General features: G+C 43.6%; 44 protein-coding genes. 2 read left to right on the top strand and 42 right to left on the bottom strand.

All coding sequences use genetic code 11. The features are described 5' to 3' along the window. Positions 1–219 precede the first annotated feature (219 nt). The 20 genes from NC796_RS22255 to NC796_RS22160 form a co-directional block, all read right to left on the bottom strand. The gene (locus tag NC796_RS22255; RefSeq protein WP_310687895.1) at positions 220–1,416 is read right to left on the bottom strand and encodes a 6-bladed beta-propeller; all 1,197 of its coding nucleotides are present in this window, start codon (positions 1,414–1,416) and stop codon (positions 220–222) included. Positions 1,417–1,766: 350 nt separating this feature from the next. Beyond that, positions 1,767–2,042 (bottom strand): hypothetical protein, encoded by a 276-nt coding sequence (locus tag NC796_RS22250; RefSeq protein ID WP_310687893.1) that lies wholly within the window; start codon positions 2,040–2,042, stop codon positions 1,767–1,769. A 48-nt stretch (positions 2,043–2,090) separates the two neighbouring features. Next, positions 2,091–2,288 (bottom strand): hypothetical protein, encoded by a 198-nt coding sequence (locus NC796_RS22245; RefSeq protein ID WP_310687891.1) that lies wholly within the window; start codon positions 2,286–2,288, stop codon positions 2,091–2,093. A 6-nt stretch (positions 2,289–2,294) separates the two neighbouring features. Then, positions 2,295–2,426: a hypothetical protein gene (locus NC796_RS22240; protein WP_310687889.1), complete on the bottom strand. Its 132-nt coding sequence runs from the start codon at positions 2,424–2,426 to the stop codon at positions 2,295–2,297. An 81-nt stretch (positions 2,427–2,507) separates the two neighbouring features. Next, positions 2,508–3,113, bottom strand: a complete 606-nt coding sequence (locus NC796_RS22235) for a 6-bladed beta-propeller (protein WP_310687888.1) — start codon at positions 3,111–3,113, stop codon at positions 2,508–2,510. Between the two features lie 1,077 nt (positions 3,114–4,190). After that, positions 4,191–5,387, bottom strand: coding sequence for a 6-bladed beta-propeller (locus NC796_RS22230; RefSeq protein WP_310687886.1), 1,197 nt, complete (start codon positions 5,385–5,387; stop codon positions 4,191–4,193). A 99-nt stretch (positions 5,388–5,486) separates the two neighbouring features. Further along, positions 5,487–6,332: a hypothetical protein gene (locus NC796_RS22225; protein ID WP_310687884.1), complete on the bottom strand. Its 846-nt coding sequence runs from the start codon at positions 6,330–6,332 to the stop codon at positions 5,487–5,489. Beyond that, entirely contained in the window at positions 6,322–6,624 is a 303-nt protein-coding gene (locus NC796_RS22220) for a hypothetical protein (RefSeq protein ID WP_310687882.1), read from the bottom strand. Before NC796_RS22220 ends, NC796_RS22225 begins: the two co-directional genes overlap by 11 nt. A 118-nt stretch (positions 6,625–6,742) precedes the next feature. Continuing rightward, a complete protein-coding gene (locus tag NC796_RS22215) occupies positions 6,743–8,077 on the bottom strand; it encodes an HlyD family efflux transporter periplasmic adaptor subunit (RefSeq protein WP_310687881.1) in 1,335 nt (444 codons plus the stop codon). A gap of 89 nt (positions 8,078–8,166) precedes the next feature. Beyond that, positions 8,167–10,365 (bottom strand): peptidase domain-containing ABC transporter, encoded by a 2,199-nt coding sequence (locus NC796_RS22210; protein ID WP_310687879.1) that lies wholly within the window; start codon positions 10,363–10,365, stop codon positions 8,167–8,169. A 37-nt stretch (positions 10,366–10,402) separates the two neighbouring features. Then, the gene (locus NC796_RS22205; protein WP_310687877.1) at positions 10,403–11,545 is read right to left on the bottom strand and encodes a 6-bladed beta-propeller; all 1,143 of its coding nucleotides are present in this window, start codon (positions 11,543–11,545) and stop codon (positions 10,403–10,405) included. Positions 11,546–11,673: 128 nt separating this feature from the next. Beyond that, positions 11,674–11,934 (bottom strand): hypothetical protein, encoded by a 261-nt coding sequence (locus NC796_RS22200; RefSeq protein WP_310687874.1) that lies wholly within the window; start codon positions 11,932–11,934, stop codon positions 11,674–11,676. Between the two features lie 262 nt (positions 11,935–12,196). Then, positions 12,197–13,312, bottom strand: a complete 1,116-nt coding sequence (locus tag NC796_RS22195; protein WP_310687872.1) for a 6-bladed beta-propeller — start codon at positions 13,310–13,312, stop codon at positions 12,197–12,199. An 869-nt stretch (positions 13,313–14,181) separates the two neighbouring features. Next, entirely contained in the window at positions 14,182–14,400 is a 219-nt protein-coding gene (locus NC796_RS22190) for a hypothetical protein (RefSeq protein ID WP_310687870.1), read from the bottom strand. Positions 14,401–14,505: 105 nt separating this feature from the next. Continuing rightward, the gene (locus NC796_RS22185; RefSeq protein WP_310687868.1) at positions 14,506–15,666 is read right to left on the bottom strand and encodes a 6-bladed beta-propeller; all 1,161 of its coding nucleotides are present in this window, start codon (positions 15,664–15,666) and stop codon (positions 14,506–14,508) included. Positions 15,667–15,721: 55 nt separating this feature from the next. Next, positions 15,722–15,964, bottom strand: a complete 243-nt coding sequence (locus NC796_RS22180; protein ID WP_310687866.1) for a hypothetical protein — start codon at positions 15,962–15,964, stop codon at positions 15,722–15,724. A gap of 118 nt (positions 15,965–16,082) precedes the next feature. Then, positions 16,083–16,325 (bottom strand): hypothetical protein, encoded by a 243-nt coding sequence (locus NC796_RS22175; RefSeq protein WP_310687865.1) that lies wholly within the window; start codon positions 16,323–16,325, stop codon positions 16,083–16,085. A gap of 235 nt (positions 16,326–16,560) precedes the next feature. After that, positions 16,561–17,799 (bottom strand): 6-bladed beta-propeller, encoded by a 1,239-nt coding sequence (locus NC796_RS22170; RefSeq protein ID WP_310687863.1) that lies wholly within the window; start codon positions 17,797–17,799, stop codon positions 16,561–16,563. A gap of 77 nt (positions 17,800–17,876) precedes the next feature. Further along, entirely contained in the window at positions 17,877–18,146 is a 270-nt protein-coding gene (locus NC796_RS22165; protein WP_310687861.1) for a hypothetical protein, read from the bottom strand. A gap of 117 nt (positions 18,147–18,263) precedes the next feature. After that, entirely contained in the window at positions 18,264–19,889 is a 1,626-nt protein-coding gene (locus NC796_RS22160; RefSeq protein ID WP_310687859.1) for a vitamin K epoxide reductase family protein, read from the bottom strand. Positions 19,890–20,426: 537 nt separating this feature from the next. On the opposite strand from NC796_RS22160, the gene NC796_RS22155 reads away from it, so the two are divergent. Together NC796_RS22155 and NC796_RS22150 are read left to right on the top strand one after the other, a co-directional pair. Next, complete coding sequence (locus NC796_RS22155; RefSeq protein ID WP_310687858.1) at positions 20,427–21,500, top strand: lanthionine synthetase LanC family protein; 1,074 nt, start codon at positions 20,427–20,429, stop codon at positions 21,498–21,500. A gap of 45 nt (positions 21,501–21,545) precedes the next feature. Next, a complete protein-coding gene (locus tag NC796_RS22150) occupies positions 21,546–22,328 on the top strand; it encodes a galactosyltransferase-related protein (protein WP_310687856.1) in 783 nt (260 codons plus the stop codon). Positions 22,329–22,916: 588 nt separating this feature from the next. On the opposite strand, the gene NC796_RS22145 is transcribed toward NC796_RS22150, so the two are convergent. From NC796_RS22145 to NC796_RS22040, 22 genes are all read right to left on the bottom strand, one after another. Continuing rightward, positions 22,917–23,339, bottom strand: a complete 423-nt coding sequence (locus tag NC796_RS22145) for an AraC family transcriptional regulator (RefSeq protein ID WP_310687854.1) — start codon at positions 23,337–23,339, stop codon at positions 22,917–22,919. 549 nt (positions 23,340–23,888) lie between these two features. Continuing rightward, positions 23,889–24,284, bottom strand: a complete 396-nt coding sequence (locus tag NC796_RS22140; RefSeq protein ID WP_310687852.1) for a hypothetical protein — start codon at positions 24,282–24,284, stop codon at positions 23,889–23,891. A gap of 197 nt (positions 24,285–24,481) precedes the next feature. After that, the gene (locus tag NC796_RS22135; RefSeq protein ID WP_310687850.1) at positions 24,482–24,796 is read right to left on the bottom strand and encodes a hypothetical protein; all 315 of its coding nucleotides are present in this window, start codon (positions 24,794–24,796) and stop codon (positions 24,482–24,484) included. Between the two features lie 344 nt (positions 24,797–25,140). Beyond that, on the bottom strand, positions 25,141–26,394 hold the full coding sequence (locus tag NC796_RS22130) for a 6-bladed beta-propeller (RefSeq protein ID WP_310687848.1): 1,254 nt from the start codon (positions 26,392–26,394) through the stop codon (positions 25,141–25,143). Positions 26,395–26,523: 129 nt separating this feature from the next. Then, a complete protein-coding gene (locus NC796_RS22125) occupies positions 26,524–26,727 on the bottom strand; it encodes a hypothetical protein (RefSeq protein ID WP_310687847.1) in 204 nt (67 codons plus the stop codon). 116 nt (positions 26,728–26,843) lie between these two features. Next, on the bottom strand, positions 26,844–27,920 hold the full coding sequence (locus NC796_RS22120) for a hypothetical protein (protein WP_310687846.1): 1,077 nt from the start codon (positions 27,918–27,920) through the stop codon (positions 26,844–26,846). A gap of 119 nt (positions 27,921–28,039) precedes the next feature. After that, the gene (locus tag NC796_RS22115; protein WP_310687844.1) at positions 28,040–29,266 is read right to left on the bottom strand and encodes a 6-bladed beta-propeller; all 1,227 of its coding nucleotides are present in this window, start codon (positions 29,264–29,266) and stop codon (positions 28,040–28,042) included. Positions 29,267–29,275: 9 nt separating this feature from the next. Then, positions 29,276–29,770, bottom strand: a complete 495-nt coding sequence (locus NC796_RS22110) for a hypothetical protein (protein WP_310687842.1) — start codon at positions 29,768–29,770, stop codon at positions 29,276–29,278. Between the two features lie 291 nt (positions 29,771–30,061). Continuing rightward, positions 30,062–30,499 carry a 6-bladed beta-propeller gene (locus NC796_RS22105; RefSeq protein WP_310687840.1) on the bottom strand — a complete coding sequence of 146 codons (438 nt, stop codon included), beginning with the start codon at positions 30,497–30,499 and terminating at the stop codon, positions 30,062–30,064. Positions 30,500–30,515: 16 nt separating this feature from the next. Beyond that, positions 30,516–31,583, bottom strand: a complete 1,068-nt coding sequence (locus NC796_RS22100; protein WP_310687838.1) for a 6-bladed beta-propeller — start codon at positions 31,581–31,583, stop codon at positions 30,516–30,518. A 162-nt stretch (positions 31,584–31,745) separates the two neighbouring features. Continuing rightward, complete coding sequence (locus tag NC796_RS22095; protein WP_310687836.1) at positions 31,746–32,012, bottom strand: hypothetical protein; 267 nt, start codon at positions 32,010–32,012, stop codon at positions 31,746–31,748. Continuing rightward, complete coding sequence (locus NC796_RS22090) at positions 31,970–32,941, bottom strand: 6-bladed beta-propeller (protein WP_310687835.1); 972 nt, start codon at positions 32,939–32,941, stop codon at positions 31,970–31,972. Before NC796_RS22090 ends, NC796_RS22095 begins: the two co-directional genes overlap by 43 nt. Before the next feature lie 248 nt (positions 32,942–33,189). Continuing rightward, positions 33,190–34,368: a 6-bladed beta-propeller gene (locus NC796_RS22085; RefSeq protein ID WP_310687833.1), complete on the bottom strand. Its 1,179-nt coding sequence runs from the start codon at positions 34,366–34,368 to the stop codon at positions 33,190–33,192. A gap of 15 nt (positions 34,369–34,383) precedes the next feature. After that, positions 34,384–35,589, bottom strand: coding sequence for a 6-bladed beta-propeller (locus NC796_RS22080; RefSeq protein WP_310687831.1), 1,206 nt, complete (start codon positions 35,587–35,589; stop codon positions 34,384–34,386). An 86-nt stretch (positions 35,590–35,675) separates the two neighbouring features. After that, positions 35,676–36,842, bottom strand: coding sequence for a 6-bladed beta-propeller (locus NC796_RS22075; protein WP_310687829.1), 1,167 nt, complete (start codon positions 36,840–36,842; stop codon positions 35,676–35,678). A gap of 1,382 nt (positions 36,843–38,224) precedes the next feature. Further along, entirely contained in the window at positions 38,225–39,322 is a 1,098-nt protein-coding gene (locus NC796_RS22070) for a 6-bladed beta-propeller (RefSeq protein WP_310687827.1), read from the bottom strand. 209 nt (positions 39,323–39,531) lie between these two features. Continuing rightward, positions 39,532–40,392, bottom strand: a complete 861-nt coding sequence (locus NC796_RS22065; protein ID WP_310687824.1) for a class I SAM-dependent methyltransferase — start codon at positions 40,390–40,392, stop codon at positions 39,532–39,534. 20 nt (positions 40,393–40,412) lie between these two features. Continuing rightward, positions 40,413–41,069 (bottom strand): hypothetical protein, encoded by a 657-nt coding sequence (locus NC796_RS22060; protein ID WP_310687822.1) that lies wholly within the window; start codon positions 41,067–41,069, stop codon positions 40,413–40,415. Continuing rightward, positions 41,060–42,331, bottom strand: coding sequence for a hypothetical protein (locus tag NC796_RS22055; RefSeq protein ID WP_310687820.1), 1,272 nt, complete (start codon positions 42,329–42,331; stop codon positions 41,060–41,062). The genes NC796_RS22060 and NC796_RS22055 overlap by 10 nt, the downstream gene beginning before the upstream one ends. 231 nt (positions 42,332–42,562) lie before the next feature. Then, a complete protein-coding gene (locus NC796_RS22050) occupies positions 42,563–43,618 on the bottom strand; it encodes a 6-bladed beta-propeller (protein ID WP_310687819.1) in 1,056 nt (351 codons plus the stop codon). 402 nt (positions 43,619–44,020) lie between these two features. Further along, positions 44,021–44,569 carry a hypothetical protein gene (locus NC796_RS22045; RefSeq protein WP_310687817.1) on the bottom strand — a complete coding sequence of 183 codons (549 nt, stop codon included), beginning with the start codon at positions 44,567–44,569 and terminating at the stop codon, positions 44,021–44,023. A gap of 107 nt (positions 44,570–44,676) precedes the next feature. Continuing rightward, on the bottom strand, positions 44,677–45,663 hold the full coding sequence (locus NC796_RS22040) for a hypothetical protein (protein WP_310687815.1): 987 nt from the start codon (positions 45,661–45,663) through the stop codon (positions 44,677–44,679). Positions 45,664–45,854: the final 191 nt, after the last annotated feature.

Raw genomic sequence — 45,854 nt, 5'->3', positions numbered from 1 at the left:
TAAAATCAAGTTTCGTAGATTGCAGGCGAGACATGAGGACCTCCTCTGATTTGTTAAACAGGATTACAGGAAAGAATGTAAGACGAATCCAGGGGATGGTCCCCTTTTTTTAACATAAAGCCTGAACCATTGTGCCGAACTTGATTCAGTATCTCTTTCAGGATCTCGTAGAGTCCCTGTACTCCCGCGGGAGTTAGTCACAATGAGTTTGGATGGTTATCATCGTTCTGTTAATTCGATTCTGTATCGAATAACTTTCCCTGCTTCCTCACCAAACCCACTAAATCCTGAATAGAGATATCCATTTTGTATCTCATAAATCCTGCGAGGCCAGTGAAATCTCGCAAGCAATTTTCCTGAATGATCCAGCACCCACCATTCTGTGACTTGGTCTTCTGTTCTCACTCTTACCCAAATCCTGTTTTCATCATCAGCCCTCATTTCTACGAAAACCGGATTTGTATCGGGAACCTCAATTTCACCCGTATGAGAAGGCTGTTGTCTGATGGAACTCGGAGCATTTGCACTTGTGCCCCCACCCCCAAATGATGACTCATAATCATGTGGCGGGGCCTTGACCGGGTAGTAAAAGGCTGATTGATACCTTCCCTGGTCATCAAATTTCTTGATCAAGAAACCATCAGGCCCGGCCGCATACATCGTTCCGTCACCCGACAGAGCAAATATCGAACTTCCTCCAATAACAGATGGGACTACCAGTCGCATCCTCTGTCCGCCTCTCATTATAGAGTATCCGTCTGGAATTTCCAGCAGTTCGGGATTCAGGACATCCCCATCTGAATTGACCAGCATAAACGTCTGGCGAACGGAATCTGCCGTTGGATTAAGGCCATTATAGAAATGTGCGATAAGATTGCCATCATCTCTGGTATAAAACCTAAAGAGTCTCATATTCTGCTCGGCTTCATGGTTCCAAACACTCCAATCCTCCAGCTTGACGGTTCCCTCAAACGTGTAGGTCTCTGAATCATAGATATTCAGGCGTCTGTTCGACTGATCATACACAAAGAGCTTGTCCGCACTCACGGAAAAAGTGGAAACCATACCGTATTCACCCGGCCCTCTTCCAATCCTGCCAACTTGCGTACGGTAAGATCCATCAGGGTTGTAAACATGAAGCGGCTGTTCGTTTATACTTATCAGCTCCTTAATCAGCACGCGACCTTTGTCATCCACACGACTGTCCATGACATTCCTCAAGTACGGCTCTCCAGTATCCCCAAACGTCTGTTCGGGAAGCAGCTCAATATCGTACACCGGTTCGGTATCGAGGGGGAAGATGGTAAGGTTCTCAGTTTCATGAACATGATCAGGAATATCCTCTTGAACCCGACCGTGTTCACCTGAGCAGCTTGCAAGGAAAAGACTTACAAATGCGACGAAAAGTCGATTCATGGCAGAGAGTATAATTCTAACCCTGATGAATAAACAAACCAGACAGAGTTAATATGGCGTTACCGGACAATTGCTGATACACTGGGCATGTAACGAACTTACTTCTTGAACACACGCATTACTATTAGCTCCAGGCGCCAGACATTCCTGTTGCCCACATCTCCGCTCATAACAGTTGTAGAGCGTATTACAACATGATTGACACAAAAAACCTGAATCCAAATCCGTGCATGTGGCATCCCCACAACCACAACCGCTACCGCCACCTCCGGAACCGGCCATAATGCTTTTCATTTCCCCTCGTGAAAGGGTGTTATCCCCAAGATCCATAAACTTAAGCTTCTTACGTTTCATAGGTGTTCTCCGTTAATGAAAATTAATTGGTAATTGTTGGGCTCTTGAATCCAACCCATGCCAAGGTTACCAAAAGCCGTTGTTAGTGCAAGGCGATCACTTGAAAAAGCTCCTGAATTTTCCCTTGAATTTTTTGTACAGATCCTAAAGGTGCTCTCTTCGAATACAACCTTGTTTTTAATAAGCTTTGTCTCAAGAATATCATTTTTACGTGATGACTTATAACCATCTGCAGAAAGTGGCGGCCGCAGTTCATTTGGTCGTATTGGCATCAAACCCCTCAGGATGGAATAAAGCCTGTAGAGACTTCTGTTTATTCATTACTTTTCCGTCAGTTCAATTCGGTACTTAACCACATACTCAGCGCCCGTTTCTTTATTGATTTTTTTGCTGTAGAAGTACCCGTTTTTGATGTCGTAAATTGGTTGATCGCTTTGGAGTAACAACTTTGCAAGCAGTTCGCCTGATTCTTTTAGAATCCACCATTCATAGGTCTCACCCTCTACTTTCGTAGGCACGGCCACCTAGATCCTGTTTTCATCATCAACCTTCATATCAGCTATGACCGGGTTCGATTCGGGCAGCTCTTCATCAACTTCATCCAATGCGTTTATGACATCCTGTTGGTTATAGTTGGCCTTCTCAGCTGAGATCAAACGGCGACCCTTTGACCGAGTAATAAATAGCGGATTGGTAGGCACCCTTGGGATCATACTTTTGATCAAAAAATCTTGAGTTCAGGCCGAGTATAATGCATTTTTACCGGACAGGGCTATAATTGTATTTCCCATAAATGGCAAGGGTACAGAGGGCCCCGGCGGTGTTGTATGCGGCCTGATCGAAGGGCTGGCTGTGAATACAAGAGGATCAAAATTCAACGCATTTCCATCTGTGTCAATCAGCAGGTATTTAGATACTGGCCTGCTGGTATCAGTGACTCTCTCAATAAATTTTGCAATGTGATTTCCATCATTTCTGGTATAAAGATTTGCGAATCCCAAATCCCGAACGGCCTCATGCTTTCTGACGCTCCACTGCTCAACAACCGTCGATCGTTCAAAAGAGTAATCGTTCGTATTGTACATATTCATACGTTTATTGGTGTGATCAAGAGCAAACACGCTGCCAGCCGTGGCGTGCATAGTAACCAGCATTCCAAACTCACCTGGTCCTCTGCCGGTTCTACCGATTTGGGTATAGTATGTGCCATCGGGATTGTATACATAGAGGCGGTTTCGGGGAGGAAATCCGCCACCGTCCATATCAATATCCCAAATGATTACCCTGCCCTCATCATCCACATCCCTGAATATGCGATAAATAGGATTCCCCTGTTTCTCCATACGTCTTTTCCGGGATGAGTTGCATAGAATAGAGGGGATCCGAATCTCCCGGATAAACGGAAAGGTTTTCAACTTCCTGAATATGTTGGGGCGTTTCCTCGAGGATGCGAATATGTTCAGGCCCGGAATTATTCGAGCAATGAACAAGGAACAAGCAAAGTAGTATGGTTGGCGGTAGCCTTTGGAAATATTTAATGGATGGTGGCATAGGCCCTGGAAATAAAGGAGGCTTCACAATTGAAAGCCCCCGGTTATAAATTTAATTGCTTTCTAGTTTTATCCTGATCCTGGTACGCCGGCACTACCACAATGATCAAAGCATGCGGCCCAATACCCTTGTGAGATCCCCGGTCGGGACTGCTCATTGAAAGTGCATAAACTGCTCGCACTTCCTGGTTGTTAACCGAAACTTTTCCCCGTTTGTAGTGTTCATTTTTTCGATGAAGTAAATCCGCCGGGAGTCGGGCTGAAGCCCCCCAAAAAGCCGCCTACCAATAACCGAGAGACTTTTTCAAATATGGTATTCATTTTTTTAGTGATAAAAAAACGAATCAAAAAAATCACCGCCGAAGTAAATTGTCGCTTTGTTCACTTCGCCTTCACTAAAATCATTGAAACTCGATCCGGTGGAAAACTCCGGATCTCAAACAACAATGATTTCTTAACGTTACGGCTCCATTCACTTTTCCAGCGAAATTTACCATAGGGCGGAGGGTGAATTAGGATTGACCCCATTAAAATCATAAATAACGTCAGTTTCGATATAAGATTTAATATCCCCACGCTTAGTCCCAATGCTCTGCGTTGGGACCTGTTGGGACGCTCCGCGTCCAGTATAAGACGCGGAGCGTCAGAGGGACTTCCGCCGCAGAGCGGACGGAAGTGAGCAAGGTTAAACCAGGTTTGATAACAGGAAAATAAGGAGTCCCCCTTTTGGCAATACCGGCGCAAAAGCAATCCGTGAACTCAGAAGGGGGCTTGGGGGATGACCAGCTTTTGTTTCTGAGCATATTGAATTAAAGCCTGATTTAAAGAAAAAGTCCAAATCACTTTAATTTTAATTTTTCATTCCTAATTCTAAATTCCCCTGATCTGCCCCACTCTCACTACCGGGATGCCATCGGTATCCACAAAATAGAAGCGGTCATCCTGGTCTTTATATATCGATTCTATGGAGGTGGTTCTATCTGTTTTGGGATAGGTAAACGACTCCAGTCGACCCACGCCCTGGAGTTCTCCCTCAGGGCTGAATACTTCCACAACGGTAACCCTGCTGCTTTTGCTATCATTCAACTGGCTGCTGATATGAACCATGCGCCCATCCGCGAGCTGGAATAATCCGAGGCTTTCACTATTGATGTAACCGGTGAATGAGTTTGTTCCCTTCTGTGTATAAGTTACAATCGCGATGCTTCCTACAGCTTCTGAATCTACGATGACTGACTCTTTGGGAATCATGTTACCCTGAACGGTTTGAACCGTTGACCAGCCCCCCAGATCATCTGGAAACCTGTATATTTGGCCGTCGTAAATTCCCGGGGCATACCAAAGAGTTCCTCCTTCAACCGGTTCTACATTTCCCGGGTTAACGGTAGACATATACATATCGATAAATCCATTATCCGGTTGTCCCAGGATGTCTATGTGGGCAAATGAACCGATATGGTTTTCAATATCCCCGTCATAAAGGTGGAGTAGGTTTGATTGCAGCCTAAGCTTATCCGGGTCAGTCGTACCGGGTATTTCCCGCATTTTTCGAAGTGAAATATACCTGCTATCCGACAATTGACGGAAGTTTCCATACCGTGGCCATGCCCAATACTCCTCCTTTAATGATCGATTTTTTACTACTTCTCCAGAAGTTGAAAACCAAGTGGCCCGTTGGTTGGATTCATCCATTACGATCAATGCATCCTGGTTGTTGATCTCAATGGCCGTTATGGTTCCAAATTCACCGGGACCGTCTCCCTCCTGCCCGATGGAGTGCTGAAAGTTACCCTCTGCATCAAAAACCTTGATTTCGGAGGCTCCTCGATCCGAAACGTAGATGTTGCCCTCGTTGTCGGTTCGCACTTCGGCCGGCGAAGCCAGCTGGGCATCCAGCGACGCGCTCGTATCGCTCCCAATTGCCAACTCCTCCTCAAACTGCAGAGACAACTGGTCGGGTTCCGGTGGCTGATTTCCCGACTGGCTGCATCCGGCGCTAAGGACAATTAATACAGTTGAAATGATGGTATGAACGAAAGCTACCCCCCGTGTCTCTTTTATGCGCATCCCTTAATATTTTTTCGGTTTTGATTAAACCAACACTTTAAATACTAGTTAATTAGTAGAATAGAAAGTTCTTTTCCAAAGGGTTCTTAAAACATAGATTCAAAACGTGTATGCTCTGATTTCCAGCCCCTCTTTCAAGATGGTAAAAATCCGGCGCCCGCTGTGGTCGATGCTGGGAAAATAAGAAAGCTCGTCTTCTGATTGCAGCTTATATCGGCGAATCAATTCGCCCTCAGAACTAAACTGATGGATCCATAGCGGGCGATGACTCTTCGGGTTGCTGGAATTAGTATAGGTAGACAGGTACAAATCGCCCGCCGGGCTGCTTGTGCCCCATACGTATTTCCTGTGCCTGGGAGCATTCCGATAATTGTATTCATTCATCACATATACCAGGTCAGATACAAGAGAATCTATTTCAGGTGTGTCCGGGATCTCACGCTCCCATAACTTATGGCCGGACATATCGTATTTGGCAATCTTTGGGATGGCACTGTACACCATAAACAGTTCCCCTGGGTTTGAACGGTCGCTTACCGGAAAAGCCTGGTGCAAATCGGTGCGGGGCACCTGGCGGTTTGCTACGGCCGCACGAATTCGCTCTCTTTCCTGCATTGGGTCATATCCTTCCGGTATCTCCCCGATATCGGCCAGGTGATTGCCCTGCCAGTCTCGTAACTCAAACAGGGTCTCGCCGCCCTTGTGAGCAGGCAGCAACACATTCCCTTTGAGCGTTATGTAAGGATGATTGTTATTATCGTCAAGAATCGGTTCCGGTGGGGGCGGGGGCCCTCCCGAACCACCGCGGTCTTGTTGTACCAGCAGGTCCTCATACTTCAGGGTAGAGACTACACTCCCATCCCGGTCATATTTGTGAATTACATATTGCCTGGGATCAACAATATAGAGGTGGCCTCCCCTGATAAAAAAGTTCTCAGTTAACAAGACCTCTCCCTTCTCCTCCAAATTCGGCGATAACTTCCCCGCCCATATCCATTTCAACCACTTTTTTTTGATCGAGATCTTGAATAAACAGGTTACCGGTCGCCCCCTCATATTTGAGCCTGACCGGCAGGCCCAGCAGATAATCATCCGGAGCCGGGACAACTTCGTATTCGGTGAGTTCTTTCCTGTCCGCGTTACCAGAAGTAGCAGGAGATGTTTCCTGACTACATCCACCGAACAAGTAGGCTAATAACAAAATACATAGGGCGCTGATGTATGACGTTTCTCTCATAATTGCTGGTTTCTAGTTCTTAAAGTTAAGAATGAAACAAATCTAAACTACTAGTTCACAAGGTACATCTCTAATAGTAATTTCCCGGAAGCTTACCTCAAGCTATAAATGTTCAAAATTATCTGAGCTGTTTGGCAATATTGTTATAAAAACGCTCAAGCAATCGCATATCCTGGGTGATAATCTCCGCCTGTCCCATCATGCCATTTCGGGGCTTCAGTTCTCTATTATAATTGGTGGTAAGTCCTTCCGGGAACTTTACTTTTCCCAGGAATACGCTGTCCTGAACCGGCACATCAGAAAGGTAATCAAGCGTGCCAATTACTTTGCCGAACTCCTGGTAGGGGTAACTGCTAAAACGAACTTGCACCTGCTGGCCTACCCTGACCTTCCCAAAAGAGTTTTGGGTTATGGGCATCTCACCGAAAAAGCGGGTGTTTTCCGGCTGGACATAAAAGACTTCCTGGCCAGCCCTCAGCGTCTGGTTTTCCTGTAAGATCCCGGCATAAATCAACTTCCCGGAGACCGGGGCAACGATCATAAACTGGTCTTCCCACTCCTCGACAGCACTTTTCAGTGTGTTCAATGCCTGTAAAAATACGGCCTTCTGCTGGTCCATCTCTTGTTCCAACTCCAGCAACTGCTGCCTTTTTGCTGCCTGCTCAGCATGGTTTCGGATGATGGAGGATTCGGTTTGTTGCAGGGGCAGCCGGCTGGCATGGTACTCACTTTCCTGCTGGGCAAATTCGATGGGAGCGATCAAATCTTTTTCTGCCAACTTTTTCTGAGCCTCATATTTCTGCTGTGCCACTTCCAGGTCCGCTTGCTGAATTTCTTTCTGCTGCTTCAATTTGGCAAGAAGCTGTTTGGTGTATTGCAGCTCCTGCTGCAGGCTCTTTCTCTTTTGACTGTAGAACCCACCGGGCAGGTACGACACAAATTGGCGGAACGCCTGCTCAAAGGATTGGAAATCTCTCTGCAGCTCTCCCAGGTTGGAAAATTTGGTGAGATGCACTGTGTCAAACTTTTCCAGCCTACTCTTCCCCAACCAGGCACGCATACTGTCTACCCGGGATGCCAGCGATAGAACCTGTCGGTGGTCCGCGGTACTTTCCAGCCAGGCCAGGATCTCATTTTGGGCTACCTTTGTATTGTTGGGATGAAGCAACCTGATCAGCTTGCCATCTACGCTGCTTTGCAACGTTTTGGGAGCATTAATGGCCGTAAGCTTCAGAGGGGCTTTCACGGTTTCAGGGTATTTGATGGTCCAGGCCGACAAGCCTATCAGCAGTAAAACACCGAAAAACGCGGTAATCCCCCAGCGTATCAACCAGTGGGGCGGGCGACCAATTATCTCCTGTATCTCGTTACTTCGCACGTCCACTTCTGACAACTCGCTCTTATGTTCGGGCGATGGGGCCCCGTTTTGATTCTGGCTATCTATTACGTCCATCAGGTTATCGATGTTGAAAGTTAAATGTTGAAGGTTACAGGTTGAAGGTTGACACAAACTTGTAACTTTCAACATTCAACCAGTAACCTTTAACTCGTCTGCCCATCCAGCTCCAGTTGATTTTCCACAAGGTCGAAGTAGGCCCCTTCAGAATCTAAAAGTTCGATATGGGTACCCTGCTCACTGAGCTCCCCATCCTCCAGGACTACAATGTTATCAGCATTTTTTACCGTACTCAGGCGGTGCGCTACTACAATGACCGTTCGCCCCTCCAGGAAATCCTCCAAGTTTCCCATGATTCTCCGCTCATTATTAGCATCCAGGGCGTTGGTGGCTTCATCCAAAAAGATGAACTGCGGGTCTTTGTACACCGCCCGTGCAATCAGGATTCGCTGTTTTTGTCCTTCGCTGATGCCATTTCCTTCGGAGCCGATTTTGGTATTATATCCCAGGGGCAGGGATTCAATAAATTGATGGATATTTGCCACTTCTGCGGCATCCTCTACTTTCTTCAGGTCAGGGTGTTCCTCCCCAACGGCAATATTGCCTGTTATGCTATCAGAAAAGATGTACCCGTCCTGCATGACAACCCCGCAGTGACTTCGCCAGGTTCTTGGGCTGATCATACTAAAATTGCGATCTCCCAGTCGAATTTGTCCTTTTTCCGGTTGATAAAATTTGAGCAGTATTTTTAGCAACGTTGTCTTCCCACACCCGCTCATACCGACCAGTGCTGTGGTTTTACCTTCCGGGATCTGTAGGTCAACTCCCTTTACAACCGGTTCATTGCCGGCACCGGGATAGGTAAACGTCAGGTTTTCAAGGGTGATATTTTTTTGCTCGGGGAGGCGATGAACAAAAATCTTGTCTTCCGGTTCCTCATCCTCTTTTTCATGCACTTCATTGAGTCTTTCCAAGCTAATATGTGCATCCTGGGCCGACTGGACAAAACTGATAAGCTGCGAAATGGGACTATTCAACTGGCCGATGATGTATTGAATGGCCATCATGGCCCCCAGCGTCAACTGCCCGTTGACCACCGCTACCGCTGCAATAAACGTAATGGCAATGTTTTTACCCTCGTTTATGAAAAACGCGCCGCCCTGCTGATACTGGTTCAGCTTCAGGTTGCTGACCCGATAGCGGAACAGGCGGGCCTGCAGCCGTTCCCATTCCCACCTTTTTTGCCGCTCACAGTTATTGAGCTTTATGGACTGCATCCCCTGGATTAGCTGTATGACCTTGCTTTGGTCGCTGGAGGAGATCCCGAACCGCTGATGATCCAGCTCTCTTCGCTTTTTGAGGAAAAGCAGAACCCAGGTCACATAGAGCGTACTGCAGACCAGGAATACAAAGAAGATAGTGAGGTTGTAGTAAACCAGCACAACGGAATACACCAACAGGTTGACAAAAGAGAAAAGTGTACCCAGTGTTTGCCCCGTCAGGAAGGACTGAATGCGCCGGTGATCCTCCATCCGCTGCATGATATCGCCCACCATCTTGGTGTCAAAAAAGGGCATCGGCAGCTTCATCAACTTTATCAAAAAATCTGCAAGGATGGAGACGTTGATACGGGTGTTCATATGCAGGAGAATCCACGACCGGATGAATTCTACCGAGGTACGCCCAAGGAAAAGCATCACCTGGGCGATGAGTACCAGGTAGATAAAGTTCAGATCGCGCGTATTAATACCGATATCGACGACCGCCTGCGTAAGAAACGGGAAAATAAGCTGAAGTATGCTGCCCGCCAGCAGGCCCAAAGCGATCTGAAACAACAGGTTTTTGTAGGGCAGGATGTACTGGAGGATAATCTCGAAATTGAGGCCCTTCCTTTTTTCACCAGTCCGCTCATAAAACTTTGGCGTGGTGTACAACAGCAGAACTATACCGGTACTTCGCCCGTTTTCCTTAGCGTTTAGCCAATTTTGCAGGAACTCCTCTTTGGTGTAGGTGATGCGCCCCCGGTCCGGGTCCGCTACATATACTTTGTCTCCCTTGATGCGATAGACTACGACAAAGTGATATTGATCCCAGTACACAATGCAGGGCATCGGCGCCTGGTCTTTCAGCTGTTGCCAGGTCAGTTTGGCTCCCACTGTACGAAGCCCGATGCTCTCGGCCGCCTCACTGATACCCAGCAGTGACACTCCCTCCCGGTTGATACCGCTCTTTTTGCGCAGCGTCTCCAGCGTATAATTTCTTCCGTGATGCTTGGCAACCATTCGCAGGCAGGTGGGCCCGCAGTCCATCTGGTCGTGTTGGCGGTAGATTTTGAACTTAGCCATGAATAATGAAAATTCTTGTAATGATCCTTACCTTAGCTCAATCCATCTTAAACCGGTACCTGACTATTTGCTCTAGCCCGGTCTCCTCCTCGGTTTCTCGAGTGTAGAGATAGCCGTTCTTGATCACCTGAATCGGTTTACTTCTCGGCCAGTTGAATCTAGCGATTAATTGGCCATCCTGTTTTAACACCCACCACTGGTGTACTTTCATATTTTTCACCGTCGTGGCAACCCAGAGTCGGTCCCGATCGTCTATTTTCATGTCTCTGAGAACCGGCCAAGATTCGGGAAGGTCCATTGATCTCATGTTCTTGATATATAAATCAGGTACTCCTGCTTCAATGGCAGATTCCCGTGTTAAGGATATTTTCTTATGCGGATAATAAAAAGCATGTCGGTAGGCTCCCTCCGGGCTATATTCTTTAATCAAAAAATAATCCGGCCCTGCCCAGTAAATGCTGTTGTCACTTGAAAGGGCGGTCAGTGCGTTTCCGAAAAATGGCTCAATGGGCGATAATCCCAAATGATAAGTACGTATTTCCTTTTTGAATTCGAATAGTTTATCCGATGCTATTTTTCCGGATCTGTCGAGAGAATACAGTAGCCCCCTTATTTCAACATTTTGCCATTTTCGTGTTGGTTTAGCGCTATCCGATATAAATTCGGCAAGGTAGGTGCCATTATTTCTCACGAATATTCTATCTATACCGGGATAGGTCATATTCAATGACTGGTAGTTTCCTTTATTTCTGGCAAGAATAATGGTTTTATGACCGGCAAGAGTATCGAGTGTAAACACACCTACCTTCCTTATACCAAAATTAGCATCAGAGGCATATAAATGATCATTACGTACCTGTAACCTTTTTATATAACTAAATTCACTTGGGCCCTTTCCCTCTCTTCCAAGTTGAGTAATAAACCGACCGTCGGGTCCAAAAACATTAATTAACTGTTTTTGTACATCTGCAATAAAAACCCGTCCCGAATCATCAACTGCCACATCGCCCAGTCGTCCGATCAATACATCGTCGGAACTGCCAAAACTGATTACTTTTTCCAGGGTTATTTCAAAAGTTGGCTGGGTATCGGCCGCATGCACCGTCAGATTTTTCACTTCTTGAACCTCTTTGGGGAGTTCTTTCTTTTTTTGAGGTATACATCCCCAGGTAATAATCATTAAAAGTAGAAGAACCTTTTCTTTCATGAGGTGATAGAATCAATAGTAATCATAGTAAAAGTCTTTTTAACCCTCATCCATAAAAAGAATGAGGGTTAAATGTTACCTACTTGCTAATCCTTGATCAATTATGAAAACCGAGCACATCCGTTACAAGTTGTACCTGAACCTTGTAATGCGGCTTCAAGCCCACAATTATCTAAACTATCAATCATAACTTGGTCACCACAACCGGAGCCAAACCACATCTGATTTCCTCCCACATCACAATATATATTTCCACAATAGTCACTTCCACCACTGCCGGAACCAGCCATGATGCTTTTCATTTCTCGTCGCGTAAGGACTTGATCCCCAATGTTCATAAACTTCAGCCTCTTGCGTTTCATAGTTCTCCTTTTAAATGAAAATTAATTAGTACTGGTTGAGCTATTAAAACCAACCAAAGCCAAGGTTACCAAAAGCTATTGTTAGTGCAAGGCGAAAGCTTGAAAAGTCTCCTGAATTTTCTCTTGAATTTTTTGTGTATTTCAAAGAGCTCTTCAAAAATAACCCGCAGTCCATCTGGTCGTGTTGGCGGTAGATTTTGAATCTGCTCATATTATTTTCAATACACTTCTAATGATTATCCTCTGAACTTGTGATATAGGTTTAATGCAAATTAAATTGGTAAATAAATTCATTAAAAATTGATCCCAAATATACTGTATTATTATCTTCATCGACCGTCATGTTCGTAGGATTAATACCGTTAGGGTTTTCCTCGTGCTTTTGGGGATTTCGGAACGTAAAAAATTTTGCCGATTGTGTCCGGTATTCATTCTCTTCTGCATTATAGGTCAAATGATAAAGTTTACCACTGTTTGTAAAATATAAAGACCGATCATCTGCCAGATATAGTTTTCCGATTAACCTTTTTACACTGATTGCTTCAGACATATTTCGGGCAACTTTATCAATAGGCTCCACCGATGGGTTACCTGGAATATCCTTTTCGGGGAACTTTACATAAATAACCAGTTTAAGTTGCTGATTACTGTTGAAGAAAAAGATATATGGAAGGCCGGTATTCGAAACCACCACTTCGCCCTGTTTGTTTGAATCAATTTGATAACTATTATAAGGTCCGGGTTGCATACCTCGTGGAATAAGACGCGGGTAAAATGAAGTGAGTGAATCAAACGGTGGAGTTACCCGATATGCCGTAATTAAACTATCAGCCCTTCCGCTTGCCGGCATGTACAACAATGAATCTGTGATACTAATCGACTTGTAACCCGATACGCCTCCTGCATGAATTACATGGCTAAAAGTAGTTTGAAGATTAAAATTTGAATCAAATATTTGTATGCGGGCATTCGAAACATCTAATGTGTAAAGATGATGGCTATTTTTCTTCAGTCCTATAAAACTACCAAATTCCCCGGGCCCCCTGCCGCTCCGGCCTATTTTACGACAAAGATTCCCTTGTCTGTCTATGGCCCATATACAACCTTGCTGACTGTCAGCAACATAGAGAGTATCATCCTCTTTAACCAAGCCAGTTACCCGTCCCAGCCGTGCCGTTGGCGAAACTGAAGATGTTCGACTATTTGCCAGTGTATGTTTCTCGGTAGCAAACAATGTATCAACCGTTATATTATTAAGGTGAACTACAGAAGATGGGGCACTTTGCAACAGTTCATTTAACGTTGCATTTTTGGTTTTAGGGAGTTCAGCGGATTCAGATAGGCAACCAGATAATACAACAACTATAACCGTAGCCAAAATGTATTTAAACTTAAAGATCATTTTAATACATGAATTAATATTTAATGCTAACCCTCATTAAATAATTATCAGCTAATCTAGTAACTAAAACTAATTCTCACCACGGATACTCCGGCAACCATTACCTCGATGTAATTTGATTTGACTGATATTGAAGATCGATTCCTTTGAATACTAGTCCCGATCTATCAGCTCAGCCAGTGTGATTACGAGTACACCTTCAACTAAACTTTCTACATTTCAATTTTAACTTGAGGTGAATTTAGAATACTTGGTCAAAAATTTTTAAAAGACAATATTAATATTCGAGATAAAAAGATTAAAACGATAGATAACCCGGACTGGAATTAAAATCCAGTCCGGGAGTTATATATATTATGGGCACTCCCCATCACAAATAGTACCTGAATATTGACCACTACCTGAATACTCAGATGGTTCAGTATCTCCACTGCAATGTAGTGTCAATTCCCATCCTGAACCTCCCTGATCTAAGTGTGCAGCACAACCATTGTGAGTACAATAGCATGTACCACCTGATCCCGCCATAATATTTTTCATGTCGCTTCGGGTGAGTATTTGATCTCCAATGTTCATAAACTTCAGCCTCTTGCGTTTCATAGGTTCTCCATTTAAATGAATATTAATTAGTACTGGTTGAGCTATTAAAGCCAACCAAAGCCAAGGTTACCAAAAGCTATTGTTAGTGCAAGGCGAAAGCTTGAAAAGTCTCCTGAATTTTCTCTTGAATTTTTTTGACTACTTCAAGAGCCCCTTCAATAAAAATTTGCAGTCCACCTAATCATGTTGGCGGTAAATTTTGAACTTAGCCATGAATGATTAAAATTTCTGTAATGATTCTTAGCTCAATCCATCTCAAACCGATACCTGACAATTTGCTTAAGCCCGGTCTCCTCCTCGGTTTCTCGAGTGTAGAGATAGCCGTTCTTGATCACCTGAATCGGTTTACTTCTCGGCCAGTGGAACCGGGCAATTAATTGGCCATCCAGTTTTAACACCCACCATTGATAGACGTTCATATCGCTCACTGCAATAAAGCCCCATTTTAAACTATCAATGGTCATATCTCATATTCTCCACATTAAAACCTTTCAAAGGCTTATTAGGACCGTAGAATACTTAAGAATACTTAGTTTATTTTGATCATTTAGAATGAGGACGAGATATATTTATTCAATCAAATCATAAACATGCAACTTTGGTTCTCCTAGTGGTGACATTTTTCTAACATATATTCGATTATTATGAATAAGCAAAACTTCACCTCCTGGATGTTGGGCTGCTCCCAATAATTCTCCTTTAAAGCCGTACATAAGCCATTCTGGATCGTCTTTAATGCGAGGTCGAGTTTTAATCCAGATCCGATCCTTTTCATCTACATGTAACCCTTGGCTTATCCTTTTATACTTAGGAATTCTTTTTTCTATCTCATCTTTTTTTATTAGTGTGGGACCACGATCAGGTATATAGTTCTCAATAAGCATATCTTTCTCTTTGTCAGTTATAAACACTTTTTGAGATGGAAAGTAGAAACTTGAACTATCATTGGTTATTACATTCTGAATGGTAATACGATTGCCTTTAGTCCATGTGCTTACCATTCGGCCATCAGAAGTAATATCAAAAAAAAGTTTATGCCCTATAGGAGGCTGCATCACAATTACTGAACGACCATCAGTTCGTTTTACAATTGTATTTGACACAGTGTGCATTAAATATTTCTGAGTATTAACCGAATTCATCTGGTAATCATGGAGGGCATAGTATGCGTAGGCACGACTTGCAGTATCCACAGGTGTAAAACTGGAAGTGAAACGAGCAAGGTAGCCTTTAGAATGAGGGTAAAGGTCATTAAATTTAAAAACCATATCTGATCCATATTGCCAAGATGATTCTGGAGCATCAAAATATTTTACCGATTTCCACTCGCCATTTTCTTTTGCAAAGAATGTTATACGCATTTGACTGTTGTCGAGAACATGGAGAGTATCCTTTGCGACCAAAGAGATCGCCCCAATATGTGTAAACTCTCCAGGACCCCTGCCTTCACCACCGAGATATCCAAGGTAGGTGCCCTCATGATCAAACATAAATATTTTACTAACCCGTGGATCACTTACAAAAATAGTCTTGTCGTGACCTACGACAACATTTGAAATTTGTGAAAAAAAGGTATCATCGTTGAATTTCGATATGGAAAAGAGCTCTTCAATTTGAAAAATAGAGATATTATTAAAATTAATTCGTTTGGCTCCATCTCTATTGCTTTGCGTTCTAGTGCACGCTGTCAGTATAACAATGATTAAAATAGCTATGTTTTTCTTTGCCATAAGATTAAATTAACAAAGGGTTTTGATTACTTCTCAAAACCCTTTGTTTACTAATTTAGTAACATACTAATGCTGGTTGACTGTCACATTTTACATAGCCGTTGCCGCTTTCACAAGTTTCAGTCCCAATGCAACAGATATACCTTTGATCTGGTAAATCACAATAATAGCATGCTTGACATTCATCACCACCAACTCCGCTACCACCACCGCCAGAACCGGCCATGATACTTTTCATTTCTCCTCGCGAAAGGGTTTTACCCCCAAGATCCATAAATTTCAGCTTCTTGCGTTTCATAGTAATTCTCCTTTAGTGATTAATATTACTATAGTTCAGTTTATTTGTTTTAGATTTTATTGATATAAATGTCCTGCCAGTCAGATATTACCTGATTTTCAATACTCAGAATTATTACTTAACATGTTAAAGCTGGTTGATTATCACACTGAACAAATGAAGTACCAGTTTCACAGGTTTCGTAGCCCATACAACAGATATATTGATCAATCTCACTACTTCCAGGACCTACAAAACAAGGCAGACATGCTTGGCACTCAGCACTGCCACCACCCCCTGATCCGGCCATAATATTTTTCATGTCGCTTCGGGTGAGCACTTGCCCTCCAATGTTCATGAACTTCAGCTTCTTGCGTTTCATAGGTTTTCTCCGTTAATGACAATTAATTAGTAACGGCTGAGCCCTTATAGCCAACCAATGCCGAGATTACCAAAAGCTATTGTTAGCGCAAGGGGAAAGCTTGAAAAGTCTCCTGAATTTTCTTTTGAATTTTTTTGTGTATTTCAAAGAGCTCTTCAAAAAGAGCCCGCAGTCCATCTGGTCGTGTTAGCGGTAGACAGGAAACTTAATCATATCGAAACAGACCTTTACGAAGTTATCGTTCTGTCAGGTTGATGCTGTATTTGATAACTTTACTTTCCCAGCTCTCCGGATCATCGCCCTGTGAATCAAAAAATTTTGCATAAAGATACCCGTTTTGAATATCACAGATCGTTTCATTATCGGGAAGGACAACTTTTGCGAGCAGCTCTCCCGACTCTCCGAGCATCCACCACTCGTTTGTCTCAGGGTATTCGACCATAACAGATACCCAAATCCTGTTTTCATCATCCACCCTTACATCCTGTATTACCGAGAAGGATTCCGGAATCTGTATATCAACCTCCTCCAATGCATTCTTGAAGGCGTATTGAGGCAATGGACCTGACTTCCTCTCAATAAAGGATTCCATATCGAACGGGGGCCCTTTTACCGGGTAATAAAAGGCGAATTGGTAGGTGCCCTCGCTGTCATATTTTTTTATCAAAAATTCATCGGTCCGGGCCGTATAGAATTCATCATCATTGGTTAGCGCGAATCGTGAAGAACCCAAAAACGGCAGTGGAATTCTTGCTGAAATCGGAAGCATATTATCACCCTGATTGTCACTTGCAATGTGAAATGGAGATGGCAACGCTATCAGCGGCTCCGGGTTTAACGCATTCCCCTCCGTGTCAACCAGCATAAATTTTGTATTCGTGGTTCTTCCGGAACCGGTCGGGGGAGCCCTGAATATGGCCAACAGGTTGCCGTCACTTCTGGCACGGAAATCGCTCAATTTCATATTCCGGACCGCCTCAAGGTCTCTGACGTTCCAATCCTGAAGTACGGTGGATCCTTCAAACGAGTAATCATCGGTGGTAAACATACTAAGACGCCCGGTTGTTTCGTCATGCAGAAAAACCCTGCCTGTATTGATTTGAAAGTTTGGTGATATGAATTGATACTCACCGGGTCCCTTTCCGAATCGGCCGATTTGCCTGCGGTATGTCCCGTCGGGATTATAGACATGAAGCTCGGTTGTTAAATCGTTATTCTGTCCCCTGATAATCACCCGGTCATTGTCATCCACAGCACAACCGGCAATAACCTTCCAATAGGGCTTGCCCGATCCGCCAAAAGACTGCTCCTGGACAAGATCCACCTCATAGGTCGGCTCCGAGTCGGCCGGGAATACCGTGAGGCTGTCAAGCTCCTGAATACTTTTTCCTTTTTCTGATGTGGATTTTTTGGAACATTGAACAAGGAACAAGCATAGTAGTATGCTCAGTAATAATTTTTGGGAATATTGCATGTATTGTATTAGATATGCTTGAAAACAAAAGGGTATTAATAATACCCTTTTGTTTTATTAATTTTTAAATTTTCAGATTATCCATAATCCTCACCACAACTTCCTATCGTCGCTTGCCACAAAGTTCCTACTTCATTTGTACAATCAATGGTTTGTTGACTAGAACCATATCTCTCAATACACTCCGCCTCTGCACAGTTATAATAAGAACTAGCAGTAGAACAACCATTCCATTCACAATCAAAACTCCAATCACCACCACCGGAACCGGCCATGATGCTTTTCATTTCTCGTCGTGATAGGGTGTTACCCCCAAGATCCATAAACTTAAGCTTCTTGCGTTTCATAGGTTTTCTCCTTTTTATTTTAAGGTTTATCTTGTTTCTCTGCAATAATCCAAAATTTCTGGACCACTGTAGAAAAGGGTACAAGATTGTTGAAACCCTCTTGATACATAGAGGAGATCATACTTTTTGTACACTCGGCGTCGCATTCCGGGACTCTTTCCTTGAGGCAAGCAGATCTGCCAGGCCCGGCATCAGATCCTTTATATCCGTGAGCCTGTATTGGTTCGGTAACGGGTACCCATTAACAAAAAACGTGGGCGTTCTGGAAATCTGAACTTTCTCCTTCCATTTGTAATGTTCAGCTTCCAGTTTTTCGGTCTCTTCAGATATCTCCCCCTCCATTGGGTATTGCTCTTTGAACGTCTCCATATCCATAAATGAGTACCATTCCTGTAGTAGCTTTTCGGTTTGAACGTATCCATCAGGTTTACCGTAAATGTGTTCCAGCCAATAAGCCAATAGGTATCGATTTGCTTTCAGCATACGGCTGCTGCTTTTACTGCTCCTAAATAGTCGGATGCTAGCACAAACTCTCTCCGGGAATGCATCGATCAGCCTGGTCAGATCTTGGTGTTGTAACCCGCAGGGTCCGCAAAACAGGTTGCTCGCCATGGTGATCTTCACAGGGGCATCCGGATTTCCCAGCAGCAGTTCCTTCTCAAAGGGCGTCGTATCAACGCGCTCCTCCTGCAAAAACAGGTGAGTGAATACGGACGGCGCATGCTTCAGCCGGTGGTATGCTTCCTCCGTCCTCTCCAGTGCGCCTGCATCTTGCAGCCTATTCTTAATGAGAACCAGGGATGGACCGACGGCCCCGAATATGAAAAATATCAACAAAACAGGGACTAGAGTAATCTCATTAAATAAGATGCCGTTATTGAAATAGATGTAACCGAACAGGGCGACTTCGGCAATCAACACGGAATCAACAGCAAGGCAAAGACGGCACCACACCCTGGCCTTTTGCCATTGATAATACAGCGAATACCCGACGACAGGAATGGTAAGAGCACTTAGCACCGATAATGCCAATACCAGGGACGAGATTCCTTGTATAAATGGAAGCAGATAACCGGTAATAACAAGCTGGCTCAAAAAGTAGATCCCGACCGCATCCGAAAAAGTAATATCACCAAAAATTCGTGCTTCCTCTGACTGTAGCACGGAATCACAGCTGGTGTTCTTACCGCTGTTGCAAAACTGTTCTACCGGCTCATACGTAATACCCAGATCTTTGGCCAACAGCAGGTATCCTACTGTGGCACCCATCGTAGCTAACATATGCAATACGATTAATATGCCGCTTCCCAGCTGAAACACAGGGAGCAACATGAGTCCCGTAGCTGCTGCCAATAAAACGCTTTTAAGTTTCTTGCTTGAGGACTCCCTGGCCCGGTATTTTTTGTTTTGTTCATCGGCGATGGACTCCACCGGCTCAGCCTGGAGAACAACACCATGGGACTGCTGTTTTTCCTCGTTCACCTGCTCCAAATCCCCCTTGCCCTTAACCAATACCAGCTCTGAATTCCCCTCCGCAGGCTGTAGCAAAAAAGGATATTCCAGTTCAAACAGATCGTTTATCTTGACACGGGCTGCCTGGTAGGGAATACCCAGCCGATCCAGTGTATCGGCGATACTCAGCAGGGACGGGTATTCGGGATGGGAACGAATCCGTTTTTCACAGTACGTGGTTGAAATGGGGATATTTAAATATTCCAGGTAATTAGAAACTATTTGCTCCATAAAGATGAATTTGGATTATCTCTCAGAATTTGACTTGCACATATGACCGGTTAACCATCCAGCAGCCTTACAACTAACCTGCTTTTCTCACCAAGAAATTGGTTTGTATGCAAGGCGATGTGGAAAATCGGGATCGAAACGTATCCATATACGCTGAGTGAGCGATTTCCATCATCAACGCAGCAGAAGGGCCAATTTCGTAGCCCACTACACACTGTTATAGTTATTTCAGTCTTACAATCAATGTAACTTATTGTATATCATGCCAAGGCATGACTCAGACTAAACTCTTGTGAGAAATGCCGGTTAACTATTATGAAATATTAATCCGACTGTTGCAATAGAATTGCTTGAATTATCTCCTGAACTTTCTCTTGAATATTCTCCTGAATTTTTCAGAACAGGTATACAAGAAGCAGAATATTTTTATAATAAAACGATCTAGAACAAGGATAGGGCCTAAAACATAGTGCCAGGGATATTTTGATCATATAAATCATAGCAACGCTTTATAACAACATAGCAGGAGCCGAAGAAATGGGTTTAATTCTTGAGAAAATTGAATACATCAATAATCTATTACTAGAGCAGTTGCCCGAGATAAAAAATACAGGTCTGCTAAAAGGCAAAATGGGAATCTCTCTTTACTTCTATCACCTTTCGCGGGCGACCAGAAGTGAGGATCATCGGCAGCAGGCAGATGCCATCCTGGATGAAGTGTATGAACAGGTGAGCAGCGGAGGTGCCACGATGGATTTCCAAAACGGGCTGGCAGGCATAGCCTGGGCTATTGAACACCTGGTACAACAGCAATTTGTGGAAGCTGATACGGATCAAATCCTGAAAGATGTTGATAACAAAATTTACAAACGCCTGGCATCCTCCAGTAAGATTCCCCTGGGCATCCTCAATGGCAGGTTGGGATATATGCTCTACATTTTTTCACGATTGCAAGGTCGTGATCAACCTATTGATAGCTCCTACAATTATATCCTGAAAAAACTATTAATCGACCAGGTCAATCATGTTGGACAAATGGTTGAGGAGCGCAAAATCGATATCCTCCCTACAACAGCATTTGATATTACATGGGACCTCCCCGCCTGCCTTGCAGTGCTTGGCAGGGCAAGGGCCCTGGACTTTTACAATACTAAAATAGATATGATACTGAAGCAGCTCTCCCCTGTGCTGCTTTCGCTGTATCCGCATGCCCTGAGTAACCGGTTATACCTGCTGTTTGGCATGGAGCGAGTACTGAATGAAGTTGAAATTCCGGGGTGGAGATCGCACGCTAATTTTCTAAAAACTGATTTACAGCCCGACTACATCCTGGAGTCGGAGATGAATGACAAGCACCTTATTCTCAGTAATGGAGTGGCCGGTATTGCCTTGATTAACCGCAGGTTGTTTCGGTTGACTGGGGACAAGAGCCTTAGGTTTGATCAAGAGGCACTGATACAAAAAATTACCACCTCGGAATACTGGGAGCTCCTTGAAAAAATCGATTTAGAAACTGTAAACATCGGAATGCTGAATGGCTTGACCGGGATTGGCCTGCAGCTGGTTGAATGTTTGAAGACGCAAAAGAAGAGTGCTGAGACAGTGATCTAAGGTGGAAAACCGCAATTTCATTTAAATATCTAAACAATAAACGGTATGAGTGACAAAACCAATTTACAAGATGTGACTTTTCTGATACCTGTCAGGATTGAGTCTATGGATCGGCTCGAAAATGTACTGATGGTGACGGAATATTTGGATGCAAATTTTGATACGAATATTCACCTGCTTGAAGCGGATAGCTGTGACAACAGCATACTGAAAGCAGTTGTTCCAGACAGTGTTACCGTGACGTTTGTGGAAGATCATGACCCGATATTTCACCGAACCAAATATATAAATGAGCTCGTCAGGAAAAGCAGCACCCCGTACCTGGCAATCTGGGATACGGATGTGATTGCCCCTCCCGGGCAAGTCGTAAAGTCGGTCCAACAGCTGCGAAAGGAAGAAGCGGATTTCGTCTACCCCTATACCGACAACTTCTTCGACACCTCAAAAATAGTCCGCGAACTATTTCTCAACACCCGGGACATGAATGTGTTACTGGAGAACACGGGAAAAATGGAAAAGCTGTATTTGCCGAAACCGGTTGGTGGTGCCTTCCTGGTAAACAAGAAATCATATATTGAGTCAGGGATAGAAAATGAACACTTTTATGGATGGGGACGGGAAGACGGGGAACGGCTAAATAGATGGAAGATACTGGGCTATGAGCACAACCGTATATCCGGGCCTCTTTTTCATCTGACGCATGACCGGGGCATCAACAGCAAGTTCCATACCGATGGACAGATTAAGATAAAGCACAATGAGGTCTTGCGAATCCTCTCCATGTCAAAAAAGGAGCTGCGGGAGGAAGTGAAGTCATGGGATAACTAGCAACTTAACGCGTTAAGTGGTTAGCAAATGCCTCTCAGTCATCCTGAACCATTGTCCTGAGCTTGACTCAGAATCTCTTCAGGATCTGGTAAAGATGACAAACGTTGATAATGAACCGAAATAGAATCAACGCATATCCCCTTGCGAGATCCTGCATCGGGGTGCAGGATGACTGAGAGATTCTATTGTGAATTATGGTTATATAACTCAACCGCTAAACGCGTGAAGGCATACTTTGAAATTGCCAAGGACTTCTCTCCCGAGTTGACATGTTCATTTTTTCAATGAAGAAAAACGAACCGAAAAATTCACCAAAAAATCCCAATATTCTCACTTGCTGCTATTACTCAGAACTTGCTTTTCCTCTTTAGTCGCTTTTCAAAAGGCTTAATGCAGGATTTTCTGGACTTGGAAAGGCCATGCGGGTTTCCTGGAAATTATTTCGAATCATTCCTGATTTATCTTCCCGACCCAACGTAAATTTTTCCGGAGAAAGGAGAGCGCATCTGGAAGATTATGCGATGGTTGATGTTGCAGATCGAGTTCAATTTCCCGACATAGGGTGGACTATAGTGGTGGTTAGATCCATTATTCCGCTACTTCAGCCAGCTTTTTCTCTCTCCATTCTGAGGGAGGCATGCCCGTCTTCTTTTTGAACATGTGCGAAAACGCGCCGGAGCCCGAATAACCCAGGCATATCGATACCACAAAGATCGTTACCCCACTAAGATGCCTATTGGTCAGTAACCTTTTCCCGGCCTCCAATCGATGTTTTATAACATATTCTTTGGGGGATTCTCCCACGTAGTGCTTGAACAATGTTGAGATATTATTCCCATTACTGTAACAATTACTTTTGGCTTTCTTGATACTCAGATTTTTATCAAAAAGATGCTCATTTAGAAAAAGCATCATCTCCCGAACCTCAGAGGGCCATTCCGGTGCTGGCTCTGGCAATTCATTCCTGTAATCCTGAACCAGTGATTCCAACGAATTTATATTTTTTCCCATCTCCTGTTACTTCCTTGATATTAATCTTGACAACGTTTTTAACCGAATGCAAACCGAGTTAACCCAGAATTTCTTTGTAGCGGTCAACTTCTTAACGATAAATCAGAATATGACAATTAATCTTACCTCCCTTTCCCCAAAAGAAGGGTGTTTGCGCTAACATAAAGAGGATTACCATCGGTTGATGTTACAAATAAATCCCATCACAACAATGTGTTGTTCAACATTCCACGTTACAGAACGAAATGTACATGAGTTAGTTGGAGAATGACTAGTTATATAAGATTATTTTTGAATTTTCTCTTGAATTATCTCCTGAATTTTTTCTGATTTAAAAATTGTACCTGCAATTTTATGTCATTGCAAACCTGCTACCTCATAAATCCTGATACTGTGTCCCGTTTCGGAGTTCTTGTGAAGCACGTACACACGATTTCCTTTTATTTCTTGAATCTCATCCACAAATGGTATATAAAATTTACCCAATGGGTCTCCCTGCCTCGATAAAACCACCATCTCTTTCCCATTTTCACCAATGTCGGTGTGGAGTTAGATGTGACTTTTCGTTATCCAAGCGTTTAAGAATGGCGGTTTTGTTTCCGGAATACGGGCTTCCATTTTCTTGCGATCATCGCCTTCCAAGTTTTTCTTGTCCAACAAGAATTCCACGTTTTCACCTGTGACCGGCCGCTCTTCTATATTCAAAGACAGGCGATGCTGAAGTTCATCATTCGCACTGTAGAACTGCAGTTCGGCACTGTCTGCGCGTGCAATTGCATATTTACCATTTCCCAATACTTTAAAACGGTCCGCCGGTTGATAGGGGGACATCCCGATAATCCGCATTGATCTCGGACCGAATTCAGCAATAATATTTGGTGTTTGCAGGATACTGAGAGAATCATGAATGATCTTCTCATTTTTATTTACTATTGCGACTGGCATGTTTGTGTATTCACTTTGATTAGTTGCGGCTTTATGAAGATCCCGAGATGCTACACTCGCCTTCGCATAATATTTCGCTCGACCACGCGCGCCAAGTATTGTAACATATCAGTCATGGGACTCATCAGGTGTCCATGATTGCCGGTACTCGTATATACCATCCCGTCCCCTGGTGAAGGCATCAATACGCTCGGTCTTTATCCGGTTTCTGACGAAGAGTGTATCTCCGGTTCCTTGGTACATTTTAACGAGATTAGATAGCTCACCGGGCCCCCGACCGCTTTGGCAATCGTAGCAACATGCTCTCCTTCAGTGGTAAATTGTTCAATCGTATTAGTGCCAACGTCAGAAACCAGCATCGTGCTATCGCCAATGATTAGCAGATCCCGCAGTCGCCCGGGAAGATAGGAATCCCCACCTGTTATCTCTTTCACCAACTCAACTTTCAGTGGTGCAAGTTCCTGATAGTTTACCTGCTCATCTTGTGAACTTTTCGCGTTACATGTCATCAAAATGGCTACAAGTAGTACTAATGCAGTTGTTTTTTTGTAATCATGTAATCCTTTTTCTGAAGTTATGATTTTAAAAATAAAGTGTTTACTGGCTATTAACTTCTTATAAGCTCCAATCCATACATACTGGATCAATCCTCCTGTCCTTCCGCCAGTGGTCGGACAAGCTCTTCTCCAAGAGCCTGCACCGACTGCTGTCGGTGAGGAATTCTTGGATTGAAAGGTTTTCAGAATGCCAAAACTAGCACATTCAAAGTCCCTCTTGGAGCCGTGACCGACTACCGGCGGTAAGAGGGATTTAGGGAGATTGAACCACTACCCAACAAAAACTTTCCCCTACCGGTCTACTGCTTACTAAACCTAATCCGATACTGAGCCACCCTGTTGATACCGGCCCGGATATCCACTTCCCGCTTATATAGATACCCGTTTTTTATTACAATCTCAGGTGTTGACATCACACTTCGTGAGGCCCGTTCACCGGACCAGCGAAATTTAGCCAGCAGTTTGCCTTCGTTGCTGAGTACCCACCAGGTATAGGTAGAATCACTGTCGGTTATTGTGGCAACCCAAAGCCGGCCCTCATCATCCAATTCCATGGCGTGCAGTGCCGGCCAGGTTTCAGGTAGATCTTTATTTTTTATGAGATTTCTTTTGTATTGACCGAGATCAAGTTCATTAGTATGAAGCTTACTCTTCTTTACCGGGTAGTAGATGGCGCGTTGGTAATCTCCGTCTGCATTGTATTCTTTGATGAGAAAGTCTTCGGTCCATGCTGTAAAGAAACACCCATCGTCCGAGACAGAAAGCAGGGAACTCCGCGTAAACGGCATCGCCATGGGCAGATCCTTTGGATAAGAGTTTCCCGGGAAATAAAACCGAAATCGCTTCAACTCAAACAAAGTGCCTGGTAAAATGGCTCCATCATTATCAACTTGGTGATACACAATTTTTCTCAGGTCATGCTCCGGTGTCAACGAATAACTCTGAAATCCCATAACTAACTGCTCATTATGTGTTGCCCAAAGAGAGGAGCCGCGTAATCTTTTTGCCAGGCTATCGGAGGCTGTTAATTGATCGCGGTTTAGGGTTTCATCCTTGACATGCTCATAATCCTTCAGCGAATAAATGCCAATCTTCTGCATCTGCGCATCAAACATGTATAGCTTGTTATTTTGGATGCTTATAGTACCAATAGATTCATACTCCCCGGGTCCATGCCCGTACGTTGCCATGGTTGTGATATACTCGCAGTCAGAATCAAAAATATATATAGCTGCCGAACCTGCGTTTGATGTGCTGGCAAACACCCTCCCGGAATCATCCACAGCAAACTTCCAGATTAGTCCATCAATAAATACGTCCTGTCCGCTTTCAAAAACCTGTTCCCGAATCAGCTCCACGGTATCGGGTTGCTGTCGACTATTTTGGCGATAGACTGTCAGGCTGTCCAGTTGGCGAATGTGATCAGGTAAATTTTGTTTGAGTGCCTCGGCTGGATTTTGATTGGGTTCACGCGACTGACCACAACCGGCTAGCAAAACAATGAGTATGCCCCATGCTATTTTGAATTGAATAGGATGTCTCTTGGACTTCATTTGTTAGCTCACTTTGGGTTAACGTTTTCGTTAGCTATTCTGCACTAAACGGCCGATCACGTGCACTGGAATTAATTCCCGCGCTATGGATGAGCCTTGCTCATATGCTGAATCCTATTTCACTTTCTGCTACTGCAGTTCTACCCCATCATGCCTCAGAATCTTTGGTGTGGCTAAGATATTATCCTCCAGGCTGACAATGGTTTCATAGTTATCAAGAGTAACCACCTCCATATCGCCTGAGGAGTTTGGAGAAGTTTCTCCGCTGCATCCCACTAGCATAGTAAATAGAAATAAAAAACCGATGGTGTTGATGAATGGTATTTTTCTCATAATGCTATCTCGAGTGTATTGATATGATTTTGTTTCTGGTTTTAAATCACTCAAAAACGTTTTTTTCTAATTTTTACAGGCTTTGTCAAGGCTTCCTGCCTTGAGCCCATTAATTTTCAAAGTGGCCAGTTGGCCTCATATATGATTCCCTTCCGACTGTTCAAAAAATAGGCTCGTTTGTCGGCGGGAGAAACCGTGAACGAGCCCATGCCAAAACCTTCTTCTTTATCTATTTCTGGATAGGTAATCACGTTCATATCGGATCCATCTTGGGAAACCCAACATGCCGCAACGGGGGAGGCTTCTGGCATATTCAGTAATATGGCTACCCCATCCTTCCGGGCATCCATAGCCTTGGCATAGGTAAACATGTGATTGTTCTGATCTTCCTGCTGGTTATGTCGAGATATCTTATCGAACAAGTCATCTTGTGCAGGAATTGTGATGTTTTTCTGCCAAATCAGATCCCCTGAATGTGAGTATTTTTCAAGAACTCTGGTGGTTTGTTGAAATGAATAGATCCCTGAAGAGCTGCTTCCCAACAGCACCAGGTTCATAAATATATCCGGAATTTCTCCCTTTGAAAAAGCCTGCTCAACCTCTTCCTGATTAAAGGATTCTACATGTTCCCCGACAGCTGTTTCTGCATACGTCAGGTCTCCTGTTTCGATATCTGCAATCGCAAACAGGGACCCGTTCCTGCCCCGTGACGGAATAAGTAATTTATCTGTGGAGATGGCCTGAACAGTAATGGGAATATTGGGAGGAAACCCGTCGGGATTTACCGGATTTTTCTTCACAACCTTGTCTTCGATGTGGTTGCCCAGGGAATCATAGGTGATAAACTTAAAGCCGTTATAGTCATATACCAGATATGAATCATCAAATACCCAGAACCCTGCCAGTGACTCGAATTCCCCGGGTCCCCGGCCGTGACTGCCAAATGAAAATAAGCTGTCCCTATCCCTGTTAACCTTGACAACCCGTTGGTATCCATGATCACTGAAATAAAGTCCTCCATCATATGCTTTGATTCGAGTAGGATTTCCCAAAAACTTGGATGTCTCAAGACTTAAAAATACATCTGTAGCTTTAACAGTCTCGGATTTAAAAGTGGCTGCATCTTGCCCACCCTGCCCGGAACAGCCAAGAATTGTTATTAAAAGAATAACGTATGGTTTTACATATTGCATAAGTTGTAGAACTGGTTTGCGGTTGTTGTACAAATTGTATCAGAATGTTCATCCAATAGGTATCCTGACTACAATTCGATTTGATATATCCTGATATTGTGTACTCGGTTTACTGATTTTTATGGTGCGTGCATTTCGAATTGATATCGAGTGATCTCCTGCTTACCGATTTCCTGATTTCGCTCAATAGCATATACATACTTGTCCATTACTGCCTCAATGGTTCTGTTGGAAGGCCACTGGAATTGGGCCAACAAGCGGCCTTCGATGTTCAGCACTCTCCACAGGTATTGATCCGGGTTTTCAGTGATGCATGACACCCAGAGTCGCTGCCGGTCATCCAGCAATACCATATTAAAAGCGGGAAAAGTCTCGGGGAGCGTGTCATTGCGTACGCCGGCCTTTATTGCGTCACTGGGATTATGAAAATGGGCCAGGGCGGCCTCTTCGGTTACCGGTGGCTTTTCAAAGGGATAGTAAAACGCGTGTTGGTAATCGCCGGTCTCGTCATACACCTTGAACAAAAAATCCTCGGTCCATCCATACACCAGCTTCCCGCCCGTAAAATCAAACTCCGATTGCCGTTTGTATGACATCTCAAACATAACAAACAGCCCATCATCGTGCGCATGCACCAACACTCCGCCGGTCCAGTCAAAAGAAAGAATATCATGGCGGCTATAGGTTTCTGTTTGGCGATCAAACCTGGAAAACTCATACGTCCGGCCCGGCAGGTTGTCGGCCATGCCCACCGCCGGGTCGCTGAATACGACTACATAATTACCATCGGAGAGGGGATAAAAATCGTTAGGCCTGTAGAACGTCCCATTGTCACGTGTACGTTCCAACCAGGGCGGTTTGGCTTGATTCTCATCCAGTGTAACGTTGAGATCTTTTTGATGCTCGAAGTTTTCGCGATTGAATACCGAAATTTTCGTTTGGCGGGGATCGAGGACGTGCAGATGTTCGGGACCTGCCTGGATATCCGCAATGCGCAGGAACTCACCAGGACCGCGCCCCTCCCTGCCGACGGTCTGCAGATACTGCCCCTCAACGTCAAACACGTGAACCTTCTTTTCGGTCAGATCCAATAAATATGCGCGGCCTTCGGTATCTGCGGCAACATCGTAAATCAGGGGACCAAACAGCACGTCACCGGTATCTCTATAAGTGACGTCTGGGGTGAGAGTAATTTGGCGGGCCGGCTCCGCATCTGCAGAATACACCGTCAGGTTTTCCAGTTTTTGGATATGAGCAGGGAGCTCGGGTTCAGGCTGGCTTGAACAACCGACACCGAGAATGAAGAGGAATAAAAAGGATACAAAATATTTCAGGTTGTGAAGCATCTTGTTGACTTAATTTGATTGCATGTCGATTCGGTAGCGCACGACCTTTGCCAGGCCCGTTTCTTCATCTGTCTTTTTTGCATACAGGTACCCATCTTTTACCACCTCTATAGACCTGCTTCTCGGCCAGGTGAAACGTACGATCAGCTTGCCGGAGTTCTCCAACACCCACCATTGATATACCTCCTCATTATTTACTATTAAAGAAGCCCAAATACGATTTTTATCATCAATAAGCATTGTATTTAGTGCTGGCCATTTGTCGGGAATATTTTCTTCATCTGCATTTTTGATAACACTTACTCGCCACTCACTAACATATTCCACATATTTCTCTTCAGTGGCTTGAATTGCATCTTGGGGGCTAAATTTCTTTCTCTTTACTGGATAATAAAATGCCCGAATGTAGTTTCCGTTGGGATCCAGTTTTTCTATTAAAAAATGCTTGGTGCGCGCCAGGTAAATATTGTCATCACCCGATGGTTCGACTATTGGACGATTCATGAATGAGAACGCAGTATACCGTAGCTCCTTTGCCACCGTTGCTGTTAAATATTCTGTATCCTTTACTTCAAATAATTTATCAGATACAATTCTCCCCTTGTTGTTCATTATAAAGAATGGAGTCACCCGTTCCTCTGTCAGATTGAACCTGGGGTGTGAGGGATCCGCAAAAAGTCTGGGGGAAAATTTTACCAAATAAGTATTGTCGCCTCTCAACCAAAAACGGTTTGGGCTATAGAAGCCATTTAAATCCTCAATATCAGATTGGTTTTTAGGGTTAAGATTGATGGTTCATGACAAAGAAAGTGTCTTCAGGGCATAAAAATTCATTCTTAGTTGCACCGGATCGTAGACTGATATTTCTGAAGAATCAATTGTTATAGTTGATAATCCCTGAAATTCTCCAGGACCATGACCTTCTTTACCGATATAGGAATCATATCTTCCATTAGGTGAAAAAATGTGAATCCTGTGTTGCTGTGGATCTCCAATAAACACCCTATTTGCCTTATCGACTGCTATGTCCCCTACTTTACCTATTACTCTACCTTGCAGACTGCTAAAACTTTGCTCTTCTTTTAATTCTATTTTTTTAGCAGGTTCAACATCCGCAGGATACACCGTCAGGTTTTCCAGCTTCTTGATGTCTTCGGGGAGCTCAGTTTCCGGTTGGCCTGAACAAGCCCCGAATATGAACAGTGATAAAACGTGTTTAGGACATCGTCTCATTATGTTGCCTTCAGTTTCAAATAGAATTTTTGCGTATCTCCACCCAGTATCGTACGACCTCTGCCAGGCCCGTTTTCTCATCATATTCTTCCGTATATAAGAAACCATTCTGGATTTCAACAATCCATCGATCGCGCGGCCAGTCAAAATGCCCCAGCATTTGGCCTTCTGAAGATAGCACCCACCAGCGCCGGATATCATGGTTGGGGACAAAAGTGGAAACCCAGATCCGGTTTTTATCGTCGATGATCATGGCATCTGTGGCGGGCCATTGTTCAGGGAATTCCATCTCCTGCACGCCTTTTTGCAGTACGGCCCCTTTACTCATTTGTTGAATAGCCGATTTCGGATCTAAAAGATCTCGTTCATACGGATAGTAGAAGGCCCCGAGATACTCCCCGCTTGAACTATACTCCTTAACCAGCAACTCTTGAGACCAGCTTCTATAGATATGATCGTTTTCAGAAATGGCCGTCAGCGATTTGCCATAGAAATCAAATGGTATCCCCACCTTCCGGCCACCCAGTGGGACCAACACCTGGATGTTCGACTTTCCCTCAATTAGTTTTTCAGAGGTGATCTGGCCATTCTCATCTAGCAGGAAATACATTTCCCTGGTTTCAATCCTGTCCCAGGCGGAGGCATTATCGGGCATGCTCGATGCTGTAAATTCCATGAAGAATCCTCCATCAGTCCGGGCATAAATATTGCCCGGATAAGCGTCTGCCAGCTCTTCATACCGCTGACGGTTATTGGCAAATGATACGGTACGGCTGTAAGTGAGTGCATCCAACGAAAATACCACCGCACGCTGCTGGTTGCGATCCTGGGCAAATAACCGGTTCCCTTTCGCCTCAATTTTGTACAGATCATTGAACTCACCCGGTCCCTCTCCGCTTCGACCCAGTAACGTGACCAGCGAACCACCCGAGTCATACACTTTTATGTCCAGCTGTTCTCCATCAGAGATATACACGCGACCTTCATCATCCACAGTCACATCTGTAAGGTTTCCGAGCAGGACCTGCTCTGTATCGCCAAAGGTCTGTTCGCGATCCAGGAGCACGGTATCAGCTGCTTGCACATGCGACTCTGAATAGACGGTTAGATTTTCGAGCTTTTGAATATGCTCGGGCAGCTTGGTCTGCGGCTGGCTTGAACAACCGATGAATAAGGTTAATGCAATTGAAATTGATAAAATGGGCTTTAAGATTCGCAGCGTATTTTTGGAATGATCTATTTGAGTTTATCTTGAAGTCAAATGAATCCGGTAGCGGATGACGTTACGTTCCCCGGTTTTTTCGCTGGTTTCTACAGAGTATAGGTTACCGTTTTTCACATCTTCGATGGGGTGATCTCTTGGCCAGTCAAACCGTGCCAGCAGCTTGCCCTCTTCACTGAGCACCCACCATCGATACACCTCCCGGTCATCCACAATAGTAGCAATCCAGAGCCGATTCTCATCATCAATCAGCATGGTATGCAGGGCGGGCCACCGGTCAGGCAAATCCATGGTTCTGACTTTCTGTTTGACCGATGGAAAACGGGACCTTTATATGGATGGTAAAAGGCACGAAGATATTGACCGTCTGGATCATGCACCTTTATTAAAAACTCCCCTGACCGGGCAGAAAAAATGCGCCCATCCTGCGATACAGTCATCAGCGGTTTGCCGTGAATCGGTAAGTGAGTCGCATGAGTTCCTCCCCGAAAGGTATACAAGGTCCATTGTCGCCGCTTTTGCCTAAAAATCTCTCCTGAAGTGAGTTCGCCTTCATGGTTCATTGTATAATATCGGTAGCTGTTTGAATCCAGGACCGCAGTATTATCCCACATTTTGAAATTATCCGGTAAGCTAAATGCAAGCTCTTTGAGCAGTGTCTGCTCGTCCAGTACAAAAAAACCGCCGGTGTCCCCTAACCTGCGGGCATTTCCCTCCCAGTCGGTTCTGTCCAGATTTATGGTATGGGAAAAGGCGAGCGAATCCAGGGAAAACACATTGATTCTCAAACGATCGCTGTCATAAGCATAAAAGTATGTCGAACCGATCCCTATATCACTTATAATTTCAAACTCCCCGGGGCCCCTTCCTTTTCTACCTATATGGGTTATATAGTCGCCCTGCGGTCCAAGCACGTGGATTACCTGCTGGCGCCGGTCCGGGATAAACACTCGACCCCGGTGATCAACTCTTGCCAGGGTCCCCTCTGGTCCCCCTACTAACACATACTCTTCTTCGCTGCTTCCGTAGCTGGCCGTTCGTTCCAACTGTATGTCATGGACTGGTTTTGAATCCTCTTCATAAACGGTCAGATTTTCAAGCTTTTTAAGATGCTCGGGTATTTTGATGTCGTTAGGGACTTGGCTCTCAGGTTGGTTTGAACAGCCTACAGCCATTATTAGAATAACGATGAATAATATGCCTCTTGATTGTAGGGTCATTGGTAATCGTTTCTGTTTAAGTGAACAGTTGTGTGGTTGACCATAGTCTCTCAGTCATCCCGGACCCGATCCGGGATCTCGCAAGGAACCATAACGTTGATCTGGCTCCTATCTTTATCAAGGTTACTACCTTCGCGAAATCCTGAATGAGATCATGAGTCAAGCTCAGGACTAAAGGTTCAGGATGACTGAGATAGTTGTTGCAGATTTTATTCCTAATATTATTCGAACCACTCAACTCTTTAAATTTATTGTTGTTCTATCCGGTACCTTACGATTTGCTTAAGCCCGGTATCCTCCTCGGTTTCTCGAGTGTAGAGGTAGCCGTTCCTGATCACCTGAATCGGTTTCTTTCTCGGCCAGCGGAAACGGGCCAATAATTTGCCCTCGGGATTTAAGACCCACCACTGATTCACGCTCATATCGTTTACCGTTGTGGCCACCCACAGCCGTTCTTGATCGTCAATTTTCATTTCGGTAAGAACCGGCCACGATTGGGGGAGATCCATTGATTGCATGTTCTTGGTATATAAATCAGGAACATCGGCTTCAGTGGCGGATGCTTTTGTTAGGGGGATATTCTCATGCGGATAATAAAAAGCACGCCGGTAGGCTCCGCTGGGGCTGTATTCTTTAATCAAAAAATGCTCCGGCCCGGCCCAGTAAATGCTGTTGTCACTTGAAAGAGCGGTCAGTGCGTTTCCGAAAAAGGGTTTCACCGGTACTTCCAATACCTTAAATAACGTTCGCGTATCCTCTTGAAAATCGATCAGCTTATCGGATGCTATTTTCCCGGTACTGTCCAGAAGGTAAAACAAGCCCTTTGTTTCAATATTTTGCCATTGTTTGGTCGGTTCTGTGTCATCTGATATAAACTTGGCAATATAGGTGTTGTTATTCCTAACGTATACTTCATCTATCGAGGGAAAAGCTCTTCGTAGTGGCTGATAATCTCCCCTGTTTCTGGCAAGAGAAATTGTGTTATCTCCAACCAGCGTATCCAGGGTAAATACACTTACCCTCTGTTGATTCATATCATAGACATATAATTGGTCATTACGGATTTGCAAACTTTTTATATAACTAAATTCTCCAGGTCCCTTGCCCTCTCTTCCAAGTTGAGCAACAAACCGCCCGTCCGGAGCAAATACAACAATGAGCTTTTTTTGTTGGTCTGTAATGAAAACCCGTCCCGAACTGTCAACGGCTATATCCTCCATTCTTCCGATTAGAAACTCATCCGTGCTTCCGAAGGTTTGCTCCCTGGTCAGCTCTAGCTCCATCTTCGGCTCGGCGTCCGCGGGATAAACGGTTAAGTTTTCCAGCTTTTTGATATGGTCAGGAACCTCAACCTCCGGCTGGCTTGAGCAGCCTACGAGAAATATTATAGCAATGAAAAGTGAAAGATCTCTTGATTTTAGGATCATAAGTAAGCGTTTTATTTACATTGATTGCATGTCGATTCGGTAACGCACGATTTCAGCTACACCTGTCTCATCATCTGTTTCATTGGCATACAGGTAGCCATCTTTGATCTCCTCAATCGATCGGCTCCTTGGCCAGGTAAAGCGGGCCAATAATTTGCCGGCCTTGTCCAGCACCCACCACTGCAAAACTTCCTGATCCTCAACAACCATGGAAACCCAAAGCCGGTTTTTATCGTCGGATTTCATACTGTGCAACAGGTGCCAGTATTCAGGCAGGTCGGCACTTACAGCGTTCCTGATAACACTTCGATGATAGTCCATATCCACATAGTTCAGGGCTTCTTCACGGGTAAACGTTCGTTTCGGAACCGGGTAATAGAATGCCCGCTGGTAGTTGCCGGTCGAGTCTCTCACTTTAATTAAAAAGTCTGTGGACAAGGCTGAATATATGTGCTCATTATCCGACACTGTTAACAACGGTAGACCCATAAATCGAAAGGCCGTTGAACGCGTTTCTCCCTTGATCTGGGCAAACAGGAACGTCAAATACCGCTGTTCAAAGATCTTCTCACTTATAAACTGGCCGTTATTGTCAAGCAGGTAATACTTCCGATAGAGACTGTCGGCATTAAATCTCGGGGAATCGGGATCTCGTTGTATAGTTGGAGCAAATCCTGCTAAATAGGTATCGCTATCCATCTGAAGCAGTTGACCTATACTATGATGCGCTAACCCCTCTCTCCTGCTTTTGAATTTAGGGGTCATGTTATGGTCGGCAAGCAGGTTGAGGGAATCCAGGGAATAGATACTTAACCGCCTCCTGAATGGATCATTTACAAACAGCCTGTTCTTACTTGTCCCCAAAATATCAATCGTCCGGTATTCTCCCGGACCACGTCCTTCTCTCCCAAATTGTGTGATATGGGAACCGTCAGGTGCAAATACGTGTATATGCTTTTTATCGGTATCCTCGATAAAAACCCGACCCGAGGAATCAGCACCAAGGCTTCCCAGTTTTCCAATGAGCACTTCATTTGTACTGCCGAAGGTTTGCTCGGGGATGAGCTCTATCTCCATTTTCGGTTCGGGGTTCGCTGGATACACCGTCAGGTTTTCAAGCTCCTTTATGTGGTCAGGTACTTCAACCTCTGGCTGACTTGAACAGCCTACAAGTAATATTATAGCGATGAAAAGCGAAAGATCTCTTAATTTTAAGTGCATAGTTTTATCCACGGTTAGGGTTCTTGAACTTCAGTTCATTTCAATCCGATACTTTGCAATGTGCTGTTGGCCGGTTTCCTGACTGGTCACGAGAGCGTAGGCGTATCCATTTTGACGGCCTTAATCAAACGGGTGTCCGGCCATCGGAACTTCGCAACCAATGCGCCGGTGTTTTCCAGCAACCGCCACTCGCGCACGCCCTCCTGTTCCACGGGGGTAGACACCCACAACCGGTTGTGATCATCAGATATCATGGAACGGATAGCCGGCCAGGTGTTTGGCAGTTCGGCATGCTGAATCAAATCGTAATGCCAGTCATCTACGTCAACCATCGATACGATCTCATTTCGGTCAACAACCTTCTTTTGAATAGGGTAATACATAGCTCGCTGGTAGCGACCATCCGGCTTATAGACTTTAATCAGTAACTCATCTGTCCATGTGGTATAGATATAATTGTCATCCGAAATCTCGATGACTGTTCTTGCAAGGAATGGCAGCGAACCGATATTAGCCAGATGACGGTCCCCCGCCTGGGCGACTAGATCAGCGTGTTTTTTACGAACTTCAAGTATTTTGTCAGAGACAATTTTACTCTCCCTGTTCATGAAGTAATACTTAATGGGCCGGTCCTTTTTGAGGTTGTAATTCGGGCTCCCCACCCGGTGATCCGGCCAATGCTCCATAAATGATGCCAAATAGGTCCCGTCGCTGCGCAGGTACAGCATGGTTCTGAGCCATTCGCTTATTTCATCGAAATCTTCCTGGTTAACCGGCGGGCGAACCGTGCTTGCCTCAAGAACCTGCAGCGAATCAGGAGCATACACCGTGGTCCGAAACGCCATAAAATCAAAGACATGCAGTCTGTTGGACACCATTTTGGTATCTGTTAACCCATAGTATTCGCCCGGGCCGCGGCCTTCTCCCCCCTTGCTGGCCAGGTACCTGCCATCCGGGGCAAACAGGTGAATTATCTTGGCCTTCCCATCCGCAATATACACTCTCCCGGAATTGCTTATTTCTACACCGCCAAGCCAATTATACAATGAAATAGTATCATCATACCAGCCCAGGAAAAACTCCTCAGGGGCCTTAAATGTAGCCTCCTGAACCAGCTCGATAGAAGCGGTTGGTTCGGGATCCGCTGAGTAAACTTTCAGGTTTTTTGTTCCTTTAATATGTTCGGGAATGTCTGCTTTTTGTGCTGTACACCCGATGAAAAGAAGTAGGGTTCCAATGAATAAGTTTTTCATAACTTCCACTTACTTAATGAATTTGATTGCTGTTAGCAGCGCTGGCGACTTGTCAGTAGGGAGAGGCACGCCGGGCATGCGCTCTAGTTTATTGATCTCAATGGCGTAAAGCCAGGTGGCCATTGTTTTAAACCTCGTTCATGACCTCTCTTATTAGTTCGGCTAACATATTACTACTTAAATAGTAATATGATTTCTTACATGCAAAAATCAGCAGTAAAAGGATTGGAGGAGTTCCTTTTTGTGTGGATAAATAGAATCTCAAAAAACATCGGCTGAGCATTTATTCGCCTGGTGCACTTCTCCCGAAAGCCTTTGGATACAAGACCATATGTTCACTTAATAGCGCCCTTTTGGAAAAAGAGTTTTTCACATCCCCTGTCTTTCCCGTAATTCACTGCAGGGTTTCTTTCTTGACGCCTCCACTACGTTTGCCCAAGACGAGTAATAAATCCGAGACCAGGGAGGCAGAATTGGGTCCTCTGTAAACAGGCTTCATACTATATAACCAGTCCCCTCAGCTTCCGGCCTTGGTAAAGGTGACCGCCCGGAAGGGAGCGGAGGGGAGCGTAAAGAAAAAATCTGCGATTTTTTTAGCGGAACGACAAAACCTTCAGGTCATCTTTACCCGAGCCGGTGAATTTTTTGGTTGAAGTTCTTTAGTCCGACTGCCGGCGGATTTTCTTCAATGAAAAAATGAACAACAGGAATTAGAACGGGGCAACGTCAATAAGTTTTTACCGGACAACAACTAACTTCATTCTGCCATCATGCCCCCGTCCTCAGGGCCTCAAAAGGGTACTATAGTGAAGCAGACTACTTCAGGGTAGTGAAACAGGGTACTTCAGGGAGGGGAAATACCCTACTTGACTATCGTCAAATGGTCTACTTCAGGTAGCAGGATTTATGCGACAAACTGTCGCCTTATAGTAAAATGCAGATACCAGTTAATTTCGAAGTAATTGGCCACAGATATGCACGGATCCAAACGGATGAAATCTGATTTATCTGTGCTAATCTGTGGCAAAAAGCGGTAATGAACTTTTCAGCTATTTGCCTATCTGATAAATTTCCTACTCCTGAATAACAACATCTCAATTTCGGGTAGTCTTATAAATTAACGTCAGTTCGATATTGGATTTCTTATTAATAACCCAATAACCCCAAGCTTGGTCCCGATGCTCTGCGTTGGGACCTGTTGGGACGCTCCGCGTCCCGTATAATCTATGGTGCCACAGAGACGCAGAGCGTCAGAGGGGCTTCCGCCGCAGAGCGAACGGAAGCGAGCAATTATTGGAAAGTAACCGGAATACTGGTAAATGGCGGCCATTGGCTGGTTTTTGTTAGCTGCAAGTTTAGTGACTCGAACTCACGTTAAATCCTCACAACGGGTAGCTGCGTATTTCACCGCTTTCCGTAGCTGCCAGTATCCGCTTATTTTCGAAATCAATATCAAGCACGGGGGTTACCTCTTTGGAAGTAAATTCATATTTATGCACCAATTCCCCTGAGCTGTTAAACTGGTGTATAACTACCGGTTCTGTGTTGGCCACAAGGTACAAGTTACCCGCCCCATCGCTTGCTCCCGAAGAATAAATTTCAAGATCCACCCTATTGGGTTTACTCATCTGATCCATAGTTTCAAGAAAGTGTTTCCTGATCGCTTCGGATTCCCGGGTTTGCACATCTTTTTGCCACAGCTTCTCTCCGGTTGAGGTGTACTTGGCTATTCTTGACAACGAACTATAAACAATGAAAAACTCATTGGGGGCTCCCCGATCCTGAACGGGAAAGCTATTGGCTTTGTAAAAAGAGGGTACCTCGCCTTCTAGCGCTTCATTTCTTAATTCGGCATTATCGAGAACAAATGAACTGCCTTCCGGAACTTCACCTAGCTCCGAACGCTTATCGCCTTCCCAATCCCATAATTGAAAAAGATACTGGCCTTTATTACCCACATTTACATTTGATAAAATGATATCCCCCTGTAACGTAACAAAAGGCTGATTGTCAATTTCATTTGCCTTCACCACTCCACCTACTATAGGAGGTGGGGTAGTCGGCTTGCCTGCTATTTTCCCAAAGTCAAAAGTAGAAACGAGGTTCCCTTTTCTGTCAAATTGATGGACAAAGTATAGAGCGGTATCGATGATATAAAGATACTGCTCAGTAAGAAAAATGTTGTTGACGAATAGATATTCCCCCGGGCCGCGCCCCGACCGGCCGATTTTATTTTTGACGACGCCATCCTCATCCAGCTCCAGAACCTGGTTCTTGGCTATATCATACACTGCAAAACTTTGATCTTCTCTCACCTTTAATATAACGGGTAATGCCACCTGGCCTGATTCTAAACCGGCCAGGGTATCATAATCTTTAAGCTCAGTTGTTTCCACCATTTTTTCGGGTGGCTTATCCGCAGTGCAGCCCAGTACAAAGCACAGTAGTACGCATGAAAAATAGGAATAGGTTTTGAACATATTGATGTATTTTATTCTCGATTGATATTCATGCACCACTGGGATCAAACCGTTGCAAGTGCATTAATTGTTTAGTAATAAAATTTTGTATGAGTTCAAATGACCACCATCCACTCTAGGATAATAGTTCTTTATAACGTGTAACAAGAAGATTCAAACAGAGGGGAGGCTGGGATTTTCGAATAACTGCAAAAGACAACTTAAATTCATCAAATTTTTATTATCCACGTTCCCTTGCCCCTTGGATCAAATTCTGAAGTAGCATTTAATTCTTCAATCCACCTCTCTGCAATCTCTTTTTCACCCTCCCGGTTACCGTCATCCAGGATAATGACACTTCCTGTATCCAACCAGCTCTTTAGCACAGGAACAGCAGGATAACGGGCTAATGGTCCTATTTTTCCTGGTGGACCATCCACGATTAATATATCAATCTGTCCGGACAGGTAGTCCTTTGGTTGAAAATCATACCAAGGCATTGCTTGTCCATTTAATGGCCATTCTCTTAATGGTGTCTCTATCACGCTAACCCACTCTTGTAACCCGCATTCAGATAGTTGGTTACGAGTAATACTAGCATATTTTTTTTCATGTTCCAGCGCCAAAACCTGACCGCTACCTATCTGTTTTAGGTATTTGGCGACTAATATAGTAGAGGTTCCCGAACCACATTCCAGTATTATCTCGGCCCTTGTTTTCCGAATTTGCTCCAACAGGATTTCAGCAAATCGCCCATCCACGGACCACCCTCCAAATGGAACAAAAGTTTGACCTAATTGTGGTCGTACGTTGATCATGGAACGGAGTTCAGTTTCAGTTCCATGGATTTGTTTAGCTAGATAATTGAACTGCTTGTTTACCGAGTTTGACAGGGAGGACAGAGAAATGTTTATATAGGCAATGAATAGTAGCATACCTGTAAATCCGATTCCAAATCCTACAACCGATGTTCCAATTGGGAATGAGGGGGAAATGAACCAGCCAAAGGCAGCTCCAACTCCACCGCCCATGATAGTCAAAACTAGCGGTATCCATCTTCTGAACTGCTCCTGAATATCTGATAAATCCATAGTACGTTTGACCGGAAATATTACGTTGACATTGCCTCAAGCCGCCCTTGTCTTCGATAATTTTTAGCCGTTTCCCATATTGATGGCCAGTAAATAAGAAGCTGACCGAACTTTCTAATCAGTTCTTGAAACAGAACCATTCGTTTTTCCGCATTTCCCGGCAAATCACAGGGAATGCCGATGTTCTCCTGGAGTGCCAGTTCACGGAAGTTGGCTATAACTTGTTTAACATCCTTTTTCCAATACTTAGGTGCGTTCCATTTTTGATTAAGACACCTCTTAAGATGTTGAATACGCAACCGTGTTAAATCTAAGCAGTGCTTCCGTACTTCTCTCATGAATGCTTGCCGAGTAAGTTGGCTAATATCATATAAGTAACGGCCGGCCACCTTCAAATTAGAAGACGAATTCATCCCAAAAGGCCATTTATATAGAGGCTGTAGCAGAGCTTCAAGCACATCTGGTACTCTGAGTGGACCAACACTTAGGGCATGAGAGTGATCTACTTGATCAGAACGGTTCGGGGGATCGTGCTTAATGGCATAAGGAGCGTATCCACGACAGGAACCATTGAAACAGAGGTGCAATAGTCGCCCAAATATTCCATCCTGATTGCGCTGTACCGGCATAAATGGAGGAAGAAGTCGTCGGGTGTCTAACCCGATATTCATTGCCATACAGAATGGACTGTTATATATGTTGGTTGAACAACCCCCCGGTAAAATTTACGGGTACGCAGGCTTGTTTCGTAGGCAGATTTATTTGTAACCAAACGGTCGAATGAATCGCCTTCCAGACACAACCGCTGCCAGTGACGAAACATCCCGGAATCACCATATGCTCCTACAAGTGATATGGCATTGTGGGTCTCTTGCCTGCCTATCTGTTTGAACAGTGGTCCTTTCAGCTGCTGAATATCCGGCTCGCCATGCTGCTGTATCAGGCTCCCCGGCTGTTTACCAAGAAACAACTCATGTAAACCCAAATAATCGATCTGTTCTTGATGCCTCTTACCAAATGCGCTTCCGTTTGGGTCCCACCAATATCGGTGAGATTCTGCCTGTGAAGACAAAGCTAATGTTTCTTCTGATGCAGGAGGAGAGATAATTTTACATTGGGTATCGTCATCAACCTGTATCGATGGTTGTCCAGCTGCCAGCAGAAGCAAGGTATTGCGGGAGCTTCCTGTTTGCAATGAACACCGGGAATCTCCCAGAAGAGCAAAACGAGCTATATCTTTTGGAGTCTCCGTAGTTTTTGTCATTTCAGCAGCCAGCTTGTGGCGTAACTCCCGATCAATCCATAACAGTTCAGTTTGATATTCCTTGCATATCTTTGCTATAGTTTGCCTGCTTCGATCAACATAACTTTCATCATCCGAATCATCTACAATATGAAGAACCGGTGAGCGATCATGCTTGCTGATATTTTTAAGATAGCTACGTACACATCGAGTTAGCAGTTCTCTGCGGTTTTTGGTGGGTATGCCCAAAAACCGAATGCTTTTTTGAAAATCTTTACGTGGTTCTACACCAGATGCTATTTCAATGACTTTGTCTCTAAGCTCTTGCTGCGATACCAGAAATCCTTCCTCAGCCCATTCCTGGAGTTTCTGCCGGATCTGTTCTGTCTCTTTGTTTCGAATAGGTAGCTCTAAGTTCTCTTGGTTAGCATATTCTTGTAAATATCTAAAGAATTTGCCGAGCAATGTTTTATAACTTTTTAACTGTATCTGTTTATATGTCTGGTAGTATTTCTGGGCATGTTTTTCAAGGGTATTAAAGATCTTACAAGATAATATCATCTGTAGTTCCGAGGAAGTAAGCGTTTTTGACTTATTAGTCAAGTTGGAATGTATAAGAATCTTGCCATTTTCTAATGGAATAGTCTTGACACCAAATACACGGTGTTTGCCTTCATTATAAGCCTGTCCCTGCATATATTATCTTTTTACTTTTTAGGTCTTTGCGTTTTATTTAGGATCTTGTGGAGCTAATTACTAAGAGAAGCCCTTTCTAAGTAAATTCAGCAAGACTGGTATGAGACATACTACTAGATTAAAAGGATCAAGTCCCAAATTCTGTGTAAAAAAATAAACTTAATCATGGACCTAGAACATATAAAGATATAATTTTACTTTTAGGTATTCTCAAATGATTTGCCACTATATTTATTGTCGATAAACGTGAATTTGTTTATTTAAACCAAATTTAATTATTCTAATTCGCATACCATCCTGATATCTCTCTCGAAAATAAAAATTACCATTATTATCAATATCATCCACATTCCAAGCTAGAAAATTAAATCTTTGATTTGATATCTTGACTGAGTCAATGGGAGAAAATCCAATTGATGAAAAATTATCATTATAAATTTCCATGCCGAATATTCGATACTCCCCAACATCCGTAAAAGTAAAATGATAAAAATAGTCTCCTGTCTTGTAGAGGCCTCTTGTTGTATTTTTTGCAATAATTCTTATGGGGCTATTAATAGTAACTGAGGAATGTGTTATATCGGGTCTTCGAAAGTGATCTTTGTCAATAAATAAAAAAGGATCTTGTTGTAAAACTCCAGTTTTTACATCACTTAACTGCCATTCATCATTTTTTGTAAAGATAAATATTTGACCATCATAAAAATATGGTACATAATAAATTTTATTACCCTTATCACCGACATAAATGTTTCCAAGCCATGCCATAAATAGCCTATTCGTTACAGCTCCCTCGTCGACAAACTCATTTAAGTCAATAAAGCTATTATGAACTTTTGAAAACTTCTCATTGTATATATGTGCAAAGTACGTTTTATCATTATCGAAGCTTGGATATAAAAGCAGATAGTTATCTTTTATTGAATAAATTTTAACAGGTGATTGTATGCCCTTTATATTATAACTTGTAATAAATTCTCCAGTTAATTTAAATTTGTTCATTCGTTGCAGATTTTGATCGAACAATAATATTTCTCCATTTATTACCTTAAAACCCTTCATACTAATAAATTCACCAGGTCCTCGCCCCCTACCTCCAAAATTTTTTAACAATTTTCCATTTTGGTCGAATACTTTGATTTTCATTTCAGCATTGTCTGCAACATAAATTTTATCATTCCAGTGCTGAATCCCCATAGCTGAAAATAATTTTAATCTTCCAACAGAGTCTGCAGAACCAAAGGACGTTTTTACATTTTTATTAATATTGATCACAGATTTTTTCATTTAAAGAAAATTCTTTTTGACATCCCGATAAAATTAAGAATGTAACTAATAGGTTACGTAAAAAATTCATGAAGTAATTATTTTGAATTAAATCCCATTCCATTTGATTGGAATGGGATTTATTTTTATTAGAATTATTAACATCCGTTTACACATTCACCTCCAATGTTATTACATGTACCACCCCAACCTTGTGAACAGTCCATATGGCCCATGTTAACATCATAGCAATGTTGATTTTCTGATGGTCCACCGCAGGTTTCACACATACTACCACTAGCCTTTGCCGAAAACGAAAAGACTAGTGAGAAAAGCAAGAACATCCCTGAGAAAAAAAGTAAAAACTTTTCTTTAATATAGTTTAGCATAATTTTATCTCCTTTTGGATTATTAATTAACTAATTAATGATTCTCAACCTCAAAAAAGGCCTCTTGAATCACATTCTTTTTGAAATAGAGTTTTGTGCCAGAGCTAAATATTCCTATACGGGCTGTAACAATGGATTGTTTGGGATCGAGTAAAACTATCTGGTTTATACCTGTGACACTCTTGCGCCAACTTTTTAAGATTTTAGCTAAATTCGAATTCCATTTTACAAATGATGTAGAGAACGGAAAATCCATCAAGTATTTTGCACGATTATAACCATCTAAATTATTCGACAATATTATACCATGTGTTTGTATCTTGTATTTATTTAGGGGGGAATTAGCAAATTTTTTGATTTCATCTACATACCCATGTATTTCACTTATACAGGTACTACAAAATTCATCTGCGACAACAAATAATAAAAGTATATCTGCCTCACTTCTTAACTCAGTTAAGTTGAGAAGTGATTGCGATTTAATTTCATGGTTTTCCCTATCTAGATGGCCTAGATATTTTTTCCCTCCAGTTGTTGTCTCCCATGGTTTAATTGTTGTTAATAGAATTGTCAACCCAAGCAAAAAAAAGCTATTGATACTTTTCGCTCCATGAATTATCGCCCATTTTGAATTTTTAAGCTATTTAACATCCGCTAAACTATATCTCAGATTTTTCTTGAAAAAAATCCTTATTTAAATTTCCACAGTACAACTCGATTAGACTGTAATCCGACCAATATATCTTCCTCCAAATGGCTTATTGCCCTCACCGACTTAGGCAGACGAATGCTATACTCATAGGATCCATCACTGGTGGAATACACATCTATAACCTGTTGTGGATCCGCTTCTCTATCCTCCAAAAATTGAACAAGTACAAAGAGCTGATCGTCTCGCACAAATCCATTCGCCACAGCATGACCAAGCTTCCTCCGGTCTACTTGGTAGCCTCGACCCTCATCGCCCGGGATCGGGTTAACGGGGACATTCTCATCGTAATTAATCGTCCGCCTGATCCATGAAACCGAACCCCTTTCATCATATTTTACCATAAACCCGGCGTAGTTGGATATAAAAAAGGCTGAATTACTTTCAGCCAATACAAACCCCGATATTACACTGGCCCAGCGCTCCGGTTTTTCAACAAGCGGTTCGGAATTCCACAATATATTCCGGAGAGAATCGGCTAATTTTATAGTTGGATTAACAGAACTGTGAATAAGAATATCGTCACGCCGGGTAAAGGCAAGCTTATACGGTATATGCCGGATTACCCATTCCTTTCTGTACCTGCTATCCTGATCAAATACAGAGATTCGACTCGTTGGATTATCGGCAATCCATACAGAACCATTGCCGGAGATGGCAAAGTCGGTGGGATTGAGTAGCTCTCCGGGTCCCCTGCCTCTCCCATTCCCGTATTCCCTGACAATTGCATTGTTTCCCGGATCAATTTTTACAATCCTCGGGACCGGTTGGTAATCCAGCACATAAAGATGACCGCCCCGTGACTTCATCAACCCGGCATTATATAATGTATCCGGTTTGATAATATCTGTTTGCCTGATTTCCACATTTTCATATAGCCTGGCATTTTTCTCTTGCACCTCCGGCTGAGCCAAAAATGGTATCGACTGTGACGTCTGGAGGATCAGCAGAATACATGTTAACAACATAACTATTCATTAATAATTTTGCCTTACGTATTTAACACCCTGCAAGAAAATAATAGCAGTTACCACTAGTACTTAGATTCATAAATCAGCGTAATTATCCGACAGCTTTCCCGGTTTGACGAACTTCTTTTTCCATTCAAAGGGAGCGGCCTGTTTATTGTGCGCTTTGGTGAACGCATCGATCGTCCGGC

Origin of the sequence: Aliifodinibius sp. S!AR15-10, from assembly GCF_031569985.1 — a bacterium.
GTDB lineage: Bacteria > Bacteroidota > Rhodothermia > Balneolales > Balneolaceae > JAMQKA01.
Note: the sequence above shows the minus strand (reverse complement) of the source record. Positions and strands in the feature narration are given on the sequence as shown.

What these genes read in the sequence shown, in the direction of transcription:
- NC796_RS22125 (WP_310687847.1), bottom strand. Translation starts at nt 26,727, where the DNA reads ATGAGAAAAATACCATTCATCAACACCATCGGTTTTTTATTTCTATTT.
- NC796_RS22210 (WP_310687879.1), bottom strand. Translation starts at nt 10,365, where the DNA reads ATGGCTAAGTTCAAAATCTACCGCCAACACGACCAGATGGACTGCGGG.
- NC796_RS22140 (WP_310687852.1), bottom strand. Translation starts at nt 24,284, where the DNA reads ATGCCAGTCGCAATAGTAAATAAAAATGAGAAGATCATTCATGATTCT.
- NC796_RS22250 (WP_310687893.1), bottom strand. Translation starts at nt 2,042, where the DNA reads ATGCCAATACGACCAAATGAACTGCGGCCGCCACTTTCTGCAGATGGT.
- NC796_RS22070 (WP_310687827.1), bottom strand. Translation starts at nt 39,322, where the DNA reads ATGTTCAAAACCTATTCCTATTTTTCATGCGTACTACTGTGCTTTGTA.
- NC796_RS22150 (WP_310687856.1), top strand. Translation starts at nt 21,546, where the DNA reads ATGAGTGACAAAACCAATTTACAAGATGTGACTTTTCTGATACCTGTC.
- NC796_RS22190 (WP_310687870.1), bottom strand. Translation starts at nt 14,400, where the DNA reads ATGACCATTGATAGTTTAAAATGGGGCTTTATTGCAGTGAGCGATATG.
- NC796_RS22040 (WP_310687815.1), bottom strand. Translation starts at nt 45,663, where the DNA reads ATGTTGTTAACATGTATTCTGCTGATCCTCCAGACGTCACAGTCGATA.
- NC796_RS22095 (WP_310687836.1), bottom strand. Translation starts at nt 32,012, where the DNA reads ATGGATTTGCCTGACCGGTGGCCCGCCCTGCATACCATGCTGATTGAT.
- NC796_RS22115 (WP_310687844.1), bottom strand. Translation starts at nt 29,266, where the DNA reads ATGCTTCACAACCTGAAATATTTTGTATCCTTTTTATTCCTCTTCATT.
- NC796_RS22110 (WP_310687842.1), bottom strand. Translation starts at nt 29,770, where the DNA reads ATGAATCGTCCAATAGTCGAACCATCGGGTGATGACAATATTTACCTG.
- NC796_RS22065 (WP_310687824.1), bottom strand. Translation starts at nt 40,392, where the DNA reads ATGGATTTATCAGATATTCAGGAGCAGTTCAGAAGATGGATACCGCTA.
- NC796_RS22075 (WP_310687829.1), bottom strand. Translation starts at nt 36,842, where the DNA reads ATGAAAAACTTATTCATTGGAACCCTACTTCTTTTCATCGGGTGTACA.
- NC796_RS22175 (WP_310687865.1), bottom strand. Translation starts at nt 16,325, where the DNA reads ATGAAACGCAAGAAGCTGAAGTTCATGAACATTGGAGGGCAAGTGCTC.
- NC796_RS22090 (WP_310687835.1), bottom strand. Translation starts at nt 32,941, where the DNA reads ATGACCCTACAATCAAGAGGCATATTATTCATCGTTATTCTAATAATG.
- NC796_RS22165 (WP_310687861.1), bottom strand. Translation starts at nt 18,146, where the DNA reads ATGAAACGCAAGAAGCTTAAGTTTATGGATCTTGGGGGTAACACCCTA.
- NC796_RS22215 (WP_310687881.1), bottom strand. Translation starts at nt 8,077, where the DNA reads ATGGACGTAATAGATAGCCAGAATCAAAACGGGGCCCCATCGCCCGAA.
- NC796_RS22105 (WP_310687840.1), bottom strand. Translation starts at nt 30,499, where the DNA reads ATGAGACGATGTCCTAAACACGTTTTATCACTGTTCATATTCGGGGCT.
- NC796_RS22185 (WP_310687868.1), bottom strand. Translation starts at nt 15,666, where the DNA reads ATGGCAAAGAAAAACATAGCTATTTTAATCATTGTTATACTGACAGCG.
- NC796_RS22120 (WP_310687846.1), bottom strand. Translation starts at nt 27,920, where the DNA reads ATGCAATATGTAAAACCATACGTTATTCTTTTAATAACAATTCTTGGC.
- NC796_RS22130 (WP_310687848.1), bottom strand. Translation starts at nt 26,394, where the DNA reads ATGAAGTCCAAGAGACATCCTATTCAATTCAAAATAGCATGGGGCATA.
- NC796_RS22145 (WP_310687854.1), bottom strand. Translation starts at nt 23,339, where the DNA reads ATGGGAAAAAATATAAATTCGTTGGAATCACTGGTTCAGGATTACAGG.
- NC796_RS22055 (WP_310687820.1), bottom strand. Translation starts at nt 42,331, where the DNA reads ATGCAGGGACAGGCTTATAATGAAGGCAAACACCGTGTATTTGGTGTC.
- NC796_RS22080 (WP_310687831.1), bottom strand. Translation starts at nt 35,589, where the DNA reads ATGCACTTAAAATTAAGAGATCTTTCGCTTTTCATCGCTATAATATTA.
- NC796_RS22060 (WP_310687822.1), bottom strand. Translation starts at nt 41,069, where the DNA reads ATGGCAATGAATATCGGGTTAGACACCCGACGACTTCTTCCTCCATTT.
- NC796_RS22170 (WP_310687863.1), bottom strand. Translation starts at nt 17,799, where the DNA reads ATGCAATATTCCCAAAAATTATTACTGAGCATACTACTATGCTTGTTC.
- NC796_RS22160 (WP_310687859.1), bottom strand. Translation starts at nt 19,889, where the DNA reads ATGGAGCAAATAGTTTCTAATTACCTGGAATATTTAAATATCCCCATT.
- NC796_RS22235 (WP_310687888.1), bottom strand. Translation starts at nt 3,113, where the DNA reads ATGGAGAAACAGGGGAATCCTATTTATCGCATATTCAGGGATGTGGAT.
- NC796_RS22155 (WP_310687858.1), top strand. Translation starts at nt 20,427, where the DNA reads ATGGGTTTAATTCTTGAGAAAATTGAATACATCAATAATCTATTACTA.
- NC796_RS22085 (WP_310687833.1), bottom strand. Translation starts at nt 34,368, where the DNA reads ATGATCCTAAAATCAAGAGATCTTTCACTTTTCATTGCTATAATATTT.
- NC796_RS22200 (WP_310687874.1), bottom strand. Translation starts at nt 11,934, where the DNA reads ATGAAACGCAAGAGGCTGAAGTTTATGAACATTGGGGATCAAGTCCTT.
- NC796_RS22230 (WP_310687886.1), bottom strand. Translation starts at nt 5,387, where the DNA reads ATGCGCATAAAAGAGACACGGGGGGTAGCTTTCGTTCATACCATCATT.
- NC796_RS22205 (WP_310687877.1), bottom strand. Translation starts at nt 11,545, where the DNA reads ATGATTATTACCTGGGGATGTATACCTCAAAAAAAGAAAGAACTCCCC.
- NC796_RS22255 (WP_310687895.1), bottom strand. Translation starts at nt 1,416, where the DNA reads ATGAATCGACTTTTCGTCGCATTTGTAAGTCTTTTCCTTGCAAGCTGC.
- NC796_RS22180 (WP_310687866.1), bottom strand. Translation starts at nt 15,964, where the DNA reads ATGAAACGCAAGAAGCTGAAATTTATGGATCTTGGGGGTAAAACCCTT.
- NC796_RS22220 (WP_310687882.1), bottom strand. Translation starts at nt 6,624, where the DNA reads ATGAGAGAAACGTCATACATCAGCGCCCTATGTATTTTGTTATTAGCC.
- NC796_RS22050 (WP_310687819.1), bottom strand. Translation starts at nt 43,618, where the DNA reads ATGAAAAAATCTGTGATCAATATTAATAAAAATGTAAAAACGTCCTTT.